A 56389-nucleotide genomic window follows, 5' to 3' on the forward strand; every position below is an offset into this window, starting at 1 on the left:
GGCGCGCCTGGTCGTCCGGCAGGCGGTAGCCCAGGTAGGCGGACATGCTCCGTGAGGCCAGGGCGTCGCCGCCGGGCCGCTCGCCGATCAGTACGATGATCAGTTGGGGTTGCAGGGCCTCGCCCACCGACTCCGCCAGCTTGACCCGGCCATAAGGCGCGAGGATCGGCTGGCCGATGCGCAGCTCGCGACTCAGCAGGCCATCCATCAGCACCGGCAGCAGCTCGGGAATGTTGTGGTGGATGGCCTCGGCGCTGAGGCCGTCGGAAATCACGATCTGCACGTCGTTGTATTCCGGTTTAAGGCGCCGCAGCACTTCCTCGGTCAGCCGCGCGCCCAGCTCCGGGTCTTGCAGGTGAGCCAGCTTGTCCGGGGCAGCGGTACGCAGCTCGCGCAGGGCAATGGCGCCGATTTCGCTGGGGCGCAAGTCGACGTAGATTGCCTCGCGGGCCACTGCCAGGTTGGCGCGCACCGTACGCGACACGCTGTTGGCCGGGCGCGGCCCGGCGTTGTCGAAGCCGTAGGTGGCCGGGGTGGATTCCAGCAGGCGCTGGAAGTCGATGTCCGACTGGCAGAAAATCCGCGGGTTGCCCCAGTTCGGCCCGCGTTCCACGTTGCCGTGGGCGTCTTCCTGGAAAATCCCCTTGCCCAGGGCCCAGCGCAGGTATTCAGGGGCCGGTGCCAGGTCGTGCACCTCGCGCAGGGTCTGGTTGTCGTGGGCGCTGGTGTCGAAGTAGGCGAGCATGCGGTCGGTGCTCAGGTACACGTCCATGAAGAAGTTGGCGCCTGCGGCAGTCAGCAATTCGGTGGCCATCTGCTGGCCTTCCAGGGTCACTTGCGAGTGCAGGGTGTAGCAGGGGGCCATGCCCATGGGCAGGCCCAGCAACTTGCCCATGAACTGGTCCTGCAGGCAGGAATAGGTCATCTCGAAGTTGTCGAGGTGGGTTTCCGGGCCGATGAAGCCGGTGACGTTGTTCACCATGTACGGCCGGTAGCGCCGGGCAAGCCCGTAGCACAGGGCTTCGCAGGTGGTCATGTCGATGCCTTCGTGCTTGCCGTAGGTCAGCTCGCTGCCCTGGCCAGTCTCGAAGTACATGAAGTTTTCCGCCACGTCCCGCAGCGGGCCGCGCTCGGCCATGGTCTGCCAGGCCTGGTCCAGCAGTTGCACGGTAACGTCGAACTCGTCGGTCAGGGTACGTTCGGTGCCCGCCAGGCTCTGGAACATGATCTCCACTGGAGCGCCCTGGTCGAGGCAGGCCAGTTGGGTCTTGATATGGGACAGCACGCAGATTTGGGTGGGTGCTCCGGTTTCCCGGCGCAGCTTGTCCAGGTGGTGGAGCGTGGCGCTGATGTTGTCCACGGTGTCGATGGCCGGGTTGAGGCCGATCAACGCGTCCCCCGAGCCCATGCTCAGGCCGGTGTAGACCAGCAGGGTGATGCCGCTGAGGTTGTCGGTGGGATGGTTGGGCTGCAAGCGCGACGACAGGGTGCCGGGCAGGCCCACCAGGGTTCGGGCCTTGGCGGCCGCGCCACTCTTGAGCTTTTTCGACAGCAGGATCAGTTCATGCACATCCAGCAGCTTGGCCAGGGCGGCCACCATCACCCCGGTCAGGGCGCGGCCGATGCGGCGTATTTCGGTGCCGTGGCTGCGCAGCAGGCGATCTTTCAGGGCGCCCAGGGTAAGAGGGGCGATTTCCCCGAACACTTCGTGGTCGATGTCGTAGTTGACCTGCATGACACTGTCGATATGGCCGTGGCGGTCGGTCAGCGGGTGCTGGAAATAGTGATCCAGGGTCAGTTCCGAGAGCACCTTGCGCGCTGCTTCGCGAGTGATTTCATCCACGGCGGCCAGCCCCGCCACACGGTCCCCGGCCTTGCTGATGTCGGCGGCGCCGAGCACCGCCTTGAGGCTGTCGAAGGCGATCTGGCGATCCAGCACGCGGGTGCTGTAGCCACGTTCGGCCGGGACGACGGGAAGGCGGATGTGCTGCAGTTCGGTGAGTGACATGGCAAGACTCTCCTTGGCCGGCATCGGCATCAGTGCACACCGTAAAAGGCGACGGGCACTATGTGCTGATGGGGTGTTCCCAGATTGATGAAGTGCGCCGAGCGTTCACGTACTTCGTCGATGACGATCAGGTTGCAAGAACTGCGCCCCCAATCCGTGGCGTAGTTGCCCAGGACCTTGCCGACGTTGCTCTCCAACAGCAGCACCAGCGGCCATTGGGGAGCCGGGCGGGCAGTGCCCAGGGCCCGGCACAGCAGGGCGCCGAGGTGGCGTATTTCTTCCAGGCCTGGCGCCTGGCCGCCATCGAGCAATTGCAGGCAGGCACCGTCGCGGCTGCTCAGGGCCAGTTCCAGGGCCGCCTCCAGTTGCTGCCGGGAGGCGCGCACCGATAGACGGGCAACGATGGGCAGGTCCTTGAGCGGCAGTGCTTCGGGCCGGGGCAGGAACAAGGTGCTGCCGGAGATTTCGGTGTTGTGCAGGGTCAGCCCGTAGACCGTGGCCCGGCCACGGTTTTCCGGGACCAGGCGGCGGGCGTCACGCACCAGCCGCGGCTGGCGGGCAATGGCCAGGGCCAGGTCGATGCCCAGGTCGCCGTAGTGGGTGGTGCCGGGCAGGGTTTCACCCTGCAAGTGCCGATACAGCAACTCGCCGACGCCACCGGAAAAGGTCAGCGCCACATCAGGTTCGTGAGCCGGCAGGTTCAGCGGCAGTTGCTCCGTCAACCGGCCCAGCGGGCTGGCAAAGAACGCTCGGTCCCCCGACACGAGCGCCAGCAGGGCGTCGATGTACCAATCCAGCACGGCCTGCAGTTGTGAGCTGTCGAGGAGTTGTCCGGATGTTTTGCCAATCGCCAGGTGATCGAGCAGGGCCCGGCCGAACTCCGACATTCCGCTGAGCCGATAGCTGCCCGGCTCGAATTGCAGGTGCCGGGCACCGATGAAATGGCAACCGCTGGCCAGCACATTGCCCTCCAGGCCCCAGGCGGCATTGGTGGTGCCACCGCCGATATCCAGGTTGAGCATGGGCTGCTGCGCGTGAAAGCGGCTCAGGGCCGAGCAACTGCCCATGAACGCCAGCCAGGACTCCAGGCCGCCATCGTCGGCACGGGTGATCAGTGCGTTACCGATCAGTTGCCCCACCAGTTGCGCCAGGGCCTGGGCGTTGTGCCGCCGGGCCGCCAGCCCGGTGATGATCACCCCGCCGGAAAACAACTGCTGCGGGCGCACGTCCGCCTGTTCAAGCCAGGTTTCGATCAGGCCGCGGATCGCGGCTTCATCGATGACTTCATCCTTGAAGGGCGTGAACACCGGGTCGCCGCGAAACAGCACCCGGGGTTCGTTGAGGGCCATGCGCCCGGTGATGCAGTGGCTGCTGAGGCTGGCCTGGGCAATCAGCACGCTGCTGGTGGTGGACCCGAAGTCCAGCCCCAGCAGCAAGACCTGGGCGCCGCCGGTGAAGGCTTGCATGCAGGCGTTCCTCGCCGCGCCGGAGTCAGGCCGTGGCCTTCTGGCCTGCCGGTTCCGGGGTTTCCAGGGCCGTGCCGCCCAGGTACTCGCCTTCGCCGATGATTCCGGCAGCCCGGTCCTGGGCTTCCAGTTGCAGGGCCTTGGGCACCGATAGCCAATAGGCCAGTCCCACCGCGACGAAGCCGGCGCTGATCTTGCCGATCAATACCGGGAGGATGATGGTCGGCTGGAAGTTGGCGGTGAAGGACAGGTGGTCCCCCAGCAGGAAGGCGGCGCAGACACCGAAGGCGATGTTCACCACCTTGTCCTTGGGCGGCATGAAGCGCACCAGGCGGAACATGGCCAGGATGTTGGCGATGGTGGCCAGCATGCCGGCACTGCCTACCGCGCTGAGGCCGATCTTGCCGCCGAGGTTTTCCAGGGGCTTGCCCAGGTACTTGCGCAGCAGGTAGACCATGGGGAAGGCGCCGGCCAGCATGATGCCGATGTAGCCGGCGGTTTCCAGGGCGCGGGTCTGGTCCTCGGCGTCGGCGATGATCGGGTGGAAGCCCCAGCCGCCGAACACCGCGGAGAAGGCCCCGGTGAAGTACTCGACGATGGAGAACACCAGTACCAGCTTGATCGCCGCGTCCATGGCCCGGCCGAAGATGATGAAACCCTTGATCATCATGTCCGGCAAAAAGCGCAGGCCCAGGGCCAGGGCCACGACGAAGATCAGGATCGGCAGCAGGTTGGCGAAGATGCTGCCCAGGCCCAGGGCCAGTTGGTAGCTGGCTTCGCCGCTGGTGCTGACCAGTTCGCGTACCTGCGGGTTGCTGAAGGCCAGGATCAGGCTGGCGATCATTACGCCCACGGGAATGGTGAGGATCCCGGACATGATCCCCAGGGCCATGTACTTGTGGTCGCGCTTGTCGAGCATCGCCAGGCCCATGGGGATCGAGAAGACGATGGTGGCGCCACCCATGAAGCCGGTGATCAGCGCCATTACCAGCGCTTCCTTGCTGGCGGCCAGGGCCGAGGCCAGCTGATAGCCGCCCATGTCCGAGGCGATGATCATGGTCGCCGCCAGGGCCGGATCGGCTCCCAGGGAATTGAAGAACGGTCCGAAGACGGTTTCGATGACCACGGTGAGATAGGGGATGGAGGCCATGATGCCCGCGGCCGGCACGAAGATGTAGCCGGTGGCGTGAATGCCTTCCATGAATTCCTTGCCCAGGCCTCGCTCGCTGTCATAAATGGCGGCGAAGGCGCCAAGTACGGCGCAGAGCATGATGAGGTAGAGCACGTAGTTGCCGATCTGATCCATTGCGTTTGTCCCTTGTTATTGTTTTTCAAGCAGGGTCTGTGCACGACTGGTTTGGCGCAGAACTTCCGACAGCAGTGTCCCGTCCGGCAAGCCGTCGGCACCGGATCAGAGCAGGTGAACCTGTGCGGCAGGGCCGCGAAAAGGCCTCCCGGCGGCCTGTGCCGCCGGGAGGATCGATCAGAAGAAGCCCAGCGGGTTGATGTCGTAGCTCACCAGCAGGTTCTTGGTCTGCTGGTAGTGGTCGAGCATCATCTTGTGGGTTTCACGGCCGACGCCGGATTTCTTGTAGCCACCGAACGCGGCGTGGGCCGGGTACAGGTGGTAGCAGTTGGTCCAGACGCGGCCGGCCTTGATCCCGCGGCCCATGCGGTAGGCGCGGTTGATGTCGCGGGTCCAGACCCCGGCACCCAGGCCGAACTCGGTGTCGTTGGCGATCGCCAGGGCTTCGGCTTCGTCCTTGAAGGTGGTGACGCTGACCACCGGGCCGAAGATTTCCTCCTGGAACACGCGCATCTTGTTGGTGCCCTTGAGCAGGGTCGGCTGGATGTAGTAGCCGCTGGACAGGTCGCCCTCGAGTTTTTCCACCTTGCCGCCGGTGAGCAGCTGCGCACCTTCGTTCTTGGCGATGTCGAGGTAGGAGAGGATCTTGTCGAACTGCTGCTCGGAAGCCTGGGCGCCGACCATGGTGTCGGTGTCCAGTGGGTCGCCACGCTTGATCTGCTCGATCTTCTTCATCACCACTTGCATGAATTCGTCGTAGATCGATTCCTGCACCAGGGCGCGGGATGGGCAGGTGCAGACTTCACCCTGGTTGAAGAATGCCAGCACCAGGCCTTCGGCGGCCTTTTCGATGAACTTGGGCTCGGCCTGCATGATGTCTTCGAAGAAGATGTTCGGCGACTTGCCGCCCAGTTCCACGGTGGACGGAATGATGTTCTCGGCGGCGCACTTCATGATGTGCGAGCCCACCGGAGTCGAGCCGGTGAAGGCGATCTTGGCGATGCGCTTGCTGGTGGCCAGGGCTTCGCCGGCTTCGCGGCCAAAACCTTGCACCACGTTGAGTACGCCGGGTGGCAGCAGGTCGCCGATCACTTCCATGAGCACGGTGATGCCCAGCGGGGTCTGCTCGGCGGGCTTGAGTACCACGCAGTTGCCCGCTGCCAGGGCCGGGGCGAGTTTCCAGGCGGCCATCAGGATCGGGAAGTTCCACGGGATGATCTGCCCGACCACGCCCAGGGGTTCATGGATGTGATAGGCCACGGTGTTGCCGTCGATTTCCGCAGCGCTGCCTTCCTGGGCCCGCAGGCAACCGGCGAAGTAGCGGAAGTGGTCGGCGGCCAGGGGAATGTCGGCGTTCAGGGTTTCGCGCACGGCCTTGCCGTTGTCCCAGGTTTCGGTGATGGCCAGCAGTTCGAGGTTCTGTTCGATGCGGTCGGCAATCTTCAGCAGGATCAGCGAGCGCGCCTGCACCGAGGTGGCGCCCCAGGCGTCGGCGGCGGCGTGGGCAGCGTCCAGCGCCTTGTCGATGTCTTCGGCGGTGGAGCGGGGGAATTCGGCAATTGGCTGGCCGTTGACCGGCGAGGTGTTGGTGAAGTACTGGCCTTTGACAGGCGCGACGAATTCGCCGCCGATGTAGTTACCGTACTTGCTCTTGAACGAAACGATAGCGCCTTCAGTACCGGGGTGTGCGTAACGCATGGTGGGTATCTCCTGGCTTTTATGCTTATGGGGGAGGACGCGCCGTAGCGCATATCAAGCGTAGAGCAAAGGTCGGGCCAGCGTGCTACAGGCCATATGCATCAAGGGTTTGCGGATGTTTCGAGGGGACCGCTACGGGGCGCTGTGACGGATCCGGTACAGGCTTGAGTGACAGTTTGTAACCTAAGTGGCACAACCTGTGACTCGGGAGTCAAGCCGGCATTGCAATGCAGCAGCGCCTGGAGGATGCTGGTTCGCGTGTCGAATCTTGTCGGACAAGTCTGATGAGCATTCCTCCTTCGTAGTCGATTGCAGCCCGGCAGTGGCGACAGTATTTCGTCTGAGCGTGACAGCGCAGCAGGAGAATAATAAGAAATGCACACTAGCAATTACTTGAGCCGGCATGCCCAGCAGGTGCTCACCGTGGCCCAGGGCAAGGCTCATTTGCAGGGCCCGGGCAGCGATCCTTCCATTGCCCGCTCCTGGCTGCGCTGCCTCGAGGACTATCATCTCGACCCGGCCCAGGTCATGGCCCCTACGGTGCTTGAACATGGCCGCCTGTTGGAGAGCCGCGAGCGCCTGCAAGATGTCTTGCAGATTGCCGGCACCGAGATGGCCAACCTGCACCAACAACTGTCCGGCGCCGGGCATGCGGTGCTGCTGACCGATGCCCGGGGCGTGATCCTCAACTGCATTACCGCCCCCAGCGAACGCAAGATCTTCGAGCATGCCGGACTGTGGCTGGGCGCCGATTGGAGCGAGGCCCGGGAGGGCACCAACGGCATCGGCACCTGCCTGGTGGAGCGCCAGCCGCTGACCATTCACCAGGGCGAGCATTTCCGCGGCCGGCACACCGGCCTGACCTGCTCTGCGAGCCCGGTGTTCGACCCCCATGGCGAGTTGCTGGCGGTGCTGGATGTGTCGTCGGCGCGCCAGGACGTGTCCCGGCAGAGCCAGTTCCACACCATGGCCCTGGTCAATCTGTCGGCGAAGATGATCGAGAGCTGCTATTTCCTGCGTTATTTCGAGAACCAGTGGCTGCTGCGCTTTCATCTGCAGGCGGAGTCGGTGGGGCTGTTCAGCGAGGGCCTGCTGGCGTTCGATGGCGATGGCCGGATCTGTGCGGTGAACCAGAGCGCCCTGAACCTGCTGGGGCATATTCGCGGCGGGTTGCTGGGCAAGCCGGTGGAAAGCTTTTTCGACTGCTCCCTGGATGAACTGCTCGGCCGCGCCAGTATCAATGCCAGCGCCAGTTGGCCATTGCGCACCCGGGACGGGCGACGCCTGTTCGCCTTGTTGCGCGGCCAGCCACAGCCGGCCGCACAACCAGCGGTGCTGCGGGCACCGCAGGCCATTGCGCCGGCGCGGCCCTCGGGGATCTGCCTGGGGGATGACGGCCTGCAGAACGATTTTCGCCGCGCCTCGCGAGTGTTCGAGCGCGATGTGCCGTTGCTGATCAATGGCGAGACCGGCTCCGGCAAGGAGGCCTTCGCCAAGGCGGTGCACCAGGGCAGCGCGCGGGCGGGCAAGGCCTTTGTCGCGCTCAACTGCGCGGCTATCCCGGAAAGCCTGATCGAGAGCGAGCTGTTCGGTTATCGCGGCGGCAGCTTTACCGGGGCGCGCAAGGAGGGCATGCGCGGCAAGTTGCAGCAGGCTGATGGCGGTACCTTGTTCCTCGATGAAATCGGCGATATGCCCCTGGCCCTGCAGACCCGTTTGCTGCGGGTACTGGAGGATCGGCTGGTGGTGCCGATCGGCGGCGAGCCGCAACCGGTCAACGTGCGCATCATCAGCGCGACCCACCGTGACCTGCTGGAGCGGGTGCGCGACGGTAGCTTCCGTGAGGACCTGTATTACCGGCTCAATGGCCTGGAGATCGCCTTGCCGGCCTTGCGCGATCGCAGCGACAAATCCCAGTTGCTGGATTTCCTCCTGGCCGAAGAGGCGGGCGGCCAGCCGGTGATGCTGGAGGAAGCGGTGCGCCAGAGCCTGTTGAGTTATTCCTGGCCGGGTAACGTGCGGCAATTGCGCAACGTGCTGCGTACCCTGGCGGCCTTGTGTGAAAACGGCCGCATTGGCCTGGATGATCTGCCGCCGCTGATCCGCCACAGCCGCCCGGCGCCGCTGGGCGAAGCGGAAGCAGAGGTGCCGGAGCGGCCACTGGAGGATGCCGAGCGGGTGGCGTTGCTGGCGGCCCTGGAGCAGCAGCGCTGGCACATGACCCATACCGCCGAGCAGTTGGGCGTGAGCCGCAACACCCTCTATAGAAAGCTGCGCAAGCACGGCATCGCGCGATAGTCCGAGCTGCCGGCCGCTGCTGGCCCGTCGGGCTTGCGCCGGCGCAGGCCAGCAGCAACCTCCCGGTCAGCTAATGGGTGCGATTTGCAGCCCTCTACGCTAACCTGCGCCGATGTTTTTCGAGGTCGACTATGCACATCCATATTCTCGGTATCTGCGGCACTTTCATGGGGTCGATGGCGGTTCTGGCCAAAGAGCTGGGCCATCACGTCACCGGTTCCGACGCTAACGTGTATCCACCGATGAGCACCCAGTTGCAGGCCCAGGGCATCGAGCTGACCCAGGGCTACGATCCTGCCCAGCTGGACCCGGCGCCGGACCTGGTGGTGATCGGCAATGCCATGTCCCGCGGCAACCCGGCGGTGGAGTACGTGCTGAACAAGGGCCTGCCCTATGTGTCCGGCCCGCAATGGCTGGCCGACCATGTGCTGCAGGGGCGTTGGGTACTGGCGGTGGCCGGGACCCACGGCAAGACCACCACCAGCAGCATGCTGGCCTGGGTCCTGGAGCATGCGGGCATGAGCCCGGGCTTCCTGATCGGCGGCGTGCCACAGAATTTCGCCGTCTCCGCGCGCTTGGGCGGTACGCCGTTCTTCGTGATCGAGGCTGATGAGTACGACAGCGCCTTCTTCGACAAGCGCTCGAAGTTCGTCCACTACCGCCCACGGACCGCGATCCTCAATAACCTGGAATTCGATCATGCGGACATCTTCCCTGATCTTCCGGCTATCGAGCGGCAGTTCCACCATCTGGTACGGACCATTCCCAGCGAAGGCCTGGTGATCCATCCCACCACCGAGCCTGCCTTGCAGCGGGTGATCGAGATGGGCTGCTGGACCCCGGTGCAGACTACCGGCGCCGGTGGCCAGTGGCAGGTCAAGTTGCTGAGCACCGACGGTTCGGCCTTCGAGGTGATGTTCGAAGGCGTGAGCCAGGGCGTGGTGGAGTGGGAGCTGACCGGCCAGCACAACGTTGCCAATGCCCTGGCCACCCTGGCTGCGGCACGCCATGTGGGCGTGGTGCCGTCGATGGGCATTGCCGGCCTGAGCGCGTTCAAGAGCGTGAAGCGGCGCATGGAGAAAGTCGCCGAAGTGCATGGCGTGACCATCTACGATGATTTCGCCCATCACCCGACGGCCATCGCCACTACGCTGGATGGCTTGCGCAAGCGGGTTGGCGATGCCCCGGTGATCGCCATCATCGAGCCGCGCTCCAACTCCATGAAGCTCGGCGCGCACCGTGATGGCCTGCCGGAAAGCGTCAACCAGGCCGATCAGGTGATCTGGTATGCCCCGGCCAACCTGGGCTGGGATCTGGCCGCCACGGCGGCCTTGTGCACGGTGCCGTCGATTGTCAGCGACTCTCTGGAAGGCATCATCGAGCGGGTGAAGAGCCAGGCCAAGCCGGGCACCCAGGTGGTGATCATGAGCAACGGCGGCTTTGGCGGCCTGCACGGCAAACTGGCCGAGGCGCTGCGATGAACAACGGCCCGGAACGCATCACCCTGGCCATGACCGGTGCCTCGGGCGCCCAGTACGGCCTGCGCCTGCTGGACTGCCTGGTGCGTGAGGACCGAGAGGTGCATTTTCTGATCTCCAAGGCTGCGCAATTGGTCATGGCCACGGAAACCGATGTGACCCTGCCGCCCAAGCCGCAGACCATGCAGGCCTTCCTCACCGAATACACCGGTGCGTCGGCGGGGCAGATCCGCGTTTATGGCAAGGAGGACTGGATGTCGCCGGTGGCCTCGGGCTCCGGCTCGCCGGCGGCGATGGTAGTGGTGCCGTGCTCCACCGGCACCTTGTCGGCGATTGCCACCGGTGCCTGCAACAACCTGATCGAGCGCGCCGCGGACGTGACCCTCAAGGAGCGCCGGCAGTTGATTCTGGTGCCTCGCGAGGCGCCGTACTCCAGCATTCACCTGGAGCACATGCTCAAGTTGTCGAACATGGGCGTGACCATTCTGCCGGCCTCGCCGGGCTTCTATCACCAGCCGCAGACCATCGATGACCTGGTGGATTTTGTCGTCGCGCGGATTCTCAATCTGTTGAGCATCCCGCAGGACATGTTGCCGCGCTGGGGCGAGCATCATCTGAGCAGCGATGAGTAAGCCCCTACTGGTGCTGTTGGCCGCCCTGCAACTGGGCGGCTGTGCCACGGCCCGGACCTTGAATGCCGCCCAGCCCGGGGCGCCGGTGGTGTATTCGGGGACGCGCCTGGACTTGTATGCGATGCAGGGTGGGTGCTGCGCCATGGACCGCTTTGGCGCCGAGGCACCGAGCTATCCTGGCGTGGATCTGCCAGCCAGTGCCCTGCTCGATACCCTGTTGCTGCCGCTGTCGGTGCTGACGGTATTGGGGGTGGGGTTTCAGGCAACGGGCGGGTTGTAGTGCTTCGCCGGCAAGCCGGCTCCTACAGGTGTGTGCAGGAGTGGCTCGCGGGCGAGCGATTCATTTGCCCAGCTTGCGTAGTTCGTCGGACTCGACGATGCGCGTGCCGGTCTGCTCTTCCAGGGCCAGGCGCCACATGGCCCGGGCCAGTTGGCAGGCTTCGATCCCGCGGTACTTGCCCGGTATCAGCCGCGACAGTGGTCCGGCCAGCTGTTCGCCCAGGCGCGGTTCGATGCGATCCCCCAGCAGCAGTGATGGCCGGCAGATGGTCAGTTGTGGCCAGCCCTGCAGTTTCAGTGCTTCTTCCATTTCACCTTTGACCCGGTTGTAGAAGATCGACGACTTGGGGTCGGCGCCCAGGGCGCTGATCACGATCAGGTGCCGTGCGCCCAGCTCCCGCGCGCGTTTGCCGAAGGCCACCACCATGTCCAGGTCCACCGCGCGAAAAGCGGCTTCGGAACCGGCCTGCTTGAGGGTGGTACCCAGGCAGCAGAAGGCGATTTCCACTTTGCCGCTGAGTTGCGGCAGGAATACGGCGGGGTCGCCGACCGGGTTTTCCAGGCGTGGGTGTTCGCTCAGTGGGCGTCTGCTGGGCGCGAGGACGCGGGTGATGGTGGGCTCGTTGAGCAGACGATCGAGCAGTTGCTCCCCGGTCAGGCCGGAGGCGCCGGCGAGCAGGATATGCTGAGGCGTCAAGTACATGGTCATTTCCCCTTGATACTGTTTCAGCTTAGTTGCTCTGTGCTTCCTTGCTGCTTATAGAGACACTCTGCAGGGCCTTTCGTGCCTGCTGTTTGCGCAATTGTTGCCAATGGGCAATGACGCCTCTGGGCGCCCAGATCTGCGGTTCCGACGCTTCGAAGCCGTCTGCCTGCTCACGCTCGGCAACGATGCCCCGGGCCAGCTTGAATGCATGCTCCAGGTCGTCGGTCTGGTTCAGCGCCTGGGCGAACAGGGCATCGCCAAAGTAGGTGAAGTCGGCCTCTTCCGAGCAGCCGAAGGACACCCGGTCTGCCTGGGATGCGGTCATGATCAGGGTTCGCTCATCCTTGAGGGCCGGGATGAAGCCGCCGGAGTAGCAGGAAGAGATGACGATGATCTTGTCGCGGTTCTTCAGCGGGGCCAGGGCGGTGGCCAGTTCATCGGCGGGCAGGTCTGCCAGCTCCAGGCGCGGCTGGTCCAGCACCAGTTCGTGGGCGCTGGTGCCGTGGCTGGTGAGGTAGATGAACACCAGGTCTTCCGGGCCGCTGCGTTCGGCCAGGGTCTGGGCGGCGCGGCGCAGGTTTTCCCGGGTGGCCATGGGCCGGTTCATCAGGTGGTCGCGGTGATTGACCAGGCGGATCTGGCCGTAGGCGCCGAAGCGACTGGCGAGCATGTTGCTGACATAGTCGGCCTCGCGCAGGAACACGCTCTGCTTGCCGTCGCCGGCCAGGGTCAGGCTGTAGAGTTCGATGGCCGGGGTGGAGGCGGGCACCGTATCGAGGGCTTCCTTGAGCAAGCGGCCCTGGACCAGCAGCGCAGTTTCCAGCGGGTCTGGCAGTAGCTTGCCATCGGCGTCGCGAACCCGCAGGCCGTTGTTCCATACACCGCTTTGCACGCTGCCATCGCGCAGTACCAGTACGCCGTGGCCTTGGTAGTTGTCACTGTCGAAGCCGCCAACGTAGAAGCTGCCATCGCTGAGGTTGAGCCGCCCCTCACCGCTGAAGCGCCAGTCGCTGAAGGTGCCGACATAGTGGCTGCCGTCGGCGCCGGTCAGTTCGCCCTTGCCACTCAGGGCGCCTTCCTTGAACTGGCCGATCCAGACGTCGCCGTCGGAGTTTTCGTAGCGGCCCTTGCCGTTGAGCTGGTTGTGCTTGAAGCCGCCAACGTAGATGTCGCCTTCGGCACTGTTGAAGGTGCCGTTGCCTTCCAGCTGGCCGTTGACGAAGTTGCCGGTGAACTGGTTGCCGCTGGCGTCGCTGCGCTGGCCTTCGCCATTGGGCTTGCCCTTGGCGAACTGGCCCTGGTACTGGCTGCCGTCGTCCAGTTCCAGGCGCCCGAGGCCCGAATACAGGTCGGCCTTGAATTCGCCGCGGTAGGTCATGCCGTCTTCTTTGAGGGTGCCTTCGCCATCCCGGCGGCCGAGCTTGAAGCCGCCGCTGTAGCTGCTGTCCTTGGTGGTCAGGGTGCCCTGACCATGGAACAGCCCTTGCTGGAACTGGCCGCGATAGACCTCGCCGTTGCTGCCGTGCCATTCCCCCTGGCCATGCCACTGGCCCTTGTCGAACTGGCCGGCGTACCAACTGCCGTTGGGGTAGTCGATGCGCCCTTGTCCCTGGAGCAGGCCATTGACCAGGTCGCCTCGATAGCGCCCGCCGTCCGGCAGGCGGGCATCGGGTGGCAACAGCGATTCGCCGTCGCCACAGGCACTGAGCAATAGGGTCAAAACCAGGGGTGCAAGTGGGCGCATAACGGGTTCCGGATAATTAGGGGACCGAGTATGCCGCAGCGGTGTGTCTTATATATAGAGAGGTTGAGCGAAACAGCGTGAGCTGTTTCGCATCGGAGGGATTTCAGACGAAACAGAGCGACAGCGGCTCGGCGATATAGGCCGGTTTTTCCTGGCCGTCGATTTCCAGGGTGGCAGTCGCCTTGAGCAGCCACTGACCGGGTTTCTTTTCGGTGACTTCAGTCAGGTCGACCTTGAGCCGCACCTTGGAATTGACTGGCACCGGCTGGATGAAACGCACGCTGTCCAGGCCGTAGTTGACCACCATCTTCAGGCCCTGGGGCAGCACGAGGATGTCTTCCATCAGTTTGGGGATCAGCGACAGGGTCAGGAAACCGTGGGCAATGGTGCTGCCGAACGGGGTCTGTGCGGCCTTGACCGGATCCACGTGGATGAACTGGAAGTCACCGGTCGCCTCGGCGAAGAGGTTGATGCGCTCCTGGTCGATGGTGAGCCATGGGGAACGTCCGAGTTCCTTCCCGACATAATCTTTGAGCTCTGCAACAGGAACATGGGGCATTGAGACTCTCCTTGGATCAACGATTTATTAGTATTCGACGTTGTGTGGTGCGCTCTGAAACTTCCACTTTAGATCATCATGGCGATCCTTCCCGGTAAACATCCATGCTTTTGGCGAATGCCGGTTCATAGCACCTGCGTGCTTATAATGCGCGACGGGATCTGGCTGGAGAGGCGGTATGTTGTTACGCGGTTTGACATGGCTGGTGCTGTTCCAATTGCTCGGAACGGCGCTCAATCACCTGCTGTTGCCCGTGCTTCCCGGGCCCATCATCGGCCTGTTGCTGCTGCTGGTTTTCCTGGTGGTGCGCGGTGAAGTGGGCGAGCCGCTGAATCTCGCGGCTGGCAGCCTGCTGCGTTACCTGCCGCTGCTGCTGGTGCCGCCTGCGGTGGGGGTCATGGTCTATGCCCGGGACATCGCCGCGGACTTCTGGGCCATTACCGGCGCGCTGGTGTTGTCCCTGGTGATCTCGATGGCCTTTGTCGGCGTGCTGATGCAGCGCCTGGTCAAGCGCCAGGGCCGGCAGGAGGACAGTCAATGATCTTCGATTGGCAGGGGGCCTGGGCCGCGGTGATCCATCACCCGCTGTTTGGCATCGGCATCACGCTGGGTGCCTATCAACTGGTGCTGGCGGCGTTCGAGAAGACCCGCTGGATGTTCCTGCAGCCGGTGCTGGTGTCCATGCTACTGGTGATCGGCGTGCTGCTCGGCTGCGGCCTGAGCTATGCCGAGTACCGCAAGAGCACCGAAATCCTGAGCATTCTGCTGGGCCCGGCGACGGTAGCCCTGGCGGTGCCGCTGTACCTCAACCTGCGACGGATCCGCCAATTGTTCTGGCCGATATTGGCTACGCTGGTGGTGGGTGGCGTCGTGGCTACCAGCCTGGGCGTACTGCTGGGATGGTGGTTTGGTGCCGAGCACATGATCCTAATGACCATGGCGCCCAAGTCGGTGACCTCGCCCATTGCCATGCTGGTGGCCGAGCAGATTGGTGGCGTGGCGGCGTTGGCGGCGGTCTTCGTGCTGATTACCGGAGTGATCGGAGCGATATTTGGCCCGGGGCTGCTCAACCGTTTGGGGGTGCATGGCCCGGAAGCGCGAGGCATGGCCCTGGGCATGACCGCCCACGCAGTGGGCACCTCGGTGGCCTTGCAGGAAAGTGAGGAGTGCGGCGCCTTTGCGGCGCTGGCGATGAGTCTGATGGGCGTGGCCACGGCGGTGTTGCTGCCGTTGGCGGTGTCGTTGCTGGTTTAAGGAAGGAAGTATGAACCTGGCGCTTTTTCCTCTGAATACCGTGCTGTTTCCCGATTGCATTCTCGATCTGCAGATTTTCGAGGCGCGTTATCTCGACATGATCGGGCGCTGCATGAAGCAGGGCAGCGGGTTTGGGGTGGTGTGCATCCTTGAAGGGGAGGAGGTCGGGACGGCCGCCCAGGGCTATGCGCAAATTGGCTGTGAAGCCTTGATCACCGACTTCCACCAGCAGGACAACGGGCTGCTGGGAATCAGGGTCAAGGGCGGTCGGCGTTTTCGCATTCTGCAAAGCGAAGTGCAGAAAGACCAACTGACGGTGGCGCGGGTGCAATGGCTGGAAGAGGCCCCCGAACAGCCGTTGCAGGATGAGGATGCGGACCTGATTGCGCTGCTCAAGGCCTTGGCCGAACATCCGATGGTCGAGGCCCTGGATATGGGGGTCGAGGCTACGGGGCAGCTGTCACTGGCCAATCAGTTGGCCTACCTGCTGCCTTTTTCCGAACAGGACAAGATCGACCTGCTGCAACTGGATGACCCGCAGCAGCGTCTGGATGCCATCCAGCAGTTGCTGGACGAGCTGCAAGGCGAACTCTTCGCCTGAGCCGCAGCCTGTAGTGGCGGCCGCAGCTTGCCTCTGGCGTTTTTAATAGGCGTACCGCAGCAGGGCGTGAGGCAAGTGCCGTGTCGCCATGTATCCGCACATCAACAGCATGACCGGCAGTAGCAGCCACCAGGCCCTGGCCGGCATCGGCTTGAGCGGGCCTTGCCATTGGCTCAGGGTCAGGCTGGCGGCGCAGACACAGGCCGCGAGCATGGCGCCGGCGAGAATGTCGGTTGGCCAATGGGCCCCCAGATAGACCCGCGACAAGGCAATGGCGGCCGCCGGCAGGCAGCCCAGCAACAGCCAGGTCAGGCGCATGCGGGGTGGCTGGCCACGGCCGGCCAGAACTGCCAGGGTCAAGAACAGGGCGAAGGAGCCGGAAGAGTGACCGCTGGGCATGCTGAAACTGGTGAGAGGCTCGCTCAGCACTTCAGGGCGTACCCGTGCGAAGAACCATTTGCTGCCGGTGTTGGCCAGGGCAGTACACAGCAGGGTCGCTCCGGCGAACGCGGCCTGGCGCCATTGGCGCAGGGCCAGGAGCAGCAGGGTCAGCACTGCGCTGAGGATGAACATGGCGCGGAACTCGCCGATCTGGGTGACCATGACCATGATCTTGTCCAGAGCTGGGTCCCGGTGCTCCTGTACCAGGGCGATCAGGCCCTGGTCGAACTGCGTCAGGTACGGATAGCCGATGAACAGCCCTGCCAGAATCAGCAGGCTCAGGCCGGACATCAACAGGGTTGCCCGGCGATGGCGCCGCAGGCTGCTGTTGACGCTCAGGCCGACAAGCACCACCAGGCTGCCAATGACGATGCCCGCCTGGGGCCAGAAGCCTTCGGGCAGGGGCAGGCGAATCGCCGCACCCGTGGCCCAGCCCGGCAGCAGATAGGCCAGCGACCAGCCCGCCGCCGCCAGCAGGCTGACGGCGAGGAAGCGTGGGAACGGCATGTCGAACATTCCGGCCACCATCGGCAGCATCGGTCGTAGCGGGCCGATGAAGCGGCCCACCAGCAGGCTGGCGATGCCATAGCGCTGGAAGTAGCTTTCCGCACCGCTGATCCATTCAGGGTGATGACGAAGGCCGGGCAAGCGGCGAATGCCTTGGTGGAAATGCCGTCCCAGCAGATAGGACATCACGTCCCCCAGCAATCCGCCGGCAGCACCCAGGAGCAGGGTTTCCCCCAGTGACAGGGCGCCATTGCCGGCCAGTACCGCAATCGCGAACAGCAGGACCGTGCCCGGCACGATCAGGCCCACGATCGCCAGGCATTCCATGCAGGCCACGATGAACACTGCGGCTGCCAGCCATTGGGGGTTGCTGGTTAGCCAGGCGGTCACGCTGTCGAGCCATGGGCCCATAAATTCAACTCCGTTGTTGTTTTTTGCTGAGGTGGGACGGTGGCGTCAGCCGAGCACCAGGTAGTCGCGCCCTTCGACCTGGCCGCGACGCATAGGGTTGCGCGTGCAGTAGGGGGCGTAGGCGGCATCGACAAAGCGATACATCAGGTGTTCGTCACGCCCATGGGGGATGCCCAGGCGGGTGGTCTGGAGGATGTGTGGCACGGCGGCACCCACATCTTCGACGAAGAGAATCTCGTGATCGAAGCGTTTCGCATCCCAGACCGGAACCTTCAGGCCCAGGGCCTTGCACAGCAGGGTCTGGCCGGCGCAGAGCTTTTGCGCGGGGCGCGGCCGGCCACTGGCGTCCGGATTGTTCAGCAGCATCTGCGCCAGGCTGGCAGGGCCGGAGACTTCATCGACCCAGGGATAGGCGGACTTGATCAGTACGGCATTGCCAGGGCCCCGGGCGCTGAAGTTCAGGGAGTCGCCGCCGCGGGCGTAGTACATATAGATGTGGCCGCCGTCCAGAAACAAAGCCTTACGCTTTTCTGTGTAGCCGAGGGAGGCGTGGCTGCCTTTTTCCTCGCAGTAATAGGCTTCGGTTTCGATAATGCGCGCGGACAGCCACAGATCGCCGACTTTATGGCGGATGACTTTGCCCAACAGTTCGCGGGCCAAAAGCTCGGCATCACGGTCGAAAAAGCCGTCCGGCAGGGCTTTTGGCAGTTTTGCAGAGGTCAGAATGGACATGGTGGCGAAGGGTTATGGCGGAAAAGGTGACGCAATGGTAACAACTCCAGGCTTAATTCAGGCTGAACGCCGGGTATTTGCACTCCATTTCGACCATCCGCCCGTGACCGCTGTCCGTGGGCCGGCGCGACAGCTATAATCAGCCGCTTTCCTCTTTGCCAAGACCACACCAGACCATGACTGAGTCCGTTCTTGACTACATGACCCGCCTGGGTCGCGCTGCCCGCCAGGCTTCCCGGGTGATCGCCCGTGCCACCACCGCGCAAAAGAACCGTGCGCTGCTGGCGGCTGCCGATGCGTTGGACGCGGCACGACCGGAACTGACTGCGGCCAACGAGCAGGACCTGGCCAACGGCCGGGCCAATGGTCTGGAGCCGGCTCTGCTGGATCGCCTGGCGCTGACCCCGGCGCGTATCGACGAAATGATCGAAGGCCTGCGTCAGGTGGCCAAGCTGCCTGACCCCATCGGTGAAATCTGCGACATGCGCTACCTGCCGTCGGGCATCCAGGTGGGCAAGATGCGCGTGCCCCTGGGGGTGATCGGCATCATCTACGAGTCGCGCCCGAACGTGACCATCGATGCGGCCAGCCTGTGCCTGAAGTCGGGCAACGCTACCATCCTGCGCGGCGGTTCCGAGGCGATCCACTCCAACCGCGCCATCGCCACCTGCATTCAGCAGGGCCTGGCGGCGGCCGACCTGCCGCCTCACGTGGTGCAGGTAGTGGAAACCACCGACCGCGCTGCGGTTGGAGCGCTGATCACCATGCCCGAGTTCGTCGACGTGATCGTGCCCCGTGGCGGCAAGAGCCTGATCGAGCGGGTCAGCCGTGACGCCAAGGTGCCGGTGATCAAGCACCTGGACGGCGTCTGCCACGTGTATATCGATGTCGCGGCGGACCTGGACAAGGCCATTCGCATTGCCGACAACGCCAAGACCCAGCGCTATGCACCGTGCAACACCATGGAAACCCTGCTGGTTCACTCCGCCATTGCCGAGCGCGTATTGCCGCCATTGGCCGCGATCTACCGCGACAAGGGCGTCGAGCTGCGTGGCTGTGCGCAAACCCGCGCACTCCTCGGTGCCGGTGTGTTGGAAGCAACCGAAGAAGACTGGCGCACCGAGTACACCGCGCCGATCCTCTCGATCCGCGTGCTGGACAACCTGGAGCAGGCCATCGAGCACATCAATACCTATGGCTCGCACCACACCGACTCGATCGTCACCGAAAACTTCAGTGACGCCCGGCGCTTCCTTAACGAAGTGGACTCCAGTTCGGTCATGGTCAATGCCTCGACGCGCTTTGCCGACGGCTTCGAGTACGGCCTGGGCGCGGAGATCGGCATTTCCACCGACAAGCTGCACGCCCGTGGCCCGGTTGGGCTGGAAGGGCTGACCAGCGAGAAGTACGTAGTCTTTGGCGACGGTCACGTGCGTACTTGATGGGCAAACGTATCGGTCTGCTGGGCGGCACCTTCGATCCAGTGCATATCGGCCACTTGCGTGGCGCGCTGGAGGTGGCGGAATCCATGCAACTCGATGAGCTGCGCCTGGTACCGAGTGCCAGGCCGCCCCATCGGGATACACCGCAGGTGTCGGCCCTCGATCGTCTGGCGATGGTCGAGTGTGCGGTGGCGGGCGTTTCACCCCTGGTGGTGGACGACCGTGAGCTGAAACGGGACAAGCCGTCCTACACCATCGACACCCTGGAACAGATGCGGGCCGAGCTGGCCGCAGATGACCAGTTGTTTCTGTTACTGGGCTGGGACGCGTTTTGCGGCCTGCCCACCTGGCATCGCTGGGAAGAGTTACTCCAGCATTGCCACATCCTGGTGCTGCAACGCCCGGATGCCGACAGCGAACCGCCGGATGCCTTGCGCAACCTGCTGGCAGCGCGTTCGGTGAGCGACCCTTTGGCCCTGCAAGGGCCTGGGGGACACATTGCATTCGTCTGGCAGACGCCGCTTGCGGTGTCCGCCACCCAGATCCGTCAACTGCTGGCCAGCGGTAAGTCGGTACGTTTCCTGGTGCCTGACGCGGTCCTGGCCTATATCGATGCACACGGGCTTTACCGTGCGCCGAACTGAAGGAGCGCTGCCGGCCTGTGCTGAGCGGCGTTCCAAACATACGAGCTAAACGAGTTTTATATGACTAACCAAGTAATGAAAGGCGAAGATCTGGTCAAGGTGGCTGTCGCCGCGCTGGAAGACGTCAAGGCCCAGGACGTCCTGGTGATCGATGTTCGCGACAAGCAGAGCATCACTGACTACATGATCATCGCTACCGGTACCTCCAACCGCCAGATCGGCGCGATGCTGGAAAAGGTCCGTGAAATGGTCAAGGCCCAAGGCGTGCGCCCATTGGGTGAAGAAGGCAAGGGCGACAGCGACTGGGTGCTGCTGGACCTGGACGACGTGATCGTGCACATGATGACCGCCTCGGCCCGCCAGTTCTACGACCTGGAGCGTCTGTGGCAGGGCGCCGAGCAGAGCCGCGCGGCCGATGGCAAGCACCACAGCCCGGAGCATGGTCACGAGCACTTCACCAAGCTCAACAAAGACCAGCAATAAGGGACGGCTGTGCGCCTGCGTCTGATCGCTGTCGGTTCACGCATGCCCAAGTGGGTGGAAGAGGGTTGGCACGAGTATGCCAAGCGTCTGCCATCCGAGCTGGCGTTGGAACTGGTGGAAATTCCGCTCAATACCCGGGGCAAGAACGCCGACGTGGCTCGCTTCATCCGTCAGGAGGGCGAGGCCATGCTGGCCAAGGTCGGGCATAACGAGCGCATCGTCACCCTCGAGGTGCATGGCAAACCCTGGAGCACCGAGCAACTGGCGGTGGAACTGGATCGCTGGCGTCTCGATTCGCGCACCGTGAATTTCATGGTCGGCGGCCCGGAAGGGCTGGCGCCGGAGGTCTGTGCGCGGGCGGATCAGCGCTGGTCGCTGTCGCCGCTGACCTTGCCGCACCCGCTGGTGCGGATTCTCATCGGTGAACAGCTGTATCGCGCCTGGACCGTGCTGTCCGGGCACCCTTACCACAAGTAGCCCGCGCCCCTCATGTCCCAGCCGATCCGCATCAAGGACCACGAAAAAGACGCCCGTCTGGTGCGTGGCCGTGTCGTGTTCGGCGCCATCATGGTGGTTTGCCTGATCGGTGTGCTGATTGCCCGGCTGTATTACCTGCAGGTGATCCAGTACGACTACCACTCCACCCTTTCGGAGAACAACCGGGTCCACGTGCAGCCGATTCCACCGACTCGCGGGTTGATTTTCGACCGCAATGGCGTGGTGGTGGCGGACAACCGGCCCAGCTTCAGCCTGAGCATGACCCGCGAGCGTTCCGGCGACTGGCAGCAGGTGCTCGACGTGATCGTCGAGGTGCTGGAGCTGACTCCGGAAGACCGGGTGCTGTTTGAAAAGCGCATGAAGCAGGGGCGTCGGCCTTTCGAGCCGGTGCCGATCCTGTTCGAGCTGACGGAAGAGCAGATCGCCCGGATCGCGGTGAACCAGTTCCGCCTGCCCGGTGTGGAAGTGGTGGCCCAGCTGGTCCGGCATTACCCCCAGGGCGCGCATTTTGCGCACTCCGTGGGCTATATGGGGCGGATCAACGAGAAAGAGCTCAAGTCCCTCGATCCGGTGAACTACAGCGGCACCCACCATATCGGCAAGACCGGCATCGAGCGCTTCTACGAGCCTGAGCTGCACGGCCAGGTGGGTTACGAAGAGGTCGAGACCAATGCCCGTGGCCGGGTGCTGCGGGTGCTCAAACGCACCGACCCGATTCCCGGCAAGGACATTGTCCTGAGCCTGGACATCAAGTTGCAGGAAGCCGCGGAACTGGCCCTGGGCGGGCGCCGTGGCGCGGTGGTAGCCCTGGATCCGAGTACCGGTGAAGTGCTGGCGATGGTCAGCCAGCCGAGCTTCGACCCCAACCTGTTCGTCACCGGCATCAGCTTCAAGGCCTATGCCGAGCTGCGCGATTCCATCGACCGGCCGCTGTTCAACCGGGTGCTGCGGGGCCTCTATCCGCCGGGTTCGACCATCAAGCCGGCGGTGGCCATTGCCGGGCTGGATGCCGGCGTGGTCACGGCTTCGACCCGGGTCTACGACCCGGGCTACTACCAGTTGCCCAACTACGACCACAAGTACCGCAACTGGAACCGTACCGGTGACGGTTATGTCGACCTGGATACCGCGATCATGCGGTCCAACGACACCTATTTCTACGACCTGGCCCACAAGCTGGGGATCGACCGGCTGTCCGCCTACATGAGCAAGTTCGGTATCGGCCAGAAGGTCTCTTTGGACATGTTCGAGGAGTCGCCGGGCTTGATGCCGACCCGCGAATGGAAGCGCGCCACCCGGCGCCAGGCCTGGTTCCCGGGGGAGACCCTGATTCTCGGGATCGGCCAGGGCTACATGCAGTCCACGCCGTTGCAACTGGCCCAGGCCACCGCCCTGGTCGCCAGCAAGGGCAAGTGGAACCGGCCCCACCTGGCCAAAAGCATCGAGGGCGAGAAGCCGGTGGATCACAACCCGATGCCGGACATTGTCCTGCGTGACCCCTCGGACTGGACGAAGGTCAACCATGGCATGCAGCAGGTGATGCACGGTGCCCGGGGCACCGCGCGCAAGGCCGCGGCCGGTTCGCCGTATCGGATTGCCGGCAAGAGTGGTACCGCCCAGGTGGTGGCGATCAAGCAGGGCGAGAAGTACGACCGCTCCAAGGTCCAGGAACGGCATCGTGACCACGCCTTGTTCGTCGGCTTCGCTCCGGCGGAAAACCCCAAGATCGTGGTCTCGGTCATGGTCGAGAACGGTGAGTCGGGCTCCGGCGTCGCGGCACCGGTAGTGCGTCAGGTGATGGATGCCTGGCTTCTCGGCCAGGACGGCCAGCTCAAGCCCGAGTTCGCCAGCCCTATCAGCGCGGAGGCTACGGCCCGTGAAGAGTAATTTTGACCGCATCCTCTCCAGTGAGGATGTGATGCGTCGTCGCGCGACGCTGTTGCAGCGCCTGCATATTGATGGCCCGCTGCTGGTGCTGCTGCTGACCCTGGCTGCCGGCAGCCTGTTCGTGCTGTATTCCGCCAGCGGCAAGAGTTGGGACCTGCTGGCCAAGCAGGCCACTTCATTCGGTATCGGACTGGTGTCGATGATCGTCATCGCCCAGTTCGAGCCGCGCTTCATGGCCCGCTGGGTGCCGCTGGGCTACGTGTTCGGCGTGGTGCTGCTGGTGGTGGTAGATGTCATGGGCCACAACGCCATGGGGGCGACCCGCTGGATCAACATCCCCGGGGTGATCCGCTTCCAGCCGTCGGAGTTCATGAAGATCATCATGCCGGCGACCATCGCCTGGTACCTGTCCAAGCGCACCCTGCCACCCCATCTCAAGCATGTGGGGATCAGCCTGGTGCTGATTGGCATTCCGTTCATCCTGATCGTGCGTCAGCCTGACCTGGGTACGGCCTTGCTGATCCTGGCCGGCGGCACCTTCGTGCTGTTCATGGGCGGCCTGCGCTGGCGCTGGATCCTCAGCGTGCTGGCGGCTGCGGTTCCCGTGGCCATCGCCATGTGGTTCTTCATCATGCATGACTACCAGAAGCAGCGGATCCTGACTTTCCTCGACCCGGAGAGCGATCCGCTGGGCACCGGCTGGAACATCATCCAGTCCAAGGCCGCCATCGGCTCCGGTGGGGTGTTCGGCAAGGGCTGGCTGCTGGGCACCCAGTCGCACCTGGACTTTTTGCCGGAGAGCCACACCGACTTCATTATCGCTGTCATGGGCGAGGAGTTCGGCCTGGTGGGCATCTGTGCGCTGCTGCTGATCTACCTGCTGCTGATCGGGCGCGGGCTGGTGATCACCGCCCAGGCCCAGACACTGTTTGGCAAATTGCTCGCGGGCAGCCTGACCATGACGTTTTTTGTTTACGTTTTCGTCAACATCGGTATGGTCAGTGGCTTGTTGCCGGTCGTAGGGGTGCCGTTGCCGTTCATTAGCTACGGAGGAACTTCGCTGGTGACGCTACTGTCAGCGTTTGGGGTTTTGATGTCGATCCATACCCATCGCAAGTGGATCGCGCAGGTTTGATTAAGGTGAAGAATTCAATGCAAGCAATGCGTGGCTGGGCCGCTCGGCAGGCGCCGTGGGTCGGTCTGGTAAGCATCCTTGGTGCAGCGCAGCCCGCGTTCGCCGGTGATTACGAAGGTTCGCCCCAGGTGGCCGAATTCGTGGGCGAAATGACTCGGGACTATGGTTTTGCCGGGGAGCAGCTGATGGCTGTGTTCCGCGAGGCCGAGCGCAAGCAGTCGATTCTTGACGCCATTTCGCGGCCCGCCGAGCGGGTCAAGCAGTGGAAGGAATACCGGCCGATGTTCATCACCGACGCGCGCATTGCCCGCGGTGTGGATTTCTGGCGCCAGCATGAAGCGGTGCTGGCCCGCGCCGAGCAGGAATATGGCGTACCGGCCCAGGTAATTGTCTCGATCATCGGCGTTGAAACCTTTTTCGGTCGAAATACCGGGAATTACCGGGTGATCGACGCATTGTCCACCCTGGGTTTCGATTATCCGCCCCGTGCCGAGTTCTTCCGCAAGGAACTGCGCGAGTTTCTGCTGCTGGCGCGTGAGGAGCAGGTCGATCCATTGAGCCTCAAGGGTTCCTACGCCGGAGCCATGGGCCTACCACAGTTCATGCCCAGCAGTTTTCGGGCTTATGCGGTGGACTTCGACGGTGACGGCCACATCAATATCTGGACCAACCCCGATGATGCCATCGGCAGTGTGGCCAGCTATTTCAAACGCCACGGCTGGGTGGCCGGCGAACCGGTGGTCAGTCGCGCCGATGTGCGTGGCGATCGGGTAGATGAAGGCTTGACCACCGGGATCGAACCGACGAAAACCGTCGGGGAGTTGCGGGCCCTGGGCTGGTCGAGTCATGATGCGCTGCGCGATGATATGCCGGTCACCGCTTTCCGTCTGGAAGGTGACAATGGCCCGGAATACTGGATGGGCCTGAAGAATTTTTACGCGATCACTCGCTATAACCGCAGCGTGATGTACGCCATGGCCGTACATCAGTTGTCTGAACAGCTGGTCCAAGCACGGGGCGTCAAGTAATGCTGGCAATGCCAATTCGCAAACCCCTGAAGCTGGTGGCTTTTGCCGCGTTGTCCTTGCTGGTGGTCAGTTGCTCGACGAGTCGCTCGCCGCAGCAGAAATCTTCCACCGCTGTGCGTTCCATGCCGGGCCTGGACGTCAACCGCGCCCACAAGGATGGTGCGCCGTGGTGGGATGTCGACGTTTCGCGCATCCCCGATGCGACCCCGACCCTGCATACCGGCCCCTACAAGGCCAACCCCTACACGGTACTGGGCAAGACCTATTTCCCCATCCAGGAATCGAAGAACTACGTGGCCTCCGGCACGGCGTCCTGGTATGGCACCAAGTTCCACGGCCAGAACACCGCCAATGGCGAGGTCTATGACCTGTACGGCATGAGTGCCGCGCACAAGACTCTGCCGTTGCCCAGTTACGTGAAGGTCACCAACCTGGACAACAATCGCAGCGTGATCCTGCGGGTCAACGACCGTGGGCCGTTCTATTCCGACCGGATCATCGACCTCTCCTACGCCGCGGCCAAGAAGCTCGGCTATGCCGAGACCGGCACCGCCCGGGTCAAGGTCGAGGGCATCGATCCGCAGCAATGGTGGGCTCAGCGTGGCCGCCCGGCGCCGCTGATGCTCAACGAGCCGCAAGTGGCGCAGAATAGCGCGCCGGTGGTTACGGCCTCGGCCGGCACTGTCGAACAATGGACCCCGCCGCCCCAGCAGCACGCGGCGGCTGTGGTTCCCGTACAAGTGAAAAACACGGCAGCAGCTTCTGGCCAGTATCTGCAGGTGGGCGCCTTCGCCAACCCTGACGCTGCCGAGCTGTTGAGGTCGAAATTGAGTGGCATGGTGAGCGCCCCGGTGTTCATCAGCTCGATCGTCCGCAATCAACAGACGCTGCATCGGGTCCGCCTGGGGCCATTCGGCACGCCGGGTGAGGCCCAGCAAGCGCAGAACAGCGTACGCCTGGCGAACCTTGGGCAGGCCAGCGTGGTCTCTGCCGAGTAAGAATACTGAAGATTGAAGATCCGCTTGCGGTATTGGGGGGTGGGTCCTGGTTGTTGGCTCGTCGAACAACAAAAGCCCGGCAAGGGTCAGTGAGTGAACAACTGCACACGCGACAGCCCTTTAGAAGGCTGTCTGAAATAGTTTTGCCCGCAAGGGCAAGTTTCCATTAGCAACTTCGAGAGACGGATGAACATCACCACCTTTGCCAAACGCCTGTGCCTGCTTGTCCCGCTGATCATCACGCCCGCCGCCTGGGCGGTCGAAGCGATGCCGTCGCCACCGCAACTGGCCGCCAAATCCTATGTGCTCATGGACGCCAGCAGCGGTAACGTGCTGGTGGAGAACAATGGTGACCAGCGCCTGCCGCCGGCCAGCCTGACCAAGCTGATGACCGCCTACATCGCGACCCTGGAAATCCGTCGCGGCCAGATCGGCGAGAACGATCCGGTGACCGTCAGCGAGAACGCCTGGCGTACCGGCGGCTCGCGGATGTTCATCAAGGTGGGTTCGCAAGTCACCGTCAGCGACCTGCTGCACGGCATCATCATCCAGTCGGGCAACGACGCCAGCGTCGCGGTTTCCGAGCATATCGCCGGTAGCGAAGACGCGTTCGCCGACATGATGAACAAGACGGCTACCGACCTGGGCATGAGCAACAGCCACTTCATGAACCCTACCGGCCTGCCGAACCCAGAGCATTACTCGTCGGCCCACGACATGGCGGTGCTGGCTCGCGCGATCATCCACGAAGACCCTGCGCACTACGCGATCTACTCGCAGAAGGAGTTCTTCTGGAACGGCATCAAGCAACCCAACCGCAACCTGCTGCTGTGGCGCGACAAGACCGTTGATGGCCTGAAGACCGGCCATACCGACGAAGCCGGCTACTGCATGGTGTCCTCGGCGGTGCGTGATGGCATGCGCCTGATCGCCGTGGTGTTCGGTACCAACAGCGAACAGGCTCGTGCTGCTGAAACCCAGAAGCTGCTGACTTACGGTTTCCGTTTCTTCGAAACCCAGACCTTCTACCAGAAGGGCACCGAGCTGGCCCAGGCCCAGGTCTGGAAGGGCACCACTCATCAGGTCAAAGCCGGTCTGGCCGAAGACCTGACCATGACTATGCCTAAAGGCCAGTTGAAAAAGCTCGCCGCCAGCATGACCATGAACCCGCAACTGATCGCGCCGATCGCCAAGGGCGACGTGATTGGTAAAGTCGAAGTGAAACTGGACGACAAGGTGGTGCACAGCGCTGATCTGATCGCCCTGGAAGCGGTCGACGAAGGTGGTATCTTCCGTCGCATGTGGGATAGCATCCGTCTATTCTTCTACGGCTTGTTCAACTGATATTGTCGACCTGCGTGGCCCTCGTTCCCCAGTGGAGCGGGGGCCATGTCCGTCGTCCGGCTATACGAGGCCGTTACTGCCATGACAGACACTGACGTTAAGTCGCACAAGATTGAGTTTCCCGTCGATGACTATCCGATCAAGGTGATCGGTGACACGGTTGTCGGCTTCAAGGACACCGTGATCGAGATCCTTGCCAAGTACGCCAAGCTGGACATCAAGTCCCTGGCCGAGCGTCAAAGCAGCAACGGCAAGTACACCACCGTACAACTGCACATCACCGCCACCGGTGAAGACCAATTGCGTGATATCAATAGTGCCCTGCGTGCTACCGGTGTCGTCCACATGGTGCTGTGATGCCACAGACGCTGGGCTTTCGTGAGCTTGGCCAGATGGCTTACGAGCCGGTCTGGCAAGCGATGCAGCGCTTTACCAATGAACGCGGTACCGATGCACCGGATGAAGTCTGGCTGGTGCAGCATCCACCGGTATTCACCCAGGGCCAGGCCGGCAAGGCCGAGCACCTGTTGCTCCCGGGGGATATCCCCGTGGTGCAGGTGGACCGCGGCGGCCAGGTGACCTATCACGGCCCTGGCCAGCTGGTGGCCTACCTGCTGCTGGATGTGCGCCGATTAGGTTTCGGTGTGCGGGACCTGGTCAACCGCATGGAGCACTGCCTGATCGAGCTGCTGGCCAGCTACGGCGTGCCGGCGGCGGCCAAGCCCGATGCACCGGGCGTCTACGTCAATGGGGCGAAAATCGCCTCCCTGGGCCTGCGTATCCGTCACGGATGCTCTTTTCATGGTCTGGCCTTGAACGTGGACATGGATTTGCAGCCGTTTCGACGGATTAACCCCTGTGGTTATGCCGGGTTGGCGATGACCCAGCTGAGCGACCATGCAGGGCCGATTGAATTTGCCGAGGTAAGTGCCCGGCTGCGTGCGCAGCTCGTCAAACACCTCGACTATGCTGAGCAGACGACCCTAACGGGCGGAATCGACTGATATGACTACTGCGCAAGACGCTGTTCAAACCCTGATCCCGACGCTGGATATCTCCGAGCGAGCGGCCCGTCCGAAAGTTGAAACCGGCGTCAAATTGCGCGGTGCGGAAAAGGTCGCGCGCATTCCGGTGAAGATCATTCCGACTACCGAACTGCCGAAGAAACCGGACTGGATTCGCGTACGCATCCCCGTCTCCCCGGAAGTCGATCGGATCAAGCAGCTGCTGCGCAAGCACAAGCTGCACAGCGTCTGCGAAGAGGCGTCCTGCCCGAACCTGGGCGAGTGCTTCTCCGGCGGCACCGCGACCTTCATGATCATGGGCGACATCTGCACCCGTCGCTGCCCCTTCTGTGACGTTGGTCATGGCCGTCCGAAGCCTCTGGATGTCGACGAGCCGATGAACCTGGCGGTGGCCATCGCCGACCTGCGCCTGAAATACGTGGTGATCACCTCGGTGGACCGCGATGACCTGCGTGACGGCGGTGCCCAGCACTTTGCCGACTGCATCCGTGAAATCCGCAAGTTGTCGCCGAACGTGCAGTTGGAAACCCTGGTTCCCGACTACCGTGGCCGCATGGATGTTGCCCTGGAAATCACCGCCGCCACGCCGCCGGACGTGTTCAACCACAACCTGGAAACCGTGCCGCGCCTGTACAAGGCCGCCCGTCCTGGCTCGGACTACCAGTGGTCGCTGACCCTGCTGCAGAAATTCAAGCAACTGGTGCCGCATGTGCCGACCAAGTCCGGGCTGATGCTGGGCCTGGGTGAAACCGATGACGAAGTCATCGAGGTCATGAAGCGCATGCGCGAGCACGACATCGACATGCTGACCCTTGGCCAGTACCTGCAACCGTCGCGCAACCACCTGCCGGTCCAGCGCTTCGTGCACCCTGACACCTTCGCCTGGTTCGCCGAGGAAGGTTATCGGATGGGGTTCAAGAACGTTGCTTCCGGCCCGCTGGTACGTTCTTCGTACCATGCCGACGAACAAGCGAAACTGGCCAAGGCAGGCCTGGTTTCCTGATTTGCCTGCCCGCAAGGCGCACGTCTTGCGGGCAGTTCCCCGGCTCTTTCGAGCACTTTCGCAACGCCCGCCGCTTTTTAAATCCCGCCTCTTCTGTTTGACACCATTCATGGCTACTGTGCTTGAGTGAATTCACACAGGGAGAATCTGCATGCCTATCCAACCGACTGCTGCGCTGAACGCCCACCTGCCGGTGCCGGCGCTGGCCGCAGAAGGCGTTATCGGCCTTATTGCACCTGCCGGTCCCGCAGCGCTGGATACTGAAAAAGCCCACCAATGGATGCGCTCCAGGGGATACAGCCTACGGATCTTCCCGGGTGTCGGGTTGCAGGAGGGGTACCTGGCCGGTAGCGACGAAGCGCGCCTCAAGGATCTGCATGAGGCTTTCGCCGACACGGACATAGACGCCATTCTGTGCCTGCGTGGCGGCTACGGCAGCCCCCGCCTGCTGGACAAGATCGATTTCGATCTGTTGCGGCGCAATCCCAAGCCCTTTGTCGGCTACAGCGATATCACCGCCCTGCACCTGGCGATCAACCGTTATGCCGGCTTTGTGAGCTTTCACGGGCCGATGCTCAACGCCGACCTGCTGGGCGACAAGCAGGCGCCCACCGAGGCCTCCTTTTTCAATCTGCTTCGAGGCCAGGCCCGGGCTGGCAGCCTGCTGCCCCATCCCGTGGCCTTCCCCTTGACCACCATCGAGCCGGGCATTGCGCTGGGCTCCCTGCTGGGCGGGAACCTGTCGCTGATCGCCAGTACCCTGGGTACCCCGTATGAGATCAATACCGACGGCATCATCCTGTTTATCGAGGATGTCAATGAGCCGCTGTACCGCATAGATCGCCTGCTCAATCACCTGCGCCTGGCCGGCAAGCTGGAAAATCTGCGTGGGGTATTGGTGGGGGATGTGGCCGGTGTGGATTTTGCGGCGTTGTGCGCTTTGCTCAAGCAGACCTTCGAACCGCTGCGGATTCCGGTGCTGGCGGGATGGCGCAGTGGTCACTGCGACCCCAACCTGACCTTGCCCATGGGCGCGCTGGTCAGGCTGGATGCGGGAGCCAGGGAACTGACCCTGGCGCAGGATGTGGTCTTCAAGTAATCGCAGGGCCGGCGAGGGGAGTGTTTCCCCTGCGCCGGACCGGCTCCTAACGATTGCGCAGGCTTTCCAGCAGCTTGTGGGTCGGATAGCCATCCGCGGGCCAGCCCAGTGCCTGTTGGGCATTACGAATGGCCTTGCGGGTGTTGGCGCCGATGATGCCGTCGGGATTGCCGGCGTCATAGCTGTTGGCACTGAGCAGTGTCTGTAGCTCGATGCGCTCGGAGCGGCTCAGGGGCAGGTCGTCCTTGGGCCAACTGCCGCTGATCTGACCGGCTCCGCCGAAGCGTTCGGAGAGCAGGTTCACCGCCAGGGCATAGGACGAGGAGTTGTTGTATTTGAGCACTGCCCGGAAGTTGTCCAGGATCAGGAACGCCGGGCCGCGGTAACCCGCTGGCAAGAGCAGTGAGGCCGACAGGTGTTCCGAGCCGTAAGGCAGGGCCTTGCCATTGGCAGGAGTCATGCCCAGGCGCATCCATTCGCCCACGGTCTTGCGGGTGGAGGCGTCGGCCAGGGCGTAGTCGAAACCACTGTTGAGCTGTACTTCAAGACCCCAGGGCTGTCCCTGTTGCCAGCCGGAACTCTGCAGATAGTGCGCGGTGGAGGCCAGTGCATCGGCCGGGCTGTTCCAGATATCCCGGCGGCCATCGCCGTCGAAGTCCACGGCGTGGGTGTTGTAGGTGGTGGGAATGAACTGGGTCTGGCCCATGGCTCCGGCCCAGGAGCCGAGCATTTTCTCGGGCTGTATATCGCCATGCTGGATGATCTGCAGCGCAGCGATCAATTGGCTGTTGGCAAACGCCGGGCGCCGACCTTCATAGGCCAGGGTGGCCAAGGAGCGAATGACCGATTTGTTGCCCTGGAAGTCGCCGAAATTGCTTTCCATGCCCCACACCGCCACCAATGCCTGGCGGTCGACGCCATAGCGCTGTTCGATCCGTTGCAGGATGTCGCTGTACTGCACCAGCAGTGCCTGGCCCTTGCGTACCCGTACCGGGGACAGCGCCCCCTCCAGGTATTCCCATACTGGGCGGCTGAACTCGGGCTGGCTGCGGTCGGCCTTGATCACGCTCATGTCCGGGGTCACGCCGGCAAAGGCGCGATCAAATACTTCGGCACGGATACCGGCGCCCAAGGCTTCGGCACGGAAGGCGTTCAACCATTGGTCAAAGGTCTGGGTGGGCTGGATATCCAGGTTGTCGACGGTCAGGGGCGCGACAGTGGCAGGTGCGGCAAGAGGGGCTGCCTGGAGGCTGGGCAGTGGCTGGGCGTCGGCGGCGGTGGGTTTTTCCGCGCAGGCGACTAGCAGAATAAGGCTGGAGGCAGCGATCAGTTGGCGCATGTGCCAACGACGGGAAAGACAAAAGGGCATGCACGGGTCCAGAGAGAATAACAATCAGGTGCAGACCTTATCATGCCGGCGGGGTTCTGGGCTTCAGGCAGCCAGAAAGTAAGAAGCCTCCCAGCTTTTAGACTGGAAGGCTTCGCGGCGGTAGCTGCCTTTGCCCTTGGCCGGGCGTTCCTGACGGCTGCGGAACAGTGGCTGGGCGACGATGGATTTGGCCTTGTTGGGGCCATGCTTGGATGGCTTGCTCATGCTCAATACTCACTTTGGGAGGGAGGTGTTGCGGCGCAGATCATCGGCCAGAGTCGGGCCGCTGTCCAGCATCATGGATGCAGAAAATTGTAAGCGTGACGGGGTGGCCGCTTTACTCGGCCGCAAGCGCCAGGCGCTGGCCGGCCATCAGCAGCGATAAGCGGCTCAGGCTGCTCCAGGGCGAGCCACTGGCCTGTCCCTTGATCTGCGCATCAATGCGCTGGGCATCGAGCAGCAGTTGGCCCCAGCGTTGTGCGGAGTAGCGCTGCAGGGCTTTGCTCATCAGGGGTTTGCGTTTGTCCCAGACGGGCGGGCGAGCCTGGCTGAAGACCTTGTCCAATGGCACGCCCTGGCTGAACTGCAGGGCCAGGTTGGCCAGCAGGCGCAGTTCCCGGGACAGTGCCCAGAGAATCACCGGTGGTTCCACGCCTTCGCCGCGCAAGCCTTCCAGCATGCGCAGGGCATGGGCCGCTTCACCATTGAGGATGGCGTCCACCAGGCCGAATACGTCGAAGCGGGCACTGTCGGCCACCGCCGCCTGGACCGTTTCGACGGTGATCTGGCCGCCCTCGGCCATCAGCTTGAGCTTCTCGATTTCCTGGGTGGCAGCCAGCAGGTTGCCTTCGACCCGGGCGGCGATCAATTCGACGGCATCCTGGCTGGCGGACAAGCCGGCCTGGGACAGGCGCTGGCGAATCCACTGCGGCAGCTGGTTGGCATCCACCGGCCAGATCTGTACGAACTGAGTCTGGGCACCCTCGACCAGCGCCTTGCCCCATTTGGTTTTCTGCGCGCTGCCATCGAGTTTGGGCAGACTGATCAACAGCACCGTGTCTTCGGCAGGCCGCGAACAGTATTCGATCAGCGCTGCTGCGCCCTTGTCACCGGGCTTGCCCGAGGGCAGGCGCAATTCCAGCAGGCGTTTTTCGGCGAACAGCGACATGCTGGCGCCTGCTTGCAGCAGGGTGCCCCAGTCGAAACTGGCGTCGGCGCTGAATACCTGGCGCTCATCGAAGCCCTGCTGGCGTACGGCAGAGCGAATGGCGTCGGCGGCTTCCTGACAAAGCAGTGGATCATCACCGCTGATCACGTAGATCGGTGCGAGAGTGCCTTGCAGGTGTTTGCCGAGTTGGGCGGGGGCTAGTTTCATAGGCGGGTGCCAGGGGGGGGCGCCGGAGCGCCCCGCATGGCTTACTGGTTCGGCAGTTCCATAGGGGACTGTCGCGGGGTTTCCGCCTCAGCCTTGCGTGCGGCTTCCAGGGCGTCGGCTTCTGCCTTGGCCTTGGCTTCGGCGGTCGCCTGCAGCTGGGCAAGCTGTTCCGGGGTCAGCAATTGCAGACGGATCAGCATGCGCTGGATCAGGTCACGACGCATTTCCTTGCGGGTCTCGGAAGACTCCTGGTCGGAACCGGTGATGTTGTTGCCGTCGTGCAGGAAGACTTTCTGCACTTCCAGTTTGTCATCCAGCAGGTGCAGGTTGTCGTGAGTCAGGATCTCATACCTGAGCGTGGTGCCGATCTCGTACTCGGCCGAGTTGCCACCGCCGGTGTAGCTGAGGGTACGCTGGGAGTTCTCCTCGCTCAGCAGCACCAGCTTGTAAGGTGCGCCGGCATGGACTCGCACACCGCTGCTTTCCAGCTGTTGCTTGAGCATCTTGATGGTGGTGCCGTAGGCGTCCCGGGCGCTCAGGTCCAGTTCCTTGATGGTCAGCTCCTGAGTTCCAGTGCCGCGCAGCTGGAAGCCACAGGCGCTCAGCAGCACGGCCAGGCCCATCACCAGCAGATTACGTTTGATCATGTATTGCTCCCCTTGAAACCAGATGGGCCAACCTTGTGGCCCTGGAGGTTTTATTCGGCGCCCGATCGCGGACCGGGCGCCTGATCCAATTAGCTGGCGACGATGTTGACCAGTTTGCCCGGCACCACGATGACCTTGCGAATCGTAAGGCCTTCGGTGAAGCGCAGTACGTTCTCGTTGCTGCGAGCGGCCGCTTCGACTTCTTCACGGCTGGCGCTGGCTGGCATCTCGATCTGGCCACGCAGTTTGCCGTTGACCTGGATCACCAGTTGCAGGCTGTCCTGCACCAGCGCGCTTTCGTCCAATGCTGGCCAGCCGGCATCGATGATCGCGCCGCTTTGACCTAGTTGGCCCCACAGCTCATGGCTGATATGCGGAGTGATCGGGGCGAGCAACAGGGCTACGGTCTGCAAGCCTTCCTGCAGCAGTGCACGGTCCTGTTCGCTGCCTTGCGGCGCTTTTTCCAGGACGTTCATCAGAGTCATCACCTGGGCGATGGCGGTGTTGAATTTGTGATGCTGGCCTACGTCCTGGCTGGCCTGCTTGATGGCCAGGTGGATTGCACGGCGAATGGCTTTCTGCTCGTCGCTCAGGGTCGCTACATCCAGAGCCCCCGGCAGCCCCTGGCTGACGTGGGCCTGGGCCAGGCGCCAGACGCGCTTGAGGAAGCGGTGCGCACCTTCAACGCCGGAGTCGGACCATTCCAGGCTCATGTCGGGCGGCGAGGCGAACATCATGAACAGGCGGCAGGTATCGGCGCCGTATTGTTCGATCATCGATTGCGGGTCTACACCGTTGTTCTTCGACTTGGCCATCTTCTCGGTGCCACCGATCTCCACCGGCAGGCCGTCGGAGATGAGTTTGGCGCCAATGATCTTGGCCTTGCTGTCACGCTCCAGCTCGACATCCGCCGGGTTGTACCAGGTGTAGCTGCCATTGGCTTCGCGACGGTAGTAGGTCTCGGCAATCACCATGCCCTGGGTGAGCAGGTTCTTGAACGGCTCGTTGGAACTCACCAGGCCTTCGTCACGCATCAGCTTGTGGAAGAAGCGCGCGTAGAGCAGGTGCAGGATGGCGTGTTCGATACCGCCGATGTACTGATCCACCGGCAACCAGTGGTTGGCTGCGGCCGGATCTACCAGGCCGCCTTCAAAGTGCGGCGAGGCGTAACGGGCGTAGTACCACGAGGACTCGACGAAGGTGTCCATGGTGTCGGTTTCACGCTTGGCAGGTGCTCCGCATTTCGGGCAGCTGCACTCGTAGAACTCGGGCATGCGCGCCAGTGGCGAACCGGCGCCATCGGGAACCACGTCTTCCGGCAATACCACCGGCAACTGCTCTTGCGGGACGGGTACATCGCCGCAGCTGTCGCAGTGGATGATCGGGATCGGGCAGCCCCAGTAGCGCTGGCGGCTGATGCCCCAGTCCCGCAGGCGGAACTGGGTGCGCGATTGGCCGAGGTTCTTCTTCAGCAGCGCCACTTCGATGGCATCGAACGCGCCAGGGAAGTCCAGGCCGTTGAACTCGCCGGAGTTGATCAGCTCGCCATGCTCGCCGTAAGCGTCCTGCCAGGGCGCCGGAGTTTCATCGCCAGCGCTGGTGCGTACCACGGCCTTGATCGGCAGGTTGTACTTGGTGGCGAACTCGAAGTCGCGCTCATCGTGGGCCGGTACCGCCATGACTGCGCCGTCGCCGTAGTGCATGAGCACGTAGTTGGCGACCCAGACCGGGAGTTTTTCACCGGTCAACGGGTGCTCGACGAACAGCGAAGTCGGCAGGCCTTTCTTTTCCTGGGTCGCCATGTCGGCTTCGGCGACGCTGCCACCCTTGCATTCGGCGATGAAGGCCTGCAGCTCGGGGTTGTCCTGTGCTGCCAGGGTGGCCAGCGGGTGCTCGGCTGCCACGGCAACGTAGGTCGCGCCCATCAGGGTGTCTGGACGGGTGGTGAAGACTTTCAGGGTCCCGGCTTCGCCGATGGAGGCCTGGTCGTAGGGAAATTGCACTTCCATGCCACGGGATTTGCCGATCCAGTTGCGTTGCATGGTCTTGACCTGCTCGGGCCAGCCCGGCAGTTCGTCGAGGCTCTCCAGCAGTTCATCCGCGTAGGCGGTGATCTTGAAGTAGTACATCGGAATTTCGCGCTTTTCGATCAGCGCGCCGGAACGCCAGCCGCGGCCGTCGATCACCTGTTCGTTGGCCAGCACGGTCTGGTCGATGGGGTCCCAGTTCACGGTGCCGTTCTTGCGGTAGATCACGCCTTTTTCGAACAGACGGGTGAACAGCCACTGTTCCCAGCGGTAGTAGTCCGGCTTGCAGGTGGTGACCTCGCGGGACCAGTCCACCGCCAGGCCCAGGCTGCGCAACTGGGTCTTCATGTAGGCGATGTTTTCGTAGGTCCACTTGGCGGGAGCCACGTTGTTTTTCATCGCGGCGTTTTCCGCCGGCATGCCGAAGGCGTCCCAACCCATGGGTTGCAGAACGTTCTTGCCTTGCATGCGCTGGTAGCGGGAGATCACGTCGCCGATGGTGTAGTTGCGCACGTGCCCCATGTGTAGCTTGCCGCTGGGGTAAGGGAACATCGATAGGCAGTAGTAAGTTTCCTTGCCTGGCTGTTCACTGACTTCAAAGGACTTTTGCTCGTCCCAGAACGACTGGGCGGCGGCTTCGATTTCACGGGGCTGATAGTGTTCGTGCATGGCTACTTTTGTACTGAATAGGGGTGGCCTAATCCTCTTCAACGCAACTTCGGGTGGCGATGACGCCAAATGCGGCGTTTTTCAGTGCCCGATGGAGCTGGAAGTGGAGTTACAGGAAGCGCCGTAGCATACATGACCGCACTCTGCCGAGGGAAACCCTGATTGCTCGGGCGGGCCGTTGGTCGCGGCGGCGCGTCGCTTTCGGCTGTCCGACTAAGCTCAAAAAGGGGAGTGAGTCTTATCTTCGATGAGGTGAACGGATGCTTGAATCGCAGCGAAAAGCAACAGAACCGGAGGTGTATGAAAGGCTCCTCAATCGACTGGCTCTGGCCCTGGATGCGGCAAAAACGGCGGATCGACTGCGCAATGAGCGGCCTATCGAGCTGGAGCTGCGGGGTTTGAGCCGGGCGGAGTTTGAATTGATCAGGGCCTATCTGGCCCGCCATCAACGTGAAATGCAGATCAATCCAATGGGCAGTCTGCAACACCAGGAGGTGCCTCGTTCGGCCAAGATCATTTGGCTGAAGGATCAGGCGCCCGTCAAGGCATCGGTGAAAGTCCGATCTCAGCAGTTCAAGTAGGTCCCAGGGCCCCTTATCGGGTCGAGCGAGGTCGCGGCCGAGGACCTCGGGAGCAAAAATACCAGGCATTGGTTGTTGCCGGACAGGTATCCCCTTTAGGCTTCGGGCATCTTGTTGGAGATGCTCGATGCCTTTTCGCTATTTCATCAAACAGTTGCTGCTGCCGCCCGGCATTCTGTTGCTGTTGCTGCTGCTTGCTTGGGGCTTGCGCCGTTCCCGGCCACGGCTGGCAGGTTGGTGTTTTGCCTTGGGGCTGGGTGGTTTCTGGTTGATGAGTCTGCCGGTCATGGTGGAGTGGGGGGCGCGCGGTCTGGAGCGCCTGCCGCCCTTGCCGCAAAGCCAATGGGCGAGCCTGGCCGAGCAGGCGGATGTGATTGTGGTGCTGGGTTCGGGGCGGGAGCGGGGCGATCCGGCGTGGGGCTCCGATCAGCCCACCGGCGTGGGCCTGGAGCGCGAACGTTATGCCGCGCGCCTGGCCAAGGCCTCCGGGCTGCCGGTGCTGACCAGCGGCGGCTTGCATTACGGTACGCCGCCCACCGAGGCTGCGTTGATGGCGCAATCCCTGCTCGATGACTTTGGCGTGACGGTGCGCTGGCAGGAAGGTCGCAGCCGCACTACCTGGGAAAACGCGCAGTTCAGCGCCGAAGTCCTGCTGCCATTGGGGATCAAGCGTGTGGTGGTGGTGACCCAGGCCTGGCACATGCCCCGCTCGGTGTGGAGTTTCGAGCACGCCGGGTTTGAAGTGGTGCCTGCGCCAGTGGGGTTCCTGGGAATGGATAACGCCCGTCCGCTCGGAGGCTGGATGCCTGAGTTCAAGTCGATCTGGCAGAGCGGGCAGTTGCTCAATGAGGCAATGGGCCAATTGGGCTACCGGTTGTTCTATCGCTGATGTCAATCCGGCTCCCTCGGGAGCCGGATTGCCAGTGAGGGCCCTCAAACGGTCTTGGCAATACGGCTGGCCAGCAAGGCCCAGCCAAACAGCAGGGTGCAGAGCACCACCAGCGGCCAGGAGCGCCATTGCAGATACGGCGTCAGGTTGTGCATGGGCACGACCTCGCCGTACAGAATGCCGCGTTCGAACTGGGGAATCTGTACCGTGATCCTGCCGAACGGATCGATCAGCCCGGTGACGCCGTTGTTGGTCGCGCGAATCATCCAGCGCCCGGCTTCCAGGGCGCGCATCTGCGCCATCTGCAAGTGTTGCAGGGGGCCGATGGAAGTGCCGAACCAGGTGTCATTGCTGATGGTCAGTAGCAGGTCGCTACGGGCCGAAAGGCTGGCGGCGAATTCGGGGTAGACCACTTCGTAGCAGATGAACGGCGCTATCTGATAGCCCTTGGCCTGCAGCAGCGGCTGGTCGGCCGGGCCGCGGGCGAAGTCCGACATCGGCAGGTTGAAGAAGTCGATCAGGCCGCGCAGCACTTCCTGCAGGGGCACGTACTCGCCAAAAGGCACCAGCTTCTGCTTGAGGTAGGTGCCGTCCCCTTCGCCGGTCACGGTGATGCCGTTGAAGTAGCGTTTTTCATGGCGTACCAGTTGGCGCACCGGAACGCCGGTAATCAGCGCGGAATGACGGTCGGCGGCAAAGTTGCCCATCATCGTCAGGTAGCCTTCGGCCGACTCCTTGAGCACTGGTACTGCGGTTTCCGGCCAGACCAGCAGGTCTACGCGCTTGCTGCGAAAACTCATGTCGCGATACAGCGCCAACTGGGCGTTGAGCTCGGCCGGGTCCCACTTCATGCTCTGTTCGATATTGCCCTGGATGGCGGCGACCGATAGCGGCTCTCCGGCGGGGCTGGTCCAGGCATGGCCTTTCAGGGCCAGGCCCACGATCCAGGGGGCTGCCAACAGAAGCAGGCCCGCAACGATGAAGGCTTTGCGCCCGGCCTTGATCAGTCGCGGCAGGTTGTAGAGCAGCGCCGCGGTGAGGGCCAGTGAGAAGGAGATCAGCCAGATGCCACCCAGCGGCGCGAGCCCGGCCAGTGGGCCGTCAAGCTGGCTGTAGCCGGAATACAGCCAGGGAAAACCGGTGAGGAACCAGCCACGAAAGGCTTCCTGGCCCAGCCACAGGGCCGCGAATGCCAGGGCGTCCGCCAGCGGCGCTTCATTGCGTCGTAACCAGCGGGCCCAGAGCCAGGCAGGCAGTGCGAAAAACCAGGCGATGGCGGCGATGAAGGCCAGCATCAGCAGGCCGGCAAGCAGGGCCGAGGCGCCGCCATAGGTGTGAATGCTGACGTAGATCCAACTGGTGCCAGCCCCGAACAGGCCGAAGCCGAAGCACCAGCCGCGGCCCAGGGCCTGGCGCGGTGTCAGCTCGCGCAGCCCGGCGTAGAACAGGCCGACTGCCAGCAGCGCCAGAGGCCAGATGTTGTAGGGGGCCAGGGCCAGGGTGGTGATGGCGCCGGCGATCACGGCCAGCAGGTTGCCGGGCCAGCCGGGGCGGGTTGAGCGCTGCAAGAGGCGTTTCATCAGCTCTTTCCTGTGTCGTACCGGGCGAGGCACGAGGAGAATGGTTGGGTTGTTTCAGATGAGCGTCGAGTCACGCAGCGCTGCTCGGCCGATGCGTCCCCGCCCTGTATCGCCTGAGGCCAGGCAAGTGGCCTCAAGACGATATCGCGGTGCGGGGGAGGGCAGATGACCCGTTTCCTCAGCGGGAAATGGGGGTCAGGCGCAGCAGATGAATCCGCCGGCTGTCGGCGTTGAGCACGCGGAAGCGATAGGCGCCGATTTCAGTGATTTCGTTGCGTTTTGGCAAGTGGCCGAACGCACTCATGACCAGGCCGCCTACGGTGTCGAATTCGTCGTCGGAAAAGTCGCTGTCGAAAAACTCGTTGAAGTTCTCGATGGGCGTCAGCGCCTTGATCAGGAAGTCGCCGCTGGGCAGTGGCTTGATGTAGCTGTCTTCCTCGACGTCATGCTCGTCCTCGATGTCGCCGACGATCTGTTCCAGCACGTCTTCGATGGTCACCAGGCCCGCCACGCCGCCGTACTCGTCGATGACGATGGCCATGTGATTGTGGTTGGCGCGGAACTCGCGCAACAGCACGTTCAGGCGCTTGGACTCGGGGACGAAGGTCGCCGGGCGCAGCAGGTCCTTGATGTTGAAGCTGTCACCGTTCTCCTTGAGGATCAGCGGCAGCAGGTCCTTGGCCAGCAGGACGCCCATCACGTCGTCATGGCTTTCGCCGATCACCGGGTAGCGCGAGTGCGCCGAATCGATGACTGCGGGCAGGAACTCCCGAGGGGTCTGGGTCGCCTTGATGCTGATCATTTGCGAGCGCGGAACCATGATGTCCCGGACTTGCAGGTCAGCGACCTGGATGGCGCCTTCGACGATGGCCAGCGCTTCGCTGTCCAGCAACTTGTTCTGATGGGCTTCGCGCAGCAGCTCCAGCAGCTCCTGGCGGTTTTTCGGCTCATGGGCAAAAGCCTGGGTCAGTTTGCCCAGCCATGACTTTTGCCCGTTGCTCGATCGATCTTCGCTCATAGCGATTGCTCTGAATCCTTGGTTGTTACAGGGGGTTGTTGATCAGCTTTCGTCGTCTGCATAAGGGTCCGGATGACCCAGTTCTGCAAGCAACGTTCGTTCCAGCGCTTCCATTTCTTCGGCTTCGTCGTCATCTATATGGTCGTAGCCCAACAGATGCAAGCAGCCGTGAATCACCAGATGGGCCCAGTGGGCCTGAAGTTCCTTGCCTTGTTCAGCCGCTTCGCGCTCGACCACCGCAATGCAGATCACCAGGTCCCCCAGCAATGGGATATCCAGCAGCTCATCCGGTACATCGGCAGGAAATGACAGCACATTGGTGGCGTAATCCTTATGACGCCAGGTGTGGTTCAGCTCACGCCCTTCTGCTTCGTCCACCAGGCGGATGGTCAGTTCCGAATCGGCGGTGCGCTGGCGCAGGGCCAGCTCGCACCACTGGCGGAACTGTTCATCGCTGGGGGCCGGCTGTTGGCTGGCGCGCTGCAGGTCAAGCTCAAGCATCGTGGCGGTTGCCTCGGTCTGCGGCAGCCTTGGCGGCCTCGTCGGCAGCGTGCAGTTCGAAGCGCTCGTAGGCTTCGACGATGCGTTGCACCAGCGGATGGCGCACCACGTCCTTGGGCATGAAGTGAGTGAAGCTGATACCAGGCACATCCTTGAGCACGTTGATCACATGGGCCAGGCCGGACTTGGTGCCCTTGGGCAGGTCGACCTGGGTGATGTCGCCGGTGATCACCGCAGTGGAGCCGAAACCGATCCGTGTCAGGAACATCTTCATCTGTTCCACGGTGGTGTTCTGGCTCTCATCGAGGATGATGAAGCTGTTGTTCAAGGTACGGCCGCGCATGTAGGCCAGGGGCGCGATCTCGATGACCTGGCGTTCGATGAGCTTGGCCACGTGTTCGAAGCCGAGCATTTCATACAGGGCGTCGTACAGCGGGCGCAGGTAGGGGTCGATCTTTTGGGCCAGGTCGCCGGGCAGGAAACCGAGCTTTTCGCCGGCTTCTACCGCCGGGCGCACCAGCAGGATGCGTCGCACCTGCTCGCGTTCCAGGGCGTCCACGGCGCAGGCCACGGCCAGGTAGGTCTTGCCGGTACCGGCCGGGCCAATGCCGAAGTTGATGTCGTTGCCGAGGATCTCTTTGACGTAGCGCTGCTGATTCAGGCCGCGGGGGCGAATCATGCCTTTCTTGGTGCGCAGGGCCACGGCGGCATCGGCTACCGAAGGGTTGTCCAGCTCTTGCACGGCAGACTCCTGCAAGAACAGGTGGACCAGGTCCGGCGACAGCTCGGTGCCCTTGGTTTCCCGGTAGAGACGGCGCAGAAGGTTTTCCGCGGAGGTGGTTTGCTTGGGTTCGCCGATCAGTTCGAACTGATTGCCGCGGTTGCGGATCTCGATCGTCAGGCGCTGTTCGATCAAGCGCAGATGCTCGTCGAATTGCCCGCACAGATTGGCGAAGCGGCGAGCCTCGAAGGGCTCGAGGATGAAACGATGAGGTTCTATGGGTGCGTTCAAGGTCGTTTTTAGCCGCCCAACGGCAATTAAGATGAATTCAAGGATAACGCCAGCAGCCTGGGTGCGAAAGCTCTTATGCGGAGCAAGGGCTGCTGGGGCTTTTCCCTGCCAGGTTATTGCAGCAGGGAGCCGCGCAGCGAGTGAGGCTGCGCCGAGTCGATGTACACGTCGGCGAACTGGCCGATCAGTGTGGGATTGTCACAGCGGAAGTTGACGATGCGGTTGTTCTCGGTCCGTCCCTGCAGTTCGCCCGGGTCTTTCTTCGAGTAGTCGGTCACCAGGATGCGCTGGGTAGAGCCGACCATTTGTCGGCTGATTTCAAAACCTTGCTGGTTGAGGCGGTGCTGCAAGGCGTTGAGCCGTTCCTTTTTCACCGCCTCCGGTGTTTCGTCGGCCAGGTCGGCGGCCGGTGTTCCCGGCCGTTGGCTGTAGACGAAGGAGTAGGAGAAGTCGAAACCGACGTCTTCGATCAGTTTCATGGTCTGCTGGAAATCCTTCTCCGTCTCGCCTGGGAAGCCGACGATAAAGTCCGAACTGATGCAGATTCCCGGAACAGCCGCCCTGAGCTTGCGCAGCTTGGACTTGTACTCCAGGGCGGTGTGATTGCGCTTCATGGCCGCGAGGATCCGGTCCGAACCGGATTGCACCGGCAGGTGCAGGTGCTTCACCAGTTCTGGTACTTCGGCATGCGCCTGGATCAGGCTGTCGGAGAACTCCAGCGGATGTGAGGTGGTGTAGCGGATTCGCTCGATGCCATCGATCGCGGCAACCACGCGAATCAATTCGGCCAGGTCGGCCATGCGCCCGTCGTGGGTTTGGCCGCGATAGCCGTTGACGTTCTGGCCCAGCAGGGTCACCTCGCGGACGCCGTTTTCCGCCAGGTGGATGATCTCGGCGATCACATCGTCGAAGGGCCGGCTGACTTCTTCGCCGCGGGTGTAGGGCACGACGCAGAAGGTGCAGTACTTGCTGCAGCCTTCCATCACCGAGACATAGGCGCTCGGGCCATCGATCCGGGGCTCGGGCAGGTGGTCGAACTTTTCGATTTCCGGGAACGAGACGTCGACCTGCGGCAATTTGGTGATGCGCGCGACGTCGATCATTTCCGGCAGGCGGTGCAGGGTCTGCGGGCCGAAGACCACGTCCACATAGGGGGCGCGGTCGCGGATGGCCGCGCCCTCCTGGCTGGCCACGCAACCGCCTACGGCGATCACCATGTCCGGATTGGCCAGCTTGAGCTCACGCCAGCGCCCGAGCTGGGAGTACACCCGGTCCTGGGCGCGTTCGCGAATGGAGCAGGTGTTGAGCAGGATGACGTCCGCATCTTCGGCGCGTGCGGTGACTTCCAGGGCCTGATGTTCGCCCAGCAGGTCCACCATGCGCGAGCTGTCGTACTCGTTCATCTGGCAACCGTGGGTTTCGATGTAAAGCTTCTTGGCCATGGACGGGATCATCACGTGATTCAAAGAACCGCGCATTATAGGGGCCATGCCCACAGGTTCCTAGGGTTGTGCATCGGGTAGCTATGCTATAGTTCGCGCCCTATTTTTGTCCCCCGATGTGTTACCCGCCCGCCATGACCAAACGTGAAGCTCCAATCTACAAGGTGATTTTCCTCAACCAGGGCCAGGTGTTCGAAATGTACGCCAAGCAGATCTATCAGAGTGATCTGTGGGGTTTCCTGGAAGTGGAAGAGTTCGTCTTTGGCGAGCGCACGCAAGTGGTCGTTGACCCGAGCGAGGAGAAGCTCAAGGCCCAGTTCGAAGGTGTAGTGCGCAGCTTTGTGCCGATGCATTCGATCGTGCGCATCGATGAAGTCGAGCGCCTGGGTACGCCGAAGATCAGCGAGGCCCGCGGGGTGAGCAACGTCATGCCGTTCCCGATGCCGATGCCGGAAAAATAAGCCTGGCCGACTCCGTCTTTCCGGGAGGGCGGTTGTCTGTGTGGAAGCCGGCTCACCGGCGACTGAGGCGCAAATGCCTACGGCAGGGGCGAGAAGGGTGAGCGCCCATCGGCGCTCTGCAGTTCCATCAGGTATTTGCGGAAAATCTGTCCCAGTACCTGGGTTGCAACTTCCAGTTCGTCGCGCTGCATGTGCTCGGCGACTTCGTCGGCGGTGTCCAGGGCGTCTTCGGCGCCATTGACCGCAGCCATCTTCAGCACGATGTAAGCCTGGACGTTATTGGCCGGCACGCCTTCACCGTGGAAGAACATGGTGCCCAGCTTGAATTGCGCCTGGGCATGGCCTTGCAAGGAGGCCTTTTCGAAGTAGCTCAGGGCTTGATTGAAATCTTGCGGCGCACCTTTGCCCTCGTAGTAGAACTCGCCCAACTCGTATTGCGCCTCGGCATCCCCCTCGTCGGCGGCCTTCTGGCAGGCGGTGAGGGCCTCGGCCTGGTCCTGAGCCTGGGGATCGAGGGTGCAGCGACCCAGCGCCGGGATCAACAACGAGTTGCCACCTGCTTGTGCATGCGCGAGCAGGGGCTGAAGGAGCAACAGGCAGCCCAGTGTCAGGGCGCGGCCGGTGCGGTTCATGGGAATCGACTTACCTCTGAGGGGCGCGGGGCCCAGCGTGGGGCCCAATAAGCGCGCATTATGAAATAAGCAGGGCCCACCTTACAAAGTCTTTACTCGTTTTTCTGCTGCGTGGGCGCTATATCCCAAGGATTCATCAGCATTTGCAGGTTTCACTGCAGAAAATTCAAGTAAAGACTACAACGGGCGTGATGTTTCACACGCCCGCCGTCCAGCGCTTACTTCAGGGCGGCGAATGCCCGCTCTGCCGCATCCAGCGTCAGCTGCAACTCGGCCTCGCCGTGGGCGATGGAGGTGAAGCCCGCTTCGAAGGCACTCGGCGCCAGGTATACGCCGCCTTCCAGCATCAGGTGGAAGAAGCGCTTGAACAGGTTGGCGTCGCTGGCCATCACATCGTCGAAGGTGACGATGTCATCGGCACCGCTGAAGTACAGGCCGAACATGCCGCCAGCCTGGGTGGTGACGAACGGAATGCCTGCTGCATCGGCGCGTTGTTGCAGGCCTTCGAGCAGACGGCTGGTGTAGTCGCTCAGTTCGGCGTGGAAGCCCGGGCGGCTGATCAGGCGCAGAGTGGTGAGGCCTGCGGCCATGGCCAGCGGGTTGCCGGACAGGGTGCCGGCCTGGTAGACCGGGCCCAGGGGCGCGATGTGCTCCATGATCTTGCGCTTGCCGCCGAAGCAGCCTACCGGCATGCCGCCGCCGATGATCTTGCCGAAGGTCGACAGGTCGGGTGTCACGCCGTAATGGGCCTGAGCGCCACCGAGGGCAACACGGAAACCGGTCATCACTTCGTCGAAGATCAGCACTACGCCGTGCTGATCGCAGAGGCGACGCAGGCCTTCGAGGAAACCCGGTGCCGGGGGTACGCAGTTCATGTTGCCGGCCACTGGTTCAACGATGATGCAGGCCACTTCCTGGCCTACTTCGGCGAGCATTTTTTCCACCGCCGCAATGTCGTTGAAGGGCAGGGTCAGGGTGTGCTTGGCGAAAGCCGCGGGCACACCGGCGGAGCTCGGCACGCCTTGGGTCAGGGCGCCGGAGCCAGCCTTCACCAGCAGGCTGTCGGAGTGGCCGTGGTAGCAGCCTTCGAACTTGATGATGCTGTCCCGGCCGGTGAAGCCACGGGCCAGGCGAATGGCACTCATGGTGGCTTCGGTGCCCGAACTGACCATGCGCACCATTTCCATGGATGGCACGATGGAGCACACCAGGTCGGCCATTTCGGTTTCCATGGCGGTCGGTGCGCCGTAGGACAGGCCGTGTTCCAGTTGCTTGCGCACGGCGTCCAGGACATCAGGGTGGCTGTGGCCAAGAATCATCGGGCCCCAGGAGCCAACGTAGTCGACATAGCGCTTGTCGTCTTCGTCGGTGACGTAGGCACCTTCTGCGTGTTTGAAGAACAGCGGGGTGCCGCCCACGCTCTTGAAGGCGCGGACAGGCGAATTGACGCCACCCGGGATGTGTTTCTGGGCGTTGGCAAACAGGGTTTCGGAACGAGACATGATCGGGCTCTCAAAAATCAGCTGTTGAATAGGGCGTTGAAGGCGCGGGCGCGGCGGGTCACTTCTTCGGCGCTCTCGGCGCCGAACAGGCCGTGGACCACCGCCAGCAGGTCGGCGCCGTGGTTCACCAGTGGCGCGGCGTTGTCCAGGGTGATGCCGCCGATCACGCAGATCGGCAGGTGCAGGCTGGCCCGGGCCTGGTCCAGCAGCTCCAGGCTGGCCGCAGGCGCGCCGGGTTTGGTGGTGGAATTGAAGAAACGGCCGAAGGCGACATAGCTGGCGCCATCCTTGGCGGCTTGCTCGGCCAGTGGCAACTGGCTGTGGCAGGTGGCACCGATGATCGCCTGGCGGCCCAGCAAGGCTCGGGCCGGGGTCAATGGGCCATCAGTCTGGCCCAGGTGCACGCCGGCACCGATACGCGCCGCCAGCTCGGCATCATCGTTGATGATCAAACGGGTCTTGTAGCGCTCGCACAAGGCCAGCAGGGTTTCGGCTTCCCGCAGTCGGCGGGCCTGGTCGTCGCTTTTGTCGCGGTACTGCAACAGCGTGACACCGCCTTCCAGCGCCGCCTCCACGTACTTCAGAAACTTGCCGGCCAACAGTTGGCTGTCGGTGATGGCGTACAGACCACGTAGTTTCATTGAGCAGGCCTCATGACATTACGAGCAGAAATCCAGCGGCAAGCGGCGCGGAACGAACTGGCCACGGCCAAGCTGTTCGGCATCGCGCAGGGTGCGCCAGGTGTAATCCAGGGCGGACTTCACCGCACTGGCCAGGTGTTCACCTTGGGCCAGGCGGCCGGCCAGTGCGCTGGCCAGGGTGCAGCCGGAGCCGTGGTAGCTGCCCGGCAAGCGCTGGCAGGTATAGGTTTTGCGCAGGCCGTCACGGCTGTACAGGCGATTGTGGACTTCGTGTTCATCGCCGTGGCCGCCGGTGATCAGCAAATGCTTGACGAAGGGCAGGAGTTTTTCGGCGCATTGGTCGGCGCTGCCTTCAGGCAGTTCCGCGAGAATTCGGGCTTCGGGAAGGTTGGGGGTGGCAATGGTTGCCAGGGGCAGGAGGCGCTCGCGCATGGCGTAGCCGACTTCATCCTTGCCCAGCCGGCCACCGCCGCCGGCGCGCAACACCGGATCGCAGACCACTGGCAGGTGCGGGTGGGCCTGGAGCAGCTCGACCACGGTGTCGACCATTTCCAGGGAACCGAGCATGCCCAGCTTGACCGCCGCTACCGTGGAGTCGTTGAGCACCGCATTGGCCTGGGCCAATACCCACTCGCGATCCAGGACGCGGAAGTCGCTGACATTGACCGTGTCCTGCACGGTCAACGCGGTGACAGCCGGAGCTGCATGACAACCCTGAGCCAGCAGGGCTTCGATATCTGCCTGCAGGCCGGCGCCACCACTGGGGTCGTGGCCGGAGAGACAGAGGACAACGGGGCGAGAGCTGTAGATATTCATGGGCGGCGAGCTTACCACCAAACGTTTTTTTTCGCGGCGCTCGACATATAAGAGAGGGGCGATCTGGCGCCGGCCAGCCCACTTGACCGAAGCAACAGCTCTAGCCCGCTGGATTGCGCTGAAAGCCCCGTTCTAGAGCCTTTAGACTAAAACTTACAATGGTGTTCAATGGCCATCAGCGGCTATGCTAGAGTGGATTCAAATCAATAACAGGTCATGCCGGTTCTACGTCTGCTCAAGGGAAATGGGGGACTTCCTGACACCACCGGACAAGCCACGCTGGGGCTTTATGCACTATTTGCTGATGTTGCTGTTGAGCTTGCCGATGCTGGCTGGCGCCGCCGAGTTCGACGAGTTCACTCAACGCCTGCCCTTGGGCCGAGTGATGCAAGTACTCGAAGACGCGGGGGGGGAGGCGACCATTGCCGATGTCAGCTCGGGGCCTCTGGCTGAACAATTCAGACCCCACGACAAAGACACCCTCAACGCCGGTTATTCGCGCTCGGCGTTCTGGCTGAAGATCGACCTCGACTATCGCCCCGCCAACCCGAGCGCACAACGCAGCTGGTTGCTGGAGTTGGCCTATCCGCCTCTGGACCACCTTGAACTGTACGTCCCTGACGAGTCTGGTGGTTATCGCCTGGCGGGTCGTACCGGGGATGCCTTGCCCTTCGACAGTCGAGAGATTCGCCAGAACAACTACCTGTTCAACCTGAATTTTTCTCCCCACGAGCACAAGACCGTCTACCTGCGGCTGGCCAGCGAAGGCTCGATCCAGGCGCCGGTGAGCCTGTGGTCCAGCAGTGCTTACCTGGAAGCCCAGCCGGTGCGGTTGTATGTGCTCGGGCTGATTTACGGCGTGCTGCTGGGGATGCTGGTGTACAACCTGTTCATCTACCTCAGCGTGCGGGACACCAGCTACCTCTACTACATCGTCTATATCGCTTCCTTCGGTCTCTATCAGCTGTCGGTCAACGGCGCCGCAGTGGAGTACTTCTGGCCCGACAGCCCCTGGTGGGCCAATGCCGCGACACCGTTCTTCATCGGTTCGGCAGGTTTGTTCGGCAGCCAGTTCGCCCGCAGCTTCCTGCAGACTTCCCGCCACAGCCCCTGGGTCGACCGTGTGCTACTGGCCTTGATGGCCTTTGGCGCGCTGGTCATGGCGCTTTCACTGATGACCAGTTATGCCCTGGCATTGCGCCTGGCCACCACCCTGGCCCTGGTGTTCACCGTGGTGATCTACGTGGCCGGGATTGTCGCCTGGTGTCGAGGCCTGCGCGTGGCACGCTATTTCATCATCGCCTGGTCGGCCTTTTTGTTTGGAGGGGTGATCAACACCTTGATGGTGCTGGGTTACCTGCCGAATGTGTTCCTGACCATGTACGCCAGCCAGATCGGCTCGGCGATCGAAGTGGCGTTGCTGTCCCTGGCCCTGGCCGATCGCATCAATGCCATGCGTGAGCAACAGGCCCAGACACTGCTCGAAGCCGGGCAGAAGCTTGAAGTGTTGAACCAGCAACTGGCCCACAGCAACCGGCTCAAGGACGAATTCCTGGCCACCCTGACCCATGAGCTGCGGACCCCGATGAACGGCGTCATCGGCTCCCTGGAACTGATGCAGACCCTGGAACTGGATCCGGAGCTGGAGCAATACCAGCAGACAGCGGCCGGCTCGGCGCGGGACATGATGCGCATGGTCAACGGCATTCTGACCCTGACCGAGCTGCAGGCCGGCAAGCTCAGCGCCCAGCGTCAGCCGTTCAGCCTGCGCTCCCTGCTGACGACACTGCAGACCCAATACGGCGCCAGTGCCGCCGCCAAGTCGCTGGCTTTCCAGATCGACTTGAGCGCCGGGCTGCCCGATCGCTTGCAGGGCGACCGCTGCAAACTCAGCCATTGTCTGGAGTGCCTGCTGGACAATGCCATCAAGTTCACCCCTTCGGGCAGCGTGGTGCTGCGGGTGCTCACGCGTTCCGTGTCGGCGCAGCGGGTCAGCCTGAGTTTCGAGGTGATCGACAGCGGTATTGGCTTCGTCAACCTGGATGAAGCGACCCTGTATCAGCGTTTCTTCCAGCTCGATGGTTCCATGACCCGTGAATATGGCGGGCTGGGTATCGGCCTGGCGATCTGTCGGCAGTTGGTGGAGTTGCTGGGCGGGCAATTGACCCACGAATCCACGCCAGGCCGGGGCAGTTGTTTCCGCCTGCTGGTGGAGTTCGACGCCCAGGAACCCGCCCCGCGCTCGCCGGCGGCAGTGGCGCGACGCTTGCCCCGGGACTGCACCGTGCTGCTGGTGGACGACAACGACGTCAATCAGTTGGTGGTCAGGGGCATGCTGCTCAAGCTGGGCTACCAGGTGCGCACCGCCGGTAGCCCTACTGATGCCCTGCAATTGCTCGGGCGTGAGCTGGTCAGTGCGGTGTTGATCGATGGCGAGATGTCCACGGCGCAACTGGGGGCGTTTCGCTTGCAGGCCCAGGCGCTGCCCGGCTACTCCCAATTGCCCATCCTGCTGGCCTGCGTGCCCGGCAAAGAGGGCTGCCCGGCGGGGGCTGGCTCCGACTATCTGGCTAAACCGGTGAAGTTCGAGGCCTTGCAAACGGCATTGTCGAGATATGTGCTCTCTGTGGAACAGGGCGAAAGCGCCGACATTTAGGCAGGTATGCCACTTTGTTCGGGGTGGGGGCGGTGCTTAACTGGGGTCTTGGCACACCCTGAAGGAGCCCCGCGATGAACCTCCACCAGTTCGCTGAAACCCACGAAGTCACCAACCAGCCGCCAGCTTTGGACGGCGCCAATCTCTATCGGATCGACCTGCCGCTGCAGCAATGGATGCGCCGTTTCGATGCCGGTTGGGCCGAGTCGCGGGTCGACGCCTATGGCGCCCTGGCCGGTGGTCCGTTGATGGAGGCGGGGTTCCTGGCCAATCAGAACAAACCGGTATTTTCCAGCCACGACCGCTTTGGCCACCGGATCGATCTGGTGGAGTTTCATCCCGCCTATCACCAATTGATGCAGGCGGCGATCGAAGCCGGCCTGACCTCACTGCCCTGGACCGATCCGCAAGCGGGGGCCCACGTTGCCCGCGCCTCCATGACCTATCTGCACAGCCAGGCCGAGGCCGGCAGCGGATGCCCGCTGACCATGACCTTCGCCTGTGTACCGGCCTTGAAGCTGCAACCTGATATCGCCGACCAGTGGCTGCCCAAGATCCTTGCCACCCGGTACGACCCGCGCAATGTCGGCATGCAACACAAGGCCGGGCTGACCATCGGCATGGCCATGACCGAGAAACAGGGCGGCACCGATGTGCGTGCCAACACCACCCGGGCCTACCCGGTGGGGGCTGGCGGCCCCGGGCAGGCGTACGAGCTGGTGGGTCACAAATGGTTCTGTTCGGCGCCGATGTGCGATGCCTTCCTGACCCTGGCCCAGACCGACAAGGGCCTGACCTGCTTCCTCCTGCCCCGGCACCGTCCCGATGACACGCGCAACCAGTTCTATATCCAGCGCCTGAAGAACAAGCTCGGCAACCTTTCCAACGCTTCCAGCGAAGTGGAGTTCCGCGGTGCCCTGGCCTGGATGATTGGCGAGGAAGGCCGCGGCGTGCCGACCATTATCGAGATGGTGGCCATGACCCGTTTCGATTGCATGGTCGGCTCCAGCTCCCTGATGCGCCAGGCCCTGACCCAGGCCAGCCATCACTGTGCCCATCGCACCGTGGGCGGGCGGGTGCTCAGCGAGCAGCCCCTGATGCAGAACGTGCTGGCCGACCTGGCCCTGGAAAGCGAAGCGGCCCTGGCCCTGAGCATGCGCATGGGGCGGGCCCTGGATCATCTGGACGATGCCCAGGAGGCGAAGTTTTCCCGGCTGGTGACGGCGGTGGGCAAGTACTGGATCTGCAAGCGGGCCCCGGCGATGATCAACGAGGCGGCGGAGTGCATGGGCGGTGCCGGTTATGTCGAGGACAGCATCCTGCCACGGCTGTACCGCGAGGCGCCGGTGAACTCCACCTGGGAAGGCTCCGGCAACGTGCAATGCCTGGATGTGCTGCGAGCCTTGTCGAAGGAGCCGGGCGTGCTGGACGCCTTGTTCGCCGAATTGGGCAATGGCCATGGCGACAAGCGCCTGGCCGCCCATATCAACGGGCTGAAGGAGAGCTTCAAGGACACCGGCGACATTCAATACCGTGCTCGTCAACTCACCGAGGACATTGCCCTGGGCCTGCAGGCCAAGCTCTTGCTGGAAGCCGGCAACCAGGTGGTCAGCGACGCCTTTATCGCCAGCCGCCTGGGCGGCCAGGGCGGGCGGGTCTACGGCACCTTGCCGCGTGGCCTGGACGTGGCAGCCATTGTCGCCCGCTCCTCCCCTCAGGGCTTCTGACCCTCCCTGGCGCCGGCTTCCCGGCGCCTGCGGTGATTACGCTGTTCCCGTGGGACGGTCTTGCAGGCAAGATGAACGCCTGCAAGTTCAGAACACAGGATGCTTATCGTGACCGAAGCTTTTATTGTCGTTCAAACCGCCGAGCAAGCCGTGGACCGGCTTGCCGCCCTGCATGAGCGGGCCACCACGGCGCTGAGCCAGGCGCTCAAGCGTTATCTCAAGGACCGGGTCGAGCCGGATGCCGAGCAACGAGCACTGTTTCGCTACCCTGAGTTGCGCCTGACCTACCACTGCCACGGCGAAGTCCCACAGACCACAAGGGCCTATGCCAAGGTCCAGTTGCCGGGCACCTACAGTGTCACCGTGACCCATCCTGCAGCCTTCCGTAATTACCTGCTCGAACAATTGGTGCCGTTGATGCACGACTTCACCGTGACGGTGGAAGTGGGCGTCAGTGAGCAGAACATTCCTTATCCCTATGTCGTGGAGCAGGGCGACGAGCTGGCAGGTTCCGGCGTGACCGCTGCGGCGCTGGCGCGGGTGTTCCCGAGTACCGACCTGTCGGCCGCCACCGACGGCATCGCCGATGGCCTCTACGATTGGGAAAATACCCATCCGCTGCCCCTGGCGCTGTTCGATGCCGCGCGAGTGGATTTCTCCCTGCGGCGCCTGGTGCACTACACCGGTAGCGACTGGCGTCATGTGCAGCCGTGGATCCTGCTGACCAACTATCACCGCTATGTGGACCAGTTCATCGTTCATGGCCTGGAGCAGTTGCGCAGCGATCCGCGCTTTGTGCGCATGGTCCTGCCGGGCAACGTGATCATCGAGAAAAGCATGGATCACGGCGAGGCCTCGGCCATCGCCGCCGGTGTGGTCTGGCACCGCTACCAGATGCCGGCCTACCACTTGCAGGCCAGCGATGGCCACGGTGTGACTCTGGTGAATATCGGTGTCGGCCCGTCCAACGCCAAGAACATCACCGACCACCTGGCGGTGCTGCGTCCGCATTGCTGGCTGATGATCGGCCACTGCGGCGGCCTGCGGCAGTCCCAGACCATTGGCGACTACGTGCTGGCCCACGCTTATATGCGTCGCGACGGCATTCTCGACCGCGTGGTGCCGCCGAACATTCCGATTCCGGCCCTGGCCGAAGTCCAGTTGGCGTTGCAGCAGGCGGCGGCCAATGTCACCGGGGAAAAGGGCGAACAACTGAAGAAACGCCTGCGCACCGGCACCGTGCTGACTTACGACGACCGCAACTGGGAGTTGCGTTGGGCCGAGGAACGCCCGCTGATCAACCTGTCCCGGGCCGTGGCGGTGGACATGGAAAGCGGCACCATCGCCGCCCAGGGGTATCGCCTGCGAGTACCATACGGCACCTTGCTGTGTGTCTCGGACAAGCCATTGCACAGTGAAATCAAGTTGCCGGGCGCGGCCAACGCCTTTTATGAGCGTGCGGTCAGCCAGCATCTGAAGATCGGTATCGAAGCGGTGGACCTGATGCGCAGCGAGCTCAACTCCCTGCACTCGCGCAAACTGCGCAGCTTCGACGAGCCGCCTTTCCGCTAAGCGTTTAAGCCATGGTCATTTGGCGGTCAGGCCACTAGCATTGTCGGTCCTGATCGCTGAATGTTCCTGCTCCCATGTCCCGTCCGCCCCGTCCCGCTTCCCGCCGCCCTGGCGCCAAACCGTTTTCCTCCTCTCCCGCCAAGCGTGTGGCCAAGGCCGCGCCGGTCGAGCCGAAGCTGATCCTGTTCAACAAGCCTTTCGATGTGCTGACCCAGTTCAGCGATGGCGAGGGGCGGGCCACGCTCAAGGACTTCATTGCGGTCCCCGGGGTCTACCCGGCCGGGCGCCTGGATCGCGACAGTGAAGGGTTGCTGCTGTTGACCAATGACGGGCAGTTGCAGGCGCGCATCGCCGATCCCAAGCACAAGCTGGCCAAGACCTATTGGGTGCAGGTCGAGGGCGAGCCCAGTGCCGAGCAGTTGCAGCGCTTGCGCGAAGGTGTGCAGTTGAATGACGGCATGACCCTGCCGGCCGAGGCGCGCCAGCTCGAAGAACCGACGCTATGGCCGCGCAACCCGCCGGTGCGCTTTCGCAAGAGCGTGCCCACCAGTTGGCTGGAGTTGGTGATACGCGAGGGGCGCAACCGCCAGGTAAGGCGCATGACCGCTGCGGTGGGGCTACCGACCTTGCGCCTGGTGCGGGTCAGGATCGGCGACTGGACCCTGGACGGCCTGGAGCAGGGCCAGTGGAAAGAAGTGGCGGCGCGCTTATAAGGCGCCGGACTCGATCAGGCCGATCACCACGCTCTTGATGATGAAGGCTGCAACGCCTAGGCCCAGCACGAAGAACAGGATGAACGAGCCGAAGCGCCCGGCCTTGGACTTCTTGGCCAGGTCCCAGACGATGAAACCCATGAAAATGATCAGGATGCTGACCAGGCCGGTCATCATCCACTCTTCGAATACTGCTGGGTCCATCACTCATCTCCAGTGCAGGCAGGGCAAAAAATGCCGGGCGAGTATACGTCAACGCCCGCGGCCCAAGCATTGATCTGCATGCGTTATGTCGCCACAGCGGGGGCCGGGATTCAGTTGCGCAGGTGGGTCAGCGGCAGTTCGGTGCTGTTGAGCACCTGATTGAGCACAAAGCTCGAACGCACGCTGGTCACGCCCTCGATACGGGTCAGATGGCCGAGCAGCAGCTTCTGGTAATGGTCCATGTCCGGTACCACCACCTTGAGCTGGTAGTCGGCATCGACCCCGGTCACCAGGCTGCACTCCAGCACCTGGGGCAGGCTGCGGATCGCGGCTTCGAAATTCTCGAAGCGTTCCGGCGTGTGCCGGTCCATGCCGATCAGGACATAGGCGGTCAGGCTCAGACCGAGCATCTTGCGGTCCAGCAGGGCGACCTGGCGGGAAATGTAGCCATCGTCCTCCAGCTGCTTGACCCGGCGCGAGCAAGGGGAGGGCGACAGGCCGATGCGCTCGGCCAGTTCCTGGTTGGAGATACGGGCGTCGCGTTGCAACTCCGCCAAAATGCTCAGGTCGTAGCGGTCGAGTTTGCTCATCAATCAGGCCTTTGTCGTAACTATTGCGTTGAATTATCTATCTTGAGTTAAAAATTGCGCAAGTGGTGTTTTTACAAGCAATCTTCGCAATCCTCTGTCTTCGCTGCGCGCCTATTCTTATCACCAGAATCATTGCCCGGACATAGAGTCCACTGCGGCCCGCCGAATCAGGCCTGCCGCGGCCGCCAATCCCACAGGGTTGAGCCGGCCCCCGGGCTACACACTGTCCAGAAGACGGAGTGAGGTGAGCCGGCGTCAAAAGCGCCGAGCACGGACAAAATCTCAAAGGGCGGCCGACGGGCCGCCCTTTTTTATTGCCTGCGAAATAAGTCTCGTGACTGATAACCTGATGCAGAACCGCCCAGGGCTTTTTCAGTCTTATGTACAGGCCCCCCCCTATCCGCAGTGAGGAATAGCATGAAGTCGCGCATCTGGCGTATGGCAGGTGTTGGTGTGTTGTGCCTGAGCGTCAACGCTCAGTTGCTCGCCGATGAGCGAGACGAGAATCGGCCGCCTGCGCAGCATGGCGCTCCCGGGGGCGAGCAGCGAGAGCATCAAGGCCAGGGCCGCCCGGAAAATGCCCCGCCGCGGCCCGCCAATGTTCCCAACCGTCCACCACCCAGTGCGCAGCCACAGCGGCCGCAGAATGAAATCATTCGCGGCGATAACAGCCGTCAGTTCGAGCACAACGGCCAGAACCCGGGAGGGCAGTGGCAGAACCGGCCTCAGCACGATCCCAATCAGCAGGTTCGCCCGGCCCCTGTGCCACAACCCCAGGTGCAGCAGCCAAACAACCTGCCGATCCAGGGCCGCCCCGACACCGTGCGCCAGACCCAGGAGCCACAGCGTGGCTACTATCAGGACATTCCCCGGCGCAACGACTACAACCAGCATTGGCAGGCTGGCGGCCCGGGCTCTCGGCCAGGTGGCGGCCATCCCAACGACTACCGCTGGCCGGGCCGCCCCGATGGCAATGGCTGGGGCCCCGGGCCGCAGTACCGCCCCGGGTATGTGATCGACCGCTTCCCCGGGCGCAATGACCGGGTCGCCTATCGCGGC

Annotated in this window: 53 protein-coding genes (2 of these 53 only partly in view); 28 read left to right on the plus strand and 25 right to left on the minus strand. The window is 62.9% G+C overall.

Translation table 11 applies throughout. The features are described 5' to 3' along the window. The 4 genes from M2395_RS29065 to M2395_RS29080 all read right to left on the minus strand — a co-directional run. A protein-coding gene (locus M2395_RS29065) for an ethanolamine ammonia-lyase (RefSeq protein ID WP_015637180.1) crosses the window boundary here: on the minus strand, nucleotides 1-2008 show its 5' portion. Its footprint begins 188 nt before the window's first position; 2008 of the gene's 2196 nt are visible here — the first part of the coding sequence; it begins with the start codon at nucleotides 2006-2008; its stop codon lies off the left edge, out of view. A gap of 29 nt (nucleotides 2009-2037) precedes the next feature. Further along, nucleotides 2038-3474 carry an ethanolamine ammonia-lyase reactivating factor EutA gene (locus tag M2395_RS29070; RefSeq protein ID WP_011063689.1) on the minus strand — a complete coding sequence of 479 codons (1437 nt, stop codon included), beginning with the start codon at nucleotides 3472-3474 and terminating at the stop codon, nucleotides 2038-2040. 25 nt (nucleotides 3475-3499) lie between these two features. Next, nucleotides 3500-4780: an ethanolamine utilization protein EutH gene (eutH, locus tag M2395_RS29075; protein WP_011063688.1), complete on the minus strand. Its 1281-nt coding sequence runs from the start codon at nucleotides 4778-4780 to the stop codon at nucleotides 3500-3502. Between the two features lie 177 nt (nucleotides 4781-4957). Then, the gene (locus M2395_RS29080) at nucleotides 4958-6478 is read right to left on the minus strand and encodes an aldehyde dehydrogenase family protein (protein WP_011063687.1); all 1521 of its coding nucleotides are present in this window, start codon (nucleotides 6476-6478) and stop codon (nucleotides 4958-4960) included. A 375-nt stretch (nucleotides 6479-6853) separates the two neighbouring features. On the opposite strand from M2395_RS29080, the gene M2395_RS29085 reads away from it, so the two are divergent. From M2395_RS29085 to M2395_RS29100, 4 genes are all read left to right on the plus strand, one after another. Further along, complete coding sequence (locus M2395_RS29085; RefSeq protein WP_123431460.1) at nucleotides 6854-8776, plus strand: sigma-54-dependent Fis family transcriptional regulator; 1923 nt, start codon at nucleotides 6854-6856, stop codon at nucleotides 8774-8776. A 131-nt stretch (nucleotides 8777-8907) separates the two neighbouring features. Continuing rightward, nucleotides 8908-10257, plus strand: a complete 1350-nt coding sequence (gene mpl / locus M2395_RS29090) for a UDP-N-acetylmuramate:L-alanyl-gamma-D-glutamyl-meso-diaminopimelate ligase (RefSeq protein WP_123431461.1) — start codon at nucleotides 8908-8910, stop codon at nucleotides 10255-10257. Continuing rightward, nucleotides 10254-10886, plus strand: a complete 633-nt coding sequence (ubiX, locus tag M2395_RS29095) for a flavin prenyltransferase UbiX (protein ID WP_041120005.1) — start codon at nucleotides 10254-10256, stop codon at nucleotides 10884-10886. Before mpl ends, ubiX begins: the two co-directional genes overlap by 4 nt. Further along, nucleotides 10879-11166, plus strand: a complete 288-nt coding sequence (locus M2395_RS29100; RefSeq protein ID WP_015637176.1) for a YceK/YidQ family lipoprotein — start codon at nucleotides 10879-10881, stop codon at nucleotides 11164-11166. Before ubiX ends, M2395_RS29100 begins: the two co-directional genes overlap by 8 nt. 60 nt (nucleotides 11167-11226) lie before the next feature. On the opposite strand, the gene M2395_RS29105 is transcribed toward M2395_RS29100, so the two are convergent. The 3 genes from M2395_RS29105 to M2395_RS29115 form a co-directional block, all read right to left on the minus strand. Next, nucleotides 11227-11868 (minus strand): oxidoreductase, encoded by a 642-nt coding sequence (locus M2395_RS29105; RefSeq protein ID WP_011063682.1) that lies wholly within the window; start codon nucleotides 11866-11868, stop codon nucleotides 11227-11229. Between the two features lie 28 nt (nucleotides 11869-11896). Then, the gene (locus tag M2395_RS29110) at nucleotides 11897-13615 is read right to left on the minus strand and encodes a C13 family peptidase (RefSeq protein WP_011063681.1); all 1719 of its coding nucleotides are present in this window, start codon (nucleotides 13613-13615) and stop codon (nucleotides 11897-11899) included. A gap of 103 nt (nucleotides 13616-13718) precedes the next feature. Beyond that, complete coding sequence (locus M2395_RS29115) at nucleotides 13719-14174, minus strand: MaoC family dehydratase (RefSeq protein ID WP_015637175.1); 456 nt, start codon at nucleotides 14172-14174, stop codon at nucleotides 13719-13721. Nucleotides 14175-14352: 178 nt separating this feature from the next. On the opposite strand from M2395_RS29115, the gene M2395_RS29120 reads away from it, so the two are divergent. The 3 genes from M2395_RS29120 to M2395_RS29130 are packed head-to-tail and all read left to right on the plus strand — an operon-like array spanning nucleotide 14353 to nucleotide 16029. Then, the gene (locus tag M2395_RS29120) at nucleotides 14353-14715 is read left to right on the plus strand and encodes a CidA/LrgA family protein (protein WP_011063679.1); all 363 of its coding nucleotides are present in this window, start codon (nucleotides 14353-14355) and stop codon (nucleotides 14713-14715) included. Beyond that, nucleotides 14712-15428, plus strand: coding sequence for an LrgB family protein (locus tag M2395_RS29125; protein WP_011063678.1), 717 nt, complete (start codon nucleotides 14712-14714; stop codon nucleotides 15426-15428). Before M2395_RS29120 ends, M2395_RS29125 begins: the two co-directional genes overlap by 4 nt. 10 nt (nucleotides 15429-15438) lie before the next feature. Next, nucleotides 15439-16029: an LON peptidase substrate-binding domain-containing protein gene (locus tag M2395_RS29130; protein WP_011063677.1), complete on the plus strand. Its 591-nt coding sequence runs from the start codon at nucleotides 15439-15441 to the stop codon at nucleotides 16027-16029. A 42-nt stretch (nucleotides 16030-16071) separates the two neighbouring features. On the opposite strand, the gene M2395_RS29135 is transcribed toward M2395_RS29130, so the two are convergent. Continuing rightward, nucleotides 16072-17388: a bifunctional DedA family/phosphatase PAP2 family protein gene (locus M2395_RS29135; RefSeq protein WP_015637173.1), complete on the minus strand. Its 1317-nt coding sequence runs from the start codon at nucleotides 17386-17388 to the stop codon at nucleotides 16072-16074. A gap of 45 nt (nucleotides 17389-17433) precedes the next feature. Continuing rightward, on the minus strand, nucleotides 17434-18120 hold the full coding sequence (locus M2395_RS29140; protein ID WP_011063675.1) for a DNA-3-methyladenine glycosylase: 687 nt from the start codon (nucleotides 18118-18120) through the stop codon (nucleotides 17434-17436). Nucleotides 18121-18296: 176 nt separating this feature from the next. On the opposite strand from M2395_RS29140, the gene M2395_RS29145 reads away from it, so the two are divergent. The 13 genes from M2395_RS29145 (at nucleotide 18297) to M2395_RS29205 (ending at nucleotide 30706) form a co-directional block, all read left to right on the plus strand. Then, a complete protein-coding gene (locus M2395_RS29145; RefSeq protein WP_123431462.1) occupies nucleotides 18297-19562 on the plus strand; it encodes a glutamate-5-semialdehyde dehydrogenase in 1266 nt (421 codons plus the stop codon). Further along, on the plus strand, nucleotides 19562-20206 hold the full coding sequence (nadD, locus tag M2395_RS29150) for a nicotinate-nucleotide adenylyltransferase (protein WP_011063673.1): 645 nt from the start codon (nucleotides 19562-19564) through the stop codon (nucleotides 20204-20206). The genes M2395_RS29145 and nadD overlap by 1 nt, the downstream gene beginning before the upstream one ends. A 60-nt stretch (nucleotides 20207-20266) precedes the next feature. Continuing rightward, nucleotides 20267-20689: a ribosome silencing factor gene (gene rsfS / locus M2395_RS29155; protein ID WP_015637171.1), complete on the plus strand. Its 423-nt coding sequence runs from the start codon at nucleotides 20267-20269 to the stop codon at nucleotides 20687-20689. 9 nt (nucleotides 20690-20698) lie between these two features. Continuing rightward, a complete protein-coding gene (gene rlmH / locus M2395_RS29160) occupies nucleotides 20699-21166 on the plus strand; it encodes a 23S rRNA (pseudouridine(1915)-N(3))-methyltransferase RlmH (RefSeq protein ID WP_011063671.1) in 468 nt (155 codons plus the stop codon). 12 nt (nucleotides 21167-21178) lie between these two features. Next, the gene (gene mrdA, locus M2395_RS29165) at nucleotides 21179-23074 is read left to right on the plus strand and encodes a penicillin-binding protein 2 (protein ID WP_011063670.1); all 1896 of its coding nucleotides are present in this window, start codon (nucleotides 21179-21181) and stop codon (nucleotides 23072-23074) included. Nucleotides 23075-23105: 31 nt separating this feature from the next. After that, nucleotides 23106-24209: a rod shape-determining protein RodA gene (gene rodA / locus M2395_RS29170; protein ID WP_015637169.1), complete on the plus strand. Its 1104-nt coding sequence runs from the start codon at nucleotides 23106-23108 to the stop codon at nucleotides 24207-24209. Between the two features lie 17 nt (nucleotides 24210-24226). Next, nucleotides 24227-25237: a lytic murein transglycosylase B gene (gene mltB, locus M2395_RS29175; RefSeq protein WP_011063668.1), complete on the plus strand. Its 1011-nt coding sequence runs from the start codon at nucleotides 24227-24229 to the stop codon at nucleotides 25235-25237. Next, nucleotides 25237-26235 carry a septal ring lytic transglycosylase RlpA family protein gene (locus tag M2395_RS29180; protein ID WP_011063667.1) on the plus strand — a complete coding sequence of 333 codons (999 nt, stop codon included), beginning with the start codon at nucleotides 25237-25239 and terminating at the stop codon, nucleotides 26233-26235. The genes mltB and M2395_RS29180 overlap by 1 nt, the downstream gene beginning before the upstream one ends. A 186-nt stretch (nucleotides 26236-26421) precedes the next feature. Beyond that, nucleotides 26422-27579, plus strand: a complete 1158-nt coding sequence (locus M2395_RS29185) for a D-alanyl-D-alanine carboxypeptidase family protein (RefSeq protein WP_011063666.1) — start codon at nucleotides 26422-26424, stop codon at nucleotides 27577-27579. A gap of 81 nt (nucleotides 27580-27660) precedes the next feature. After that, a complete protein-coding gene (locus M2395_RS29190) occupies nucleotides 27661-27936 on the plus strand; it encodes a DUF493 domain-containing protein (RefSeq protein WP_011063665.1) in 276 nt (91 codons plus the stop codon). Continuing rightward, a complete protein-coding gene (gene lipB / locus M2395_RS29195; RefSeq protein WP_011063664.1) occupies nucleotides 27936-28583 on the plus strand; it encodes a lipoyl(octanoyl) transferase LipB in 648 nt (215 codons plus the stop codon). Before M2395_RS29190 ends, lipB begins: the two co-directional genes overlap by 1 nt. Nucleotide 28584: 1 nt before the next feature. Then, nucleotides 28585-29607, plus strand: a complete 1023-nt coding sequence (gene lipA / locus M2395_RS29200) for a lipoyl synthase (protein ID WP_011063663.1) — start codon at nucleotides 28585-28587, stop codon at nucleotides 29605-29607. 151 nt (nucleotides 29608-29758) lie between these two features. Continuing rightward, nucleotides 29759-30706: an LD-carboxypeptidase gene (locus M2395_RS29205; RefSeq protein ID WP_011063662.1), complete on the plus strand. Its 948-nt coding sequence runs from the start codon at nucleotides 29759-29761 to the stop codon at nucleotides 30704-30706. Between the two features lie 46 nt (nucleotides 30707-30752). On the opposite strand, the gene M2395_RS29210 is transcribed toward M2395_RS29205, so the two are convergent. The 5 genes from M2395_RS29210 to leuS all read right to left on the minus strand — a co-directional run bounded on the left by M2395_RS29210 (nucleotide 30753) and on the right by leuS (nucleotide 36793). Beyond that, the gene (locus M2395_RS29210; protein ID WP_015637165.1) at nucleotides 30753-32075 is read right to left on the minus strand and encodes a lytic murein transglycosylase; all 1323 of its coding nucleotides are present in this window, start codon (nucleotides 32073-32075) and stop codon (nucleotides 30753-30755) included. 63 nt (nucleotides 32076-32138) lie between these two features. After that, nucleotides 32139-32300, minus strand: a complete 162-nt coding sequence (gene arfA, locus M2395_RS29215; RefSeq protein ID WP_015637164.1) for an alternative ribosome rescue factor ArfA — start codon at nucleotides 32298-32300, stop codon at nucleotides 32139-32141. A gap of 112 nt (nucleotides 32301-32412) precedes the next feature. Next, complete coding sequence (holA, locus tag M2395_RS29220; protein ID WP_123431463.1) at nucleotides 32413-33450, minus strand: DNA polymerase III subunit delta; 1038 nt, start codon at nucleotides 33448-33450, stop codon at nucleotides 32413-32415. A gap of 41 nt (nucleotides 33451-33491) precedes the next feature. Beyond that, nucleotides 33492-34097, minus strand: a complete 606-nt coding sequence (gene lptE, locus M2395_RS29225) for an LPS assembly lipoprotein LptE (protein WP_123431464.1) — start codon at nucleotides 34095-34097, stop codon at nucleotides 33492-33494. A gap of 89 nt (nucleotides 34098-34186) precedes the next feature. Then, complete coding sequence (leuS, locus tag M2395_RS29230) at nucleotides 34187-36793, minus strand: leucine--tRNA ligase (protein ID WP_077934837.1); 2607 nt, start codon at nucleotides 36791-36793, stop codon at nucleotides 34187-34189. A 260-nt stretch (nucleotides 36794-37053) separates the two neighbouring features. Here leuS and M2395_RS29235 point away from each other — a divergent pair, with 260 nt between their 5' ends. Beyond that, entirely contained in the window at nucleotides 37054-37374 is a 321-nt protein-coding gene (locus tag M2395_RS29235; RefSeq protein ID WP_011063656.1) for a hypothetical protein, read from the plus strand. Nucleotides 37375-37501: 127 nt separating this feature from the next. Next, nucleotides 37502-38263: a YdcF family protein gene (locus tag M2395_RS29240; protein ID WP_015637160.1), complete on the plus strand. Its 762-nt coding sequence runs from the start codon at nucleotides 37502-37504 to the stop codon at nucleotides 38261-38263. Between the two features lie 44 nt (nucleotides 38264-38307). On the opposite strand, the gene lnt is transcribed toward M2395_RS29240, so the two are convergent. The 5 genes from lnt to miaB form a co-directional block, all read right to left on the minus strand. Next, entirely contained in the window at nucleotides 38308-39831 is a 1524-nt protein-coding gene (lnt, locus tag M2395_RS29245) for an apolipoprotein N-acyltransferase (protein WP_026020052.1), read from the minus strand. 190 nt (nucleotides 39832-40021) lie between these two features. Further along, a complete protein-coding gene (locus M2395_RS29250; RefSeq protein WP_011063653.1) occupies nucleotides 40022-40861 on the minus strand; it encodes an HlyC/CorC family transporter in 840 nt (279 codons plus the stop codon). A 42-nt stretch (nucleotides 40862-40903) separates the two neighbouring features. Next, the gene (gene ybeY / locus M2395_RS29255) at nucleotides 40904-41362 is read right to left on the minus strand and encodes an rRNA maturation RNase YbeY (protein WP_011063652.1); all 459 of its coding nucleotides are present in this window, start codon (nucleotides 41360-41362) and stop codon (nucleotides 40904-40906) included. Next, nucleotides 41355-42374 (minus strand): PhoH family protein, encoded by a 1020-nt coding sequence (locus M2395_RS29260; protein WP_011063651.1) that lies wholly within the window; start codon nucleotides 42372-42374, stop codon nucleotides 41355-41357. The genes ybeY and M2395_RS29260 overlap by 8 nt, the downstream gene beginning before the upstream one ends. Nucleotides 42375-42487: 113 nt before the next feature. Continuing rightward, nucleotides 42488-43816 carry a tRNA (N6-isopentenyl adenosine(37)-C2)-methylthiotransferase MiaB gene (gene miaB / locus M2395_RS29265; RefSeq protein WP_011063650.1) on the minus strand — a complete coding sequence of 443 codons (1329 nt, stop codon included), beginning with the start codon at nucleotides 43814-43816 and terminating at the stop codon, nucleotides 42488-42490. A gap of 134 nt (nucleotides 43817-43950) precedes the next feature. On the opposite strand from miaB, the gene M2395_RS29270 reads away from it, so the two are divergent. After that, nucleotides 43951-44277, plus strand: coding sequence for a DUF1820 family protein (locus tag M2395_RS29270; protein ID WP_007927079.1), 327 nt, complete (start codon nucleotides 43951-43953; stop codon nucleotides 44275-44277). A 77-nt stretch (nucleotides 44278-44354) separates the two neighbouring features. Here M2395_RS29270 and M2395_RS29275 read toward each other — a convergent pair whose 3' ends face one another. From M2395_RS29275 to M2395_RS29290, 4 genes are all read right to left on the minus strand, one after another. Then, nucleotides 44355-44909, minus strand: coding sequence for a tetratricopeptide repeat protein (locus M2395_RS29275; protein ID WP_011063648.1), 555 nt, complete (start codon nucleotides 44907-44909; stop codon nucleotides 44355-44357). A gap of 218 nt (nucleotides 44910-45127) precedes the next feature. Continuing rightward, nucleotides 45128-46411, minus strand: a complete 1284-nt coding sequence (gene hemL, locus M2395_RS29280) for a glutamate-1-semialdehyde 2,1-aminomutase (protein WP_011063647.1) — start codon at nucleotides 46409-46411, stop codon at nucleotides 45128-45130. A gap of 17 nt (nucleotides 46412-46428) precedes the next feature. Beyond that, a complete protein-coding gene (thiE, locus tag M2395_RS29285) occupies nucleotides 46429-47052 on the minus strand; it encodes a thiamine phosphate synthase (protein WP_015637157.1) in 624 nt (207 codons plus the stop codon). 18 nt (nucleotides 47053-47070) lie between these two features. Then, nucleotides 47071-47868, minus strand: a complete 798-nt coding sequence (locus tag M2395_RS29290; RefSeq protein WP_015637156.1) for a hydroxymethylpyrimidine/phosphomethylpyrimidine kinase — start codon at nucleotides 47866-47868, stop codon at nucleotides 47071-47073. Nucleotides 47869-48157: 289 nt separating this feature from the next. Between M2395_RS29290 and M2395_RS29295 the strand changes: the two genes are divergently transcribed. The 4 genes from M2395_RS29295 (at nucleotide 48158) to M2395_RS29310 (ending at nucleotide 54536) form a co-directional block, all read left to right on the plus strand. Then, on the plus strand, nucleotides 48158-50524 hold the full coding sequence (locus M2395_RS29295) for a hybrid sensor histidine kinase/response regulator (RefSeq protein WP_053160197.1): 2367 nt from the start codon (nucleotides 48158-48160) through the stop codon (nucleotides 50522-50524). Between the two features lie 74 nt (nucleotides 50525-50598). Next, on the plus strand, nucleotides 50599-52251 hold the full coding sequence (locus M2395_RS29300; protein WP_011063643.1) for an acyl-CoA dehydrogenase family protein: 1653 nt from the start codon (nucleotides 50599-50601) through the stop codon (nucleotides 52249-52251). A gap of 99 nt (nucleotides 52252-52350) precedes the next feature. Beyond that, entirely contained in the window at nucleotides 52351-53823 is a 1473-nt protein-coding gene (gene amn, locus M2395_RS29305; RefSeq protein ID WP_015637154.1) for an AMP nucleosidase, read from the plus strand. A 146-nt stretch (nucleotides 53824-53969) separates the two neighbouring features. Further along, nucleotides 53970-54536 carry a pseudouridine synthase gene (locus M2395_RS29310; RefSeq protein ID WP_161466734.1) on the plus strand — a complete coding sequence of 189 codons (567 nt, stop codon included), beginning with the start codon at nucleotides 53970-53972 and terminating at the stop codon, nucleotides 54534-54536. Here M2395_RS29310 and M2395_RS29315 read toward each other — a convergent pair. Next, nucleotides 54531-54740: a DUF2788 domain-containing protein gene (locus M2395_RS29315; RefSeq protein WP_003228500.1), complete on the minus strand. Its 210-nt coding sequence runs from the start codon at nucleotides 54738-54740 to the stop codon at nucleotides 54531-54533. The two genes, M2395_RS29310 and M2395_RS29315, sit on opposite strands and share 6 nt — an antisense overlap. Before the next feature lie 110 nt (nucleotides 54741-54850). Further along, nucleotides 54851-55330 carry an Lrp/AsnC family transcriptional regulator gene (locus tag M2395_RS29320; protein ID WP_011063640.1) on the minus strand — a complete coding sequence of 160 codons (480 nt, stop codon included), beginning with the start codon at nucleotides 55328-55330 and terminating at the stop codon, nucleotides 54851-54853. 417 nt (nucleotides 55331-55747) lie between these two features. Here M2395_RS29320 and M2395_RS29325 point away from each other — a divergent pair, with 417 nt between their 5' ends. Next, nucleotides 55748-56389: the 5' portion of a DUF6515 family protein gene (locus M2395_RS29325; RefSeq protein WP_123431465.1), read on the plus strand. Its footprint extends 453 nt past the window's final position; the window shows 642 of its 1095 coding nt (coding positions 1-642); it begins with the start codon at nucleotides 55748-55750; its stop codon lies beyond the right edge, outside the window.

Source organism: Pseudomonas sp. BIGb0176, assembly GCF_024810175.1.
GTDB lineage: Bacteria > Pseudomonadota > Gammaproteobacteria > Pseudomonadales > Pseudomonadaceae > Aquipseudomonas > Aquipseudomonas protegens.

Bases quoted from the DNA above. Each gene is read 5' to 3' on its own strand.
- M2395_RS29085 (WP_123431460.1), top strand. From the start codon at position 6,854: ATGCACACTAGCAATTACTTGAGCCGGCATGCCCAGCAGGTGCTCACC.
- M2395_RS29070 (WP_011063689.1), bottom strand. From the start codon at position 3,474: ATGCAAGCCTTCACCGGCGGCGCCCAGGTCTTGCTGCTGGGGCTGGAC.
- M2395_RS29235 (WP_011063656.1), top strand. From the start codon at position 37,054: ATGCTTGAATCGCAGCGAAAAGCAACAGAACCGGAGGTGTATGAAAGG.
- mpl (WP_123431461.1), top strand. From the start codon at position 8,908: ATGCACATCCATATTCTCGGTATCTGCGGCACTTTCATGGGGTCGATG.
- M2395_RS29180 (WP_011063667.1), top strand. From the start codon at position 25,237: ATGCTGGCAATGCCAATTCGCAAACCCCTGAAGCTGGTGGCTTTTGCC.
- M2395_RS29210 (WP_015637165.1), bottom strand. From the start codon at position 32,075: ATGCCCTTTTGTCTTTCCCGTCGTTGGCACATGCGCCAACTGATCGCT.
- M2395_RS29205 (WP_011063662.1), top strand. From the start codon at position 29,759: ATGCCTATCCAACCGACTGCTGCGCTGAACGCCCACCTGCCGGTGCCG.
- M2395_RS29275 (WP_011063648.1), bottom strand. From the start codon at position 44,909: ATGAACCGCACCGGCCGCGCCCTGACACTGGGCTGCCTGTTGCTCCTT.
- amn (WP_015637154.1), top strand. From the start codon at position 52,351: ATGCTTATCGTGACCGAAGCTTTTATTGTCGTTCAAACCGCCGAGCAA.
- M2395_RS29115 (WP_015637175.1), bottom strand. From the start codon at position 14,174: ATGCCCCATGTTCCTGTTGCAGAGCTCAAAGATTATGTCGGGAAGGAA.
- M2395_RS29125 (WP_011063678.1), top strand. From the start codon at position 14,712: ATGATCTTCGATTGGCAGGGGGCCTGGGCCGCGGTGATCCATCACCCG.
- ubiX (WP_041120005.1), top strand. From the start codon at position 10,254: ATGAACAACGGCCCGGAACGCATCACCCTGGCCATGACCGGTGCCTCG.
- M2395_RS29135 (WP_015637173.1), bottom strand. From the start codon at position 17,388: ATGGGCCCATGGCTCGACAGCGTGACCGCCTGGCTAACCAGCAACCCC.
- M2395_RS29320 (WP_011063640.1), bottom strand. From the start codon at position 55,330: ATGAGCAAACTCGACCGCTACGACCTGAGCATTTTGGCGGAGTTGCAA.
- thiE (WP_015637157.1), bottom strand. From the start codon at position 47,052: ATGAAACTACGTGGTCTGTACGCCATCACCGACAGCCAACTGTTGGCC.
- lipB (WP_011063664.1), top strand. From the start codon at position 27,936: ATGCCACAGACGCTGGGCTTTCGTGAGCTTGGCCAGATGGCTTACGAG.
- M2395_RS29290 (WP_015637156.1), bottom strand. From the start codon at position 47,868: ATGAATATCTACAGCTCTCGCCCCGTTGTCCTCTGTCTCTCCGGCCAC.
- M2395_RS29110 (WP_011063681.1), bottom strand. From the start codon at position 13,615: ATGCGCCCACTTGCACCCCTGGTTTTGACCCTATTGCTCAGTGCCTGT.
- M2395_RS29190 (WP_011063665.1), top strand. From the start codon at position 27,661: ATGACAGACACTGACGTTAAGTCGCACAAGATTGAGTTTCCCGTCGAT.
- M2395_RS29120 (WP_011063679.1), top strand. From the start codon at position 14,353: ATGTTGTTACGCGGTTTGACATGGCTGGTGCTGTTCCAATTGCTCGGA.
- M2395_RS29250 (WP_011063653.1), bottom strand. From the start codon at position 40,861: ATGAGCGAAGATCGATCGAGCAACGGGCAAAAGTCATGGCTGGGCAAA.
- nadD (WP_011063673.1), top strand. From the start codon at position 19,562: ATGGGCAAACGTATCGGTCTGCTGGGCGGCACCTTCGATCCAGTGCAT.
- hemL (WP_011063647.1), bottom strand. From the start codon at position 46,411: ATGTCTCGTTCCGAAACCCTGTTTGCCAACGCCCAGAAACACATCCCG.
- M2395_RS29240 (WP_015637160.1), top strand. From the start codon at position 37,502: ATGCCTTTTCGCTATTTCATCAAACAGTTGCTGCTGCCGCCCGGCATT.
- M2395_RS29185 (WP_011063666.1), top strand. From the start codon at position 26,422: ATGAACATCACCACCTTTGCCAAACGCCTGTGCCTGCTTGTCCCGCTG.
- M2395_RS29145 (WP_123431462.1), top strand. From the start codon at position 18,297: ATGACTGAGTCCGTTCTTGACTACATGACCCGCCTGGGTCGCGCTGCC.
- miaB (WP_011063650.1), bottom strand. From the start codon at position 43,816: ATGGCCAAGAAGCTTTACATCGAAACCCACGGTTGCCAGATGAACGAG.
- mltB (WP_011063668.1), top strand. From the start codon at position 24,227: ATGCAAGCAATGCGTGGCTGGGCCGCTCGGCAGGCGCCGTGGGTCGGT.
- M2395_RS29080 (WP_011063687.1), bottom strand. From the start codon at position 6,478: ATGCGTTACGCACACCCCGGTACTGAAGGCGCTATCGTTTCGTTCAAG.
- eutH (WP_011063688.1), bottom strand. From the start codon at position 4,780: ATGGATCAGATCGGCAACTACGTGCTCTACCTCATCATGCTCTGCGCC.
- leuS (WP_077934837.1), bottom strand. From the start codon at position 36,793: ATGCACGAACACTATCAGCCCCGTGAAATCGAAGCCGCCGCCCAGTCG.
- mrdA (WP_011063670.1), top strand. From the start codon at position 21,179: ATGTCCCAGCCGATCCGCATCAAGGACCACGAAAAAGACGCCCGTCTG.
- lptE (WP_123431464.1), bottom strand. From the start codon at position 34,097: ATGATCAAACGTAATCTGCTGGTGATGGGCCTGGCCGTGCTGCTGAGC.
- M2395_RS29140 (WP_011063675.1), bottom strand. From the start codon at position 18,120: ATGTCCATTCTGACCTCTGCAAAACTGCCAAAAGCCCTGCCGGACGGC.
- lipA (WP_011063663.1), top strand. From the start codon at position 28,585: ATGACTACTGCGCAAGACGCTGTTCAAACCCTGATCCCGACGCTGGAT.
- M2395_RS29100 (WP_015637176.1), top strand. From the start codon at position 10,879: ATGAGTAAGCCCCTACTGGTGCTGTTGGCCGCCCTGCAACTGGGCGGC.
- rodA (WP_015637169.1), top strand. From the start codon at position 23,106: ATGCGTCGTCGCGCGACGCTGTTGCAGCGCCTGCATATTGATGGCCCG.
- arfA (WP_015637164.1), bottom strand. From the start codon at position 32,300: ATGAGCAAGCCATCCAAGCATGGCCCCAACAAGGCCAAATCCATCGTC.
- M2395_RS29315 (WP_003228500.1), bottom strand. From the start codon at position 54,740: ATGGACCCAGCAGTATTCGAAGAGTGGATGATGACCGGCCTGGTCAGC.
- M2395_RS29270 (WP_007927079.1), top strand. From the start codon at position 43,951: ATGACCAAACGTGAAGCTCCAATCTACAAGGTGATTTTCCTCAACCAG.
- M2395_RS29295 (WP_053160197.1), top strand. From the start codon at position 48,158: ATGCACTATTTGCTGATGTTGCTGTTGAGCTTGCCGATGCTGGCTGGC.
- M2395_RS29105 (WP_011063682.1), bottom strand. From the start codon at position 11,868: ATGTACTTGACGCCTCAGCATATCCTGCTCGCCGGCGCCTCCGGCCTG.
- M2395_RS29300 (WP_011063643.1), top strand. From the start codon at position 50,599: ATGAACCTCCACCAGTTCGCTGAAACCCACGAAGTCACCAACCAGCCG.
- holA (WP_123431463.1), bottom strand. From the start codon at position 33,450: ATGAAACTAGCCCCCGCCCAACTCGGCAAACACCTGCAAGGCACTCTC.
- M2395_RS29130 (WP_011063677.1), top strand. From the start codon at position 15,439: ATGAACCTGGCGCTTTTTCCTCTGAATACCGTGCTGTTTCCCGATTGC.
- rsfS (WP_015637171.1), top strand. From the start codon at position 20,267: ATGACTAACCAAGTAATGAAAGGCGAAGATCTGGTCAAGGTGGCTGTC.
- ybeY (WP_011063652.1), bottom strand. From the start codon at position 41,362: ATGCTTGAGCTTGACCTGCAGCGCGCCAGCCAACAGCCGGCCCCCAGC.